The organism is Microbacterium sp. AC132, from assembly GCF_979258525.1.
Genome location: NZ_OZ409862.1, coordinates 3378597 through 3435029, shown reverse-complemented (window position 1 = coordinate 3435029; position 56433 = coordinate 3378597). Strand labels below are relative to the sequence as shown.

49 protein-coding genes, 4 tRNA genes and 1 pseudogene (2 of these 54 running past the window's edge) are annotated in these 56433 nt (G+C 67.8%); 20 read left to right on the top strand and 34 right to left on the bottom strand.

The features are described 5' to 3' along the window. The 4 genes in view from ACZZZQ_RS16610 to nirB are tightly spaced (each overlapping or abutting the next) and all read right to left on the bottom strand, a layout consistent with a single transcriptional unit that may run on beyond the window. Positions 1-700, bottom strand: the 5' portion of a protein-coding gene (locus ACZZZQ_RS16610) for a uroporphyrinogen-III synthase (RefSeq protein ID WP_053096159.1). It extends 428 nt beyond the left edge of the window; 700 of the gene's 1128 nt are visible here — the first part of the coding sequence; its start codon is at positions 698-700; its stop codon lies off the left edge, out of view. After that, positions 697-1464, bottom strand: coding sequence for a uroporphyrinogen-III C-methyltransferase (gene cobA, locus ACZZZQ_RS16605; protein ID WP_053096161.1), 768 nt, complete (start codon positions 1462-1464; stop codon positions 697-699). Before cobA ends, ACZZZQ_RS16610 begins: the two co-directional genes overlap by 4 nt. Next, positions 1461-1829, bottom strand: a complete 369-nt coding sequence (nirD, locus tag ACZZZQ_RS16600) for a nitrite reductase small subunit NirD (RefSeq protein WP_400341032.1) — start codon at positions 1827-1829, stop codon at positions 1461-1463. Before nirD ends, cobA begins: the two co-directional genes overlap by 4 nt. Then, positions 1826-4405, bottom strand: coding sequence for a nitrite reductase large subunit NirB (nirB, locus tag ACZZZQ_RS16595; protein ID WP_463507963.1), 2580 nt, complete (start codon positions 4403-4405; stop codon positions 1826-1828). Before nirB ends, nirD begins: the two co-directional genes overlap by 4 nt. Positions 4406-4820: 415 nt before the next feature. Between nirB and ACZZZQ_RS16590 the strand changes: the two genes are divergently transcribed. From ACZZZQ_RS16590 to ACZZZQ_RS16580, 3 genes are all read left to right on the top strand, one after another. Next, positions 4821-5297 (top strand): hypothetical protein, encoded by a 477-nt coding sequence (locus tag ACZZZQ_RS16590; protein WP_463507962.1) that lies wholly within the window; start codon positions 4821-4823, stop codon positions 5295-5297. Beyond that, positions 5191-5979 (top strand): DUF349 domain-containing protein, encoded by a 789-nt coding sequence (locus ACZZZQ_RS16585; protein ID WP_463507961.1) that lies wholly within the window; start codon positions 5191-5193, stop codon positions 5977-5979. The genes ACZZZQ_RS16590 and ACZZZQ_RS16585 overlap by 107 nt, the downstream gene beginning before the upstream one ends. Before the next feature lie 61 nt (positions 5980-6040). Then, positions 6041-6592 carry a type IV toxin-antitoxin system AbiEi family antitoxin gene (locus ACZZZQ_RS16580; protein WP_463507960.1) on the top strand — a complete coding sequence of 184 codons (552 nt, stop codon included), beginning with the start codon at positions 6041-6043 and terminating at the stop codon, positions 6590-6592. Here the strand turns inward: ACZZZQ_RS16580 and ACZZZQ_RS16575 are convergent. The 8 genes from ACZZZQ_RS16575 to ACZZZQ_RS16540 all read right to left on the bottom strand — a co-directional run bounded on the left by ACZZZQ_RS16575 (position 6579) and on the right by ACZZZQ_RS16540 (position 15188). Next, positions 6579-8828 carry a RelA/SpoT family protein gene (locus tag ACZZZQ_RS16575; protein ID WP_053096167.1) on the bottom strand — a complete coding sequence of 750 codons (2250 nt, stop codon included), beginning with the start codon at positions 8826-8828 and terminating at the stop codon, positions 6579-6581. The genes ACZZZQ_RS16580 and ACZZZQ_RS16575 overlap by 14 nt on opposite strands. A gap of 65 nt (positions 8829-8893) precedes the next feature. Then, complete coding sequence (gene secF / locus ACZZZQ_RS16570) at positions 8894-9886, bottom strand: protein translocase subunit SecF (RefSeq protein WP_056278783.1); 993 nt, start codon at positions 9884-9886, stop codon at positions 8894-8896. Continuing rightward, positions 9886-11616, bottom strand: a complete 1731-nt coding sequence (secD, locus tag ACZZZQ_RS16565; RefSeq protein ID WP_463507959.1) for a protein translocase subunit SecD — start codon at positions 11614-11616, stop codon at positions 9886-9888. Before secD ends, secF begins: the two co-directional genes overlap by 1 nt. A gap of 52 nt (positions 11617-11668) precedes the next feature. Next, positions 11669-12082, bottom strand: coding sequence for a preprotein translocase subunit YajC (locus tag ACZZZQ_RS16560; protein WP_053096173.1), 414 nt, complete (start codon positions 12080-12082; stop codon positions 11669-11671). Positions 12083-12163: 81 nt separating this feature from the next. Beyond that, positions 12164-13189, bottom strand: a complete 1026-nt coding sequence (gene ruvB, locus ACZZZQ_RS16555; protein ID WP_053096175.1) for a Holliday junction branch migration DNA helicase RuvB — start codon at positions 13187-13189, stop codon at positions 12164-12166. Next, entirely contained in the window at positions 13182-13787 is a 606-nt protein-coding gene (gene ruvA / locus ACZZZQ_RS16550) for a Holliday junction branch migration protein RuvA (RefSeq protein ID WP_463507958.1), read from the bottom strand. The genes ruvB and ruvA overlap by 8 nt, the downstream gene beginning before the upstream one ends. 9 nt (positions 13788-13796) lie before the next feature. Further along, positions 13797-14381, bottom strand: coding sequence for a crossover junction endodeoxyribonuclease RuvC (ruvC, locus tag ACZZZQ_RS16545; protein ID WP_053096180.1), 585 nt, complete (start codon positions 14379-14381; stop codon positions 13797-13799). Positions 14382-14426: 45 nt separating this feature from the next. Then, on the bottom strand, positions 14427-15188 hold the full coding sequence (locus tag ACZZZQ_RS16540; protein ID WP_053096182.1) for a YebC/PmpR family DNA-binding transcriptional regulator: 762 nt from the start codon (positions 15186-15188) through the stop codon (positions 14427-14429). Positions 15189-15343: 155 nt separating this feature from the next. Between ACZZZQ_RS16540 and ACZZZQ_RS16535 the strand changes: the two genes are divergently transcribed. Then, entirely contained in the window at positions 15344-16723 is a 1380-nt protein-coding gene (locus tag ACZZZQ_RS16535) for a pyridoxal phosphate-dependent decarboxylase family protein (RefSeq protein WP_285365490.1), read from the top strand. Between the two features lie 15 nt (positions 16724-16738). Here the strand turns inward: ACZZZQ_RS16535 and ACZZZQ_RS16530 are convergent, their stop codons facing one another. From ACZZZQ_RS16530 to pdxS, 5 genes are all read right to left on the bottom strand, one after another. Beyond that, positions 16739-20092: an ATP-binding protein gene (locus tag ACZZZQ_RS16530; protein WP_463508105.1), complete on the bottom strand. Its 3354-nt coding sequence runs from the start codon at positions 20090-20092 to the stop codon at positions 16739-16741. Further along, positions 20089-20748, bottom strand: coding sequence for a DUF4194 domain-containing protein (locus ACZZZQ_RS16525; RefSeq protein ID WP_463507957.1), 660 nt, complete (start codon positions 20746-20748; stop codon positions 20089-20091). The genes ACZZZQ_RS16530 and ACZZZQ_RS16525 overlap by 4 nt, the downstream gene beginning before the upstream one ends. After that, positions 20741-22204, bottom strand: coding sequence for a DUF3375 domain-containing protein (locus ACZZZQ_RS16520; protein ID WP_463507956.1), 1464 nt, complete (start codon positions 22202-22204; stop codon positions 20741-20743). The genes ACZZZQ_RS16525 and ACZZZQ_RS16520 overlap by 8 nt, the downstream gene beginning before the upstream one ends. 73 nt (positions 22205-22277) lie before the next feature. Then, positions 22278-22883 (bottom strand): pyridoxal 5'-phosphate synthase glutaminase subunit PdxT, encoded by a 606-nt coding sequence (pdxT, locus tag ACZZZQ_RS16515; RefSeq protein ID WP_463507955.1) that lies wholly within the window; start codon positions 22881-22883, stop codon positions 22278-22280. Next, positions 22873-23766 (bottom strand): pyridoxal 5'-phosphate synthase lyase subunit PdxS, encoded by an 894-nt coding sequence (pdxS, locus tag ACZZZQ_RS16510; protein WP_056278787.1) that lies wholly within the window; start codon positions 23764-23766, stop codon positions 22873-22875. The genes pdxT and pdxS overlap by 11 nt, the downstream gene beginning before the upstream one ends. 114 nt (positions 23767-23880) lie before the next feature. Here pdxS and ACZZZQ_RS16505 point away from each other — a divergent pair. Beyond that, positions 23881-25187, top strand: a pseudogene (locus tag ACZZZQ_RS16505) (aminotransferase class I/II-fold pyridoxal phosphate-dependent enzyme). A gap of 46 nt (positions 25188-25233) precedes the next feature. Beyond that, a complete protein-coding gene (gene pdxY, locus ACZZZQ_RS16500; RefSeq protein WP_320488356.1) occupies positions 25234-26085 on the top strand; it encodes a pyridoxal kinase PdxY in 852 nt (283 codons plus the stop codon). A gap of 21 nt (positions 26086-26106) precedes the next feature. Here pdxY and ACZZZQ_RS16495 read toward each other — a convergent pair whose 3' ends face one another. From ACZZZQ_RS16495 to ACZZZQ_RS16485, 3 genes are read right to left on the bottom strand one after another with little or no spacing between them, the layout of a single operon-like run. Next, entirely contained in the window at positions 26107-26655 is a 549-nt protein-coding gene (locus ACZZZQ_RS16495) for an HIT family protein (protein WP_463507954.1), read from the bottom strand. After that, on the bottom strand, positions 26652-28652 hold the full coding sequence (gene thrS, locus ACZZZQ_RS16490; RefSeq protein ID WP_463507953.1) for a threonine--tRNA ligase: 2001 nt from the start codon (positions 28650-28652) through the stop codon (positions 26652-26654). Before thrS ends, ACZZZQ_RS16495 begins: the two co-directional genes overlap by 4 nt. A 46-nt stretch (positions 28653-28698) precedes the next feature. After that, positions 28699-29058: a YnfA family protein gene (locus ACZZZQ_RS16485; RefSeq protein ID WP_053096200.1), complete on the bottom strand. Its 360-nt coding sequence runs from the start codon at positions 29056-29058 to the stop codon at positions 28699-28701. 101 nt (positions 29059-29159) lie between these two features. On the opposite strand from ACZZZQ_RS16485, the gene ACZZZQ_RS16480 reads away from it, so the two are divergent. Beyond that, complete coding sequence (locus tag ACZZZQ_RS16480) at positions 29160-29579, top strand: DoxX family protein (RefSeq protein ID WP_463507952.1); 420 nt, start codon at positions 29160-29162, stop codon at positions 29577-29579. A gap of 56 nt (positions 29580-29635) precedes the next feature. Further along, on the top strand, positions 29636-30985 hold the full coding sequence (locus ACZZZQ_RS16475) for a cryptochrome/photolyase family protein (protein WP_463507951.1): 1350 nt from the start codon (positions 29636-29638) through the stop codon (positions 30983-30985). A 71-nt stretch (positions 30986-31056) separates the two neighbouring features. Here ACZZZQ_RS16475 and ACZZZQ_RS16470 read toward each other — a convergent pair. From ACZZZQ_RS16470 to ACZZZQ_RS16460, 3 genes are all read right to left on the bottom strand, one after another. Further along, a tRNA-Val gene (locus tag ACZZZQ_RS16470) sits at positions 31057-31128 on the bottom strand. 25 nt (positions 31129-31153) lie between these two features. Beyond that, a tRNA-Cys gene (locus ACZZZQ_RS16465) sits at positions 31154-31224 on the bottom strand. Positions 31225-31277: 53 nt separating this feature from the next. Next, positions 31278-31350 (bottom strand) — tRNA-Gly (locus ACZZZQ_RS16460). A gap of 152 nt (positions 31351-31502) precedes the next feature. Here ACZZZQ_RS16460 and ACZZZQ_RS16455 point away from each other — a divergent pair. From ACZZZQ_RS16455 to ACZZZQ_RS16445, 3 genes are all read left to right on the top strand, one after another. Then, a tRNA-Val gene (locus ACZZZQ_RS16455) sits at positions 31503-31578 on the top strand. A 92-nt stretch (positions 31579-31670) separates the two neighbouring features. Further along, complete coding sequence (locus ACZZZQ_RS16450; protein WP_463507950.1) at positions 31671-32123, top strand: hypothetical protein; 453 nt, start codon at positions 31671-31673, stop codon at positions 32121-32123. A gap of 89 nt (positions 32124-32212) precedes the next feature. Further along, positions 32213-32575 (top strand): GIY-YIG nuclease family protein, encoded by a 363-nt coding sequence (locus tag ACZZZQ_RS16445; RefSeq protein ID WP_463507949.1) that lies wholly within the window; start codon positions 32213-32215, stop codon positions 32573-32575. 51 nt (positions 32576-32626) lie between these two features. On the opposite strand, the gene ACZZZQ_RS16440 is transcribed toward ACZZZQ_RS16445, so the two are convergent. From ACZZZQ_RS16440 to zapE, 4 genes are all read right to left on the bottom strand, one after another. Then, entirely contained in the window at positions 32627-33010 is a 384-nt protein-coding gene (locus tag ACZZZQ_RS16440; protein ID WP_053096209.1) for an SPW repeat domain-containing protein, read from the bottom strand. 94 nt (positions 33011-33104) lie between these two features. After that, positions 33105-33683 carry a type II toxin-antitoxin system PemK/MazF family toxin gene (locus ACZZZQ_RS16435; RefSeq protein WP_083569336.1) on the bottom strand — a complete coding sequence of 193 codons (579 nt, stop codon included), beginning with the start codon at positions 33681-33683 and terminating at the stop codon, positions 33105-33107. A gap of 20 nt (positions 33684-33703) precedes the next feature. Next, positions 33704-34942, bottom strand: a complete 1239-nt coding sequence (locus tag ACZZZQ_RS16430; RefSeq protein ID WP_053096211.1) for an ammonium transporter — start codon at positions 34940-34942, stop codon at positions 33704-33706. A gap of 115 nt (positions 34943-35057) precedes the next feature. Further along, positions 35058-36107, bottom strand: coding sequence for a cell division protein ZapE (gene zapE / locus ACZZZQ_RS16425; RefSeq protein WP_463507948.1), 1050 nt, complete (start codon positions 36105-36107; stop codon positions 35058-35060). A gap of 146 nt (positions 36108-36253) precedes the next feature. Here zapE and ACZZZQ_RS16420 point away from each other — a divergent pair, with 146 nt between their 5' ends. Both ACZZZQ_RS16420 and ACZZZQ_RS16415 read left to right on the top strand, forming a co-directional pair. Then, entirely contained in the window at positions 36254-37147 is an 894-nt protein-coding gene (locus tag ACZZZQ_RS16420; protein ID WP_053096216.1) for a sulfurtransferase, read from the top strand. 19 nt (positions 37148-37166) lie between these two features. Then, positions 37167-37598 carry a SufE family protein gene (locus ACZZZQ_RS16415; RefSeq protein WP_072591311.1) on the top strand — a complete coding sequence of 144 codons (432 nt, stop codon included), beginning with the start codon at positions 37167-37169 and terminating at the stop codon, positions 37596-37598. On the opposite strand, the gene ACZZZQ_RS16410 is transcribed toward ACZZZQ_RS16415, so the two are convergent. After that, complete coding sequence (locus ACZZZQ_RS16410; protein ID WP_056278797.1) at positions 37582-38736, bottom strand: alpha/beta hydrolase family protein; 1155 nt, start codon at positions 38734-38736, stop codon at positions 37582-37584. The genes ACZZZQ_RS16415 and ACZZZQ_RS16410 overlap by 17 nt on opposite strands. A gap of 25 nt (positions 38737-38761) precedes the next feature. Here ACZZZQ_RS16410 and ACZZZQ_RS16405 point away from each other — a divergent pair, with 25 nt between their 5' ends. The 4 genes from ACZZZQ_RS16405 to ACZZZQ_RS16390 all read left to right on the top strand — a co-directional run bounded on the left by ACZZZQ_RS16405 (position 38762) and on the right by ACZZZQ_RS16390 (position 43973). After that, positions 38762-39343 carry a DUF3000 domain-containing protein gene (locus tag ACZZZQ_RS16405; protein ID WP_056278798.1) on the top strand — a complete coding sequence of 194 codons (582 nt, stop codon included), beginning with the start codon at positions 38762-38764 and terminating at the stop codon, positions 39341-39343. Then, positions 39336-40529, top strand: coding sequence for a ribonuclease D (locus ACZZZQ_RS16400; RefSeq protein WP_053096223.1), 1194 nt, complete (start codon positions 39336-39338; stop codon positions 40527-40529). Before ACZZZQ_RS16405 ends, ACZZZQ_RS16400 begins: the two co-directional genes overlap by 8 nt. Positions 40530-40602: 73 nt before the next feature. Next, a complete protein-coding gene (locus ACZZZQ_RS16395; RefSeq protein WP_053096225.1) occupies positions 40603-41808 on the top strand; it encodes a thiolase family protein in 1206 nt (401 codons plus the stop codon). A gap of 5 nt (positions 41809-41813) precedes the next feature. Continuing rightward, entirely contained in the window at positions 41814-43973 is a 2160-nt protein-coding gene (locus tag ACZZZQ_RS16390) for a 3-hydroxyacyl-CoA dehydrogenase NAD-binding domain-containing protein (RefSeq protein ID WP_463507947.1), read from the top strand. A gap of 44 nt (positions 43974-44017) precedes the next feature. Here the strand turns inward: ACZZZQ_RS16390 and ACZZZQ_RS16385 are convergent, their stop codons facing one another. The 3 genes from ACZZZQ_RS16385 to ACZZZQ_RS16375 are packed head-to-tail and all read right to left on the bottom strand — an operon-like array spanning position 44018 to position 48202. After that, on the bottom strand, positions 44018-45670 hold the full coding sequence (locus ACZZZQ_RS16385) for a GMC oxidoreductase (RefSeq protein ID WP_463507946.1): 1653 nt from the start codon (positions 45668-45670) through the stop codon (positions 44018-44020). Then, positions 45667-46578, bottom strand: a complete 912-nt coding sequence (locus ACZZZQ_RS16380) for a diacylglycerol kinase family protein (protein ID WP_056278802.1) — start codon at positions 46576-46578, stop codon at positions 45667-45669. The genes ACZZZQ_RS16385 and ACZZZQ_RS16380 overlap by 4 nt, the downstream gene beginning before the upstream one ends. After that, the gene (locus ACZZZQ_RS16375; protein ID WP_463507945.1) at positions 46571-48202 is read right to left on the bottom strand and encodes an FAD-binding oxidoreductase; all 1632 of its coding nucleotides are present in this window, start codon (positions 48200-48202) and stop codon (positions 46571-46573) included. The genes ACZZZQ_RS16380 and ACZZZQ_RS16375 overlap by 8 nt, the downstream gene beginning before the upstream one ends. 20 nt (positions 48203-48222) lie before the next feature. On the opposite strand from ACZZZQ_RS16375, the gene ACZZZQ_RS16370 reads away from it, so the two are divergent. The 3 genes from ACZZZQ_RS16370 to ACZZZQ_RS16360 all read left to right on the top strand — a co-directional run bounded on the left by ACZZZQ_RS16370 (position 48223) and on the right by ACZZZQ_RS16360 (position 51110). Beyond that, a complete protein-coding gene (locus ACZZZQ_RS16370) occupies positions 48223-48831 on the top strand; it encodes a TetR/AcrR family transcriptional regulator (RefSeq protein ID WP_463507944.1) in 609 nt (202 codons plus the stop codon). Then, on the top strand, positions 48828-50273 hold the full coding sequence (locus tag ACZZZQ_RS16365) for a glycerol-3-phosphate dehydrogenase/oxidase (protein WP_463507943.1): 1446 nt from the start codon (positions 48828-48830) through the stop codon (positions 50271-50273). The genes ACZZZQ_RS16370 and ACZZZQ_RS16365 overlap by 4 nt, the downstream gene beginning before the upstream one ends. Positions 50274-50414: 141 nt before the next feature. Further along, positions 50415-51110, top strand: coding sequence for an SPFH domain-containing protein (locus tag ACZZZQ_RS16360; protein ID WP_053096235.1), 696 nt, complete (start codon positions 50415-50417; stop codon positions 51108-51110). Positions 51111-51167: 57 nt separating this feature from the next. Here the strand turns inward: ACZZZQ_RS16360 and dxs are convergent, their stop codons facing one another. The 3 genes from dxs to ACZZZQ_RS16345 all read right to left on the bottom strand — a co-directional run. Then, the gene (dxs, locus tag ACZZZQ_RS16355) at positions 51168-53108 is read right to left on the bottom strand and encodes a 1-deoxy-D-xylulose-5-phosphate synthase (RefSeq protein ID WP_056278804.1); all 1941 of its coding nucleotides are present in this window, start codon (positions 53106-53108) and stop codon (positions 51168-51170) included. A gap of 168 nt (positions 53109-53276) precedes the next feature. Continuing rightward, positions 53277-56159, bottom strand: coding sequence for an aconitate hydratase (locus tag ACZZZQ_RS16350; RefSeq protein ID WP_171821918.1), 2883 nt, complete (start codon positions 56157-56159; stop codon positions 53277-53279). A gap of 108 nt (positions 56160-56267) precedes the next feature. Next, on the bottom strand, positions 56268-56433 hold the 3' end of the coding sequence (locus tag ACZZZQ_RS16345) for a DUF3159 domain-containing protein (RefSeq protein ID WP_463507942.1). 569 nt of this gene lie beyond the right edge of the window; 166 of the gene's 735 nt are visible here — the last part of the coding sequence; its start codon lies off the right edge, out of view — the gene reads right to left on this strand; the stop codon is at positions 56268-56270.

Here is a 56433-nt window from a genome sequence, read left to right as displayed (position 1 = left end):
GGCCCGACTCCGCGCGTCTCCTGATGCGCTCGAGCGCGCCGGACTCCTCTGCCACCGCGATCCACGACGCCGCTCCCGGTGCCGAGGTGAACAGCACGGCGTCCGCCTCGCCGGCCGCCGCCTGCAAGGCCGAACGCCGCACCACCTCAGGATCCGGCGGCGGCCCCCACCGGTAGACCGTGATGCTCAGCACCTCGGCTCCGGCATCCGCCAGCAACTCGTCGAGGCCGTCCGATCCGGCGCCATGATGCTGCACGAGGATCCGCTTGCCCGCGACCCCGGAGGCGAGGAGGTACTCGCCGACCTCGGCCGACGTCTCGGATTCGGCGACCCAGTCAGCCGTGAAACCCGCCTGCTGGATCGCGCCGTGCGCCTTGGGTCCCCGTGCGACGAAGTGCGCGCCCTGCAGTGCCGCGTCGAGCTGTCCGTCGAGGCCGTGCTCGTGCGCGGCATCCATCCATCCGCGAAACCCGACGCCCGTGGTGACGATCACGATGTCCGGAGGAGCGGCGATCACCTGCTCGGTGCGGGCGAGAAGCTGCGCGTCGTCGGAGTTGGTGACGATGCTCAGCGCCGGCGCGCGATGGACCACCGCACCGCGACGCTCGAGGGCTGTCGCCAGGTCGATCGAGCGGCGGTCTGCGGCGACGATGATCGTGCATCCCGCCAGCGCCGAGTCGAGCGTGCGCGCGGTCGTCATGTGGCGCTCTCCGCGATCATCGCCCTCGTCGGCAGCAGCAGTCCCGCGCGAGCCACCTCGCCGATCACGATGACGGACGGGTTCACGACCTGCGCAGCGGCCGCGTCCTGCGCCGCCGTCGCCAGGGTGCTGCGGATGGTGCGCTGTCGTTCGGTGTGACCGTTCTCGACGATCGCCACGGGGATGTCGCCGGACACCCCGTGCGACGCGGCCGAGGCTGCGAGGCGAGGCAACGAGGCCACGCCCATCAGGACGACGGTGGTGACCGTCGGATCGGACAGCGATGCGAGCGCACTCGGGGTGAGGTCGCCGTGACCGTTGATGATGTGCACCGCTGACGCGACGCCGCGATGGGTCACCGGGATCCCCGCGGCCTGAGGCACCGAGATCGCGCTGCTGACGCCCGGGGTCACACTGACCGGCACACCGGCGGCCTCACAGGCGAGAACCTCTTCTCCCCCGCGACCGAGCACGAAGGGATCGCCGCCTTTCAGCCGCACCACGCGGTGGCCGGCGAGGGCGCGTTCGACGAGGAGGGCATCGATCTCGTGCTGAGGGACGGGGTGGTGACCCGGTCGTTTGCCGACATCGATGACCTCGACGTGCGACGGGAGCTCGTTCCGGAGCTCCGCGAACGGACCGAGGCGATCGGCGACCACGACGTCGGCCGCCATCAGCAGGCGATAGGCGCGCACCGTCATGAGGTCGGCGGGACCCGGCCCACCGCCGACGAGGTCGACCCTGCCCACACGCGTCCGCCTCATGATCCGACGCTCTCCGGCATCCGGACGTACACGACGCCGTCGTCGATCGCGACCGGCCACACCCGCAGTGCTGCGGGGGGCTTGCCGTGGGTCTCGATGCACTCACCGGTGCGGAGATCGAAGATCTGCTTGTGGAGTGGGGATGCGACCGTGGGGACATCCCCACGACTTCCCACGATCCCGCGGGAGATGACATTGGCTCCGCTGAACGGGTCGAGATTGTCGACTGCGAGCACGGTGCCGTCCGAGAGGAGGAACAGTGCCACCTGCTGTCCGTCCAAGAGAGCGGCTCGCCCTCGTTCGACCTCGAGGTCCTCGAGCGTGCATACCCGCACATGCGTGGTGGAGTCCGTCGCGACGGTCATCGGCGCACCTCCAGAGCGGTTCCGGCGATCAGGATGCCTCCGGCGCGACGCTCCTCCGGCGACGCCGGGCGGATCTGCCCGCGCTCAGAGACATAGGCGAGTGACGGATCCGCCGTATCGGCCGCGTTGACGAACGACCGGAACCGTTCGAGCTTCACGGGGTCAGCGAGGGTGGCCGCCCATTCGTCCTCGTAGCGATCGACGTGCTGCGCCATCGAGGCATCGAGGTCGGCGCAGATGCCCAGGCTGTCGTCGAAGATCACACTCCGCAGCCCGTCGAGTCCGCCCTCGAGCTCCTCGCACCAGGGAGCCGTGCGCTGCAGACGATCGGCGGTGCGGATGTAGTACATGAAGAAGCGGTCGATGGCCCTGATGAGACCCTCGTCGTCGAGGTCCGACGCGAGCAGCTGCGCGTGCCGCGGCGTGAAGCCGCCGTTGCCGCCGACATACATGTTCCACCCCGTCTCGGTGGCGATGACTCCCACGTCCTTGCCCCGCGCCTCCGCGCATTCACGAGCGCAGCCCGAGACGCCGAGCTTGAGCTTGTGGGGAGCACGGAGCCCCCGATAGCGCAGTTCGAGCTTGACGGCCATGCCGACCGCGTCGAGGACGCCATAGCGGCACCACGTCGACCCGACGCACGACTTCACCGTGCGCAGCGACTTGCCGTACGCCTGCCCCGACTCGAAGCCCGCGTCGACCAGACGCTGCCAGATCACCGGAAGCTGTTCGAGCCGCGCTCCGAACATGTCGATCCGCTGCCCGCCGGTGATCTTCGTGTACAGCGCGAAGTCCTTCGCGATCTGCCCGATCGCGATCAGTCCCTCCGGTGTGACCTCGCCACCGGCCATCCTCGGGACGACGGAGTACGTGCCGTCCTTCTGCATGTTGGCCATCACGTGGTCGTTGGTGTCCTGCAGCGTGGCGTTCTCGCCGTCGAGCACGTGCGCGCCCACGAGCACCGAGAGGATGCTGGCGATCGCCGGCTTGCAGATGTCGCACCCTCGGCCGCGCCCGAAGCGCTCGACGATGCCACTGAACGTCGTGAGCTGAGCCACCCGTACCGCGTCGAAGAGCTGGCGCCGCGAGAGATCGAAGTGCTCGCAGAGGGCATGCGACACGGTCTGGCCGAGCTTGGTGAGCTCCTGCCCCACGACCTTCTTCACCATCAGCACGCAGGATCCGCAGGTCGCCCCGGCCTTCGTGCAGCCCTTCACCGCGGGGGCGTCCGTGCACCCCTCATCGTGCACCGCTCGGCGGATGCGCCCGGCGGTCACATTCGAGCACGAGCAGACCACGGCCTCATCCGGCAGCTCGCCACCAGGAGCCTCGTTCCCGCCTTCCGGCAGCAGGTAGGCGGCCGGGTCGGCGCCGAGCTTCGCGCCTACGAGGGGACGCAGCGCGCCGTAGGCCGCCGCATCGCCGACGAGGATCCCACCGAGCAGCGTCTGAGCGTCATCCGACAGCACGAGCTTCTTATAGACACCGGCGACAGGATCCGCATAGACGACGTCGAGCGCATGGGGAGTCGTGGCCATCGCATCGCCGAAGCTCGCGACATCGACGCCCGAGAGCTTCAGCTTGGAGGAGTCGTCGTAGCCGGGGAACGCCGCATCGCCTCCGAGCAGGCGCGTCGCCGCCACCTCTGCCATGGCGTATCCGGGAGCCACCAGTCCGACGCAGCGACCGTCGAAGTTGGCGACCTCGCCGATCGCCAGGATGTGGGGGTCGGACGTCGAGCACCGATCGTCGATGATCACACCGCCGCGTGGGTCCACCTGCATCTCCGCATTGCGCGCCAGCTCGTCCCGGGGACGCACGCCGACGGTGAAGACCACGACGTCCGCCCGTTCGATCGATCCGTCCTGGAACTCGAGTGCCGTGACCGCGCCGGAGTCATCCGGGTCCAGCCGAGTCGTTCTCGATCCGGTGCGCACCGAGATGCCACGCGCTTCGAGCAGACGCTTGAGCATCCCTCCACCCGCTGAGTCGAGCTGAGCCGACATCAGGCGATCGGAGTACTGCACGACGGTGGCGTCGACATCCATTCCCTGCAGAGCGCCGGCGGCCTCGAGCCCGAGGAGCCCTCCGCCGATCACCGCGCCGCGCAGCGGACGACCGAGCATGCGTCCTCGCCGCTCGACGAAGTCCTTGAGGCCCTGGACGTCGTCGAGTGTGCGATAGACGAAGCAGCCGGGCAGGTCCGCACCGTCCACGGCGACCTTCGCGGCGTATGAGCCGGTCGCGAGAACAAGGGTGTCGTACGGGATGCTCGTGCGCGACCTCGTCGTGACGGTGCGGGCCGAGCGATCGATCCGCAGCACTCTGTCGTCGGCGAGGAATCGCACGCGGAAGTCGTCGAACACCGAGCGATCGAGTTCGAGCTCCTCGGGAGTCGCCCCCGAGAAGAACCCGGTGAGTCCGACCCGATCGTACGGTCGACGGGCCTCGTCTCCGATCACCGTCACATGCATCGGCGTCTCGGCCCGGCTGATCAGGCTCTCCACGAATCGATGCGCGACCATCCCTGCACCGACCACCACGATCTCCTGGGGTGTGAGGAGGACCTCGCTCATGTTGCTCCAATCGCCGGGGGACGTCGTGATGGCGACGATAGGAGCCTGGTGTTTCCCGCATGTGACGCGCGGTGTTTCGTGCGTCGAACGATTCGCTCACAGAACGGTAACGGCCATTGTGAGATTCGACGACCACACTGCAACCTCGCTCTCGTACTAGGCTGAAGCTCGTCCTTTCCGCCTCCCGCGGGCCCTACCGCGCAAGGAGAATCACCGTGTCTGAGCCGTCCAAGCCGACTCCCCCCATTCCCGCTCCCCGGCAGCGCCGCTGCCGCGAAAGCTGACCAAGCCCACTGCAGCGACTCCCGCAGCCGCAGCATCGCCCGCGACCTCCGCATCGAGTGCCGAGGCAGCGAAGTGGGGCCGTGTCGCCGAAGACGGCACGGTCGAGGTTCGCGAGGGCGACGAGTGGCGCGTGGTCGGGCAGTATCCCGACGGCACCCCCGACGAGGCACTCGCTTACTTCGTGCGCAAGTACGAGGACATCGCGTTCAAGGTGCACACGCTCGAGCAGCGTCACCAGGCCGGCGGCGCGTCTGCGGGTGACCTGGTCAAGCAGGCCGGTCATCTTCTCACCGAGGCCACCGACGCTGCCGCTGTGGGTGACCTCGCCGGACTCCGTGAGCGTCTGAACACGCTGACCTCCTCGCTCTCCGAGGCGACTGCTCAGGAGGCCCAGCAGGCCAAGGAGCTGGTCGACAAGGCCATCGCCGAGCGCACGGCCTCTCGTCGAGCGCGCCGAGGCGATCGCAGCCCGCGACCTCTCGAAGGTGCAGTGGAAGCAGGTGACCGCCGAGCTCGGCGAACTCTTCGACGCGTGGCAGGCGCAGCAGCAGAACGGCCCTCGTCTGTCGAAGGGGGTGTCCCAGCAGCTCTGGAAGCGGTTCCGTGACGCGCGCGGCACCGTCGACAAGGCACGCCGCGCGTTCTACTCCGAGCTCGACGACACCCACAAGACCGCTCGTGACGCCAAGACGCGGCTGGTCGAGCGCGCGGAGGCTCTCGCTCCTCGCGGAGTCGACGGCATCCCCGCGTATCGCAGTCTGCTCGACGAGTGGAAGGCCGCCGGTCGCGCTGGTCGCAAGGCCGACGACGCGCTCTGGGCGCGATTCAAGGCAGCCGGCGACGCGCTGTACTCCGCTCGTGCCGAGCAGTCGGCGGCTGAAGAGGCGGACTCCGCCCCGAAGATCGAAGCGCGTCAGGCCCTTCTCGAAGAGGCCAAGGCAGTCGCAGACGAGCCGAACATCAAGCGCGCCCGCGCGCTGCTCACCGGCATCCAGCGCCAGTGGGATGAGATCGGCCGCATCTTCCCCCGCGAGAAGGAGCGCGCTCTCGACGATCGTCTCCGTGTGATCGAGCAGGCGCTCAAGGCACGCGAAGAGGTCGACTGGAAGAAGAACAACCCCGAGACCAAGGCACGCGCCAACGACATGAGCTCGCAGCTGCTCGAGGCGATCGAGAAGCTCGAGTCCGAGCTGGCCGCCGCAGAGAAGTCGGGAGACAAGAAGGCCGCCAAGGCCGCGGCGGATGCACTCGAAGCGCGCCGCACCTGGCTCAACGCCCTCGGCGGCTGACCTTCTCCACAGATCTCCGGATCGAATCAGTACGCGGGATGCACCGCGCCAGACTGGCGTGATGCATCCCGCGTTCCTGTATCTGCCCGGCCAACGCCTCACGATCCCCGAACTCAGCGCGGCGAGGCTCGACGGGCATCTCGTCGATCTGGGCGAGGGCTACATCCCCGCCGATCTCGTCGAGAGCGCAAGCGCGAGAGCAGCCGCGCTCGCGCCTCTCGTCCCTGCGGACACGGCCGCCTCCGGCCCGACGGCAGCATGGATCCACGGTGCCGGTGACACTCCCCCTGCACGCCATCACGTCCGGCGCGCAGTGAGCCATCGGATCCGCCCCGCTCTGCCTGCACGAGTGATCCTTCATGACACAGCGTTGCCGCCGTCGGATCTCGTCGTGATCGGCGGCGTACCGGTGATGACGCCGGAGCGCACCATGGTCGATCTCGCTCTCGGACTCCACCGCGACGGATCCCTGCATCGGTGGATGGTGCTCCTCGCCGACGCCGAACCCGATCTCGTATCCGCTGCGCTTCAGGAGCTCGAGCGCATGACCCGCGTGCCGGGAAAGCGCGCTGGACGCGGCGCGCTCGAGAGGATTCTCGTCAGGACGAGGTGACGCGGTACACGTCATACACCGCGTCGATGCGACGCACCGCGTTCAGCACCCGGTCGAGGTGGACGGCATCGCCCATCTCGAAGACGAAGCGGCTGATGGCGAGGCGTTCGTCGGTGGTGCTGACGGTCGCCGACAGGATGTTGACGTGATGCTCGCTCAGCACCCGGGTGACATCCGAGAGCAGCCCCGAACGGTCGAGGGCCTCGACCTGGATCTGCACCCGGAAGACGCTCTTCGTCGTCGGGGCCCACGACACCTCGACGAAGCGGTCCTCCTCGCTCGCGAGCGCCTTGACGTTCGGGCAGTCCGTGCGGTGCACGGACACGCCGCTGCCACGCGTCACGAAACCGACGATCTCGTCTCCGGGAACCGGAGTGCAGCACTTCGCGACCTTCACGAGGATGTCCGATGCTCCGCGCACCAGGACACCCGAATCCCCTGCCCGTGGCTCCCGCGACGGCATGCTGCCGGGGAGGTCGATCGGACCTGTGGCGGGATCGGTCGCCGCGACCAGCGCGGTGACCTTCTCGAGCACGGACTGCGTGGAGACGTGGCCTTCGCCCACGGCGGCATACAGCGCAGAGACGTCCTCATAGCGGAGCTGATGTGCGACCTCGGCGAACGAGTCCTGGCTCATCAGGCGCTGCAGCGGCATGTTCTGGCGGCGCATCGCGCGAGCGATGGCCTCCTTGCCCTGCTCGATCGCCTCTTCGCGACGCTCCTTCGTGAACCATCCGCGGATCTTGTTGCGTGCGCGGGTGCTCTTGACGAAGCCGAGCCAATCCTGGCTCGGGCCGGCGTCGGGGTTCTTCGAGGTGAAGACCTCGACCACGTCACCGCTCTTGAGCTCCGATTCCAACGGCACGAGGCGCCCGTTGACCTTCGAGCCCATCGTGCGGTGGCCGATCTCGGTGTGCACGGCGTACGCGAAGTCGACCGGCGTCGCACCCGCCGGTAGCCCGACGACGCGCCCCTTCGGCGTGAAGACGTAGACCTCTTTCGCGCCGATCTCGAAGCGCAGAGAGTCGAGGAACTCGCCGGGATCCGCCGTCTCGGCCTGCCAGTCCGAGATGTGCGCGAGCCACGCCATGTCGTTGTCGGCGGCGCGGACCTCGGTCTTGCCGCCGTTCATCCGCTCTTTGTACATCCAGTGCGCGGCGACGCCGTACTCCGCCTGCTGGTGCATCTCGTGCGTGCGGATCTGGATCTCGACCGTCCGACCCGACGGTCCGATCACCGTGGTGTGCAGCGACTGGTAGAGGTTGAACTTCGGGGTGGCGATGTAGTCCTTGAAGCGACCGGGCAGCGGCGTCCAGCGCGCGTGGATGGCGCCGAGCACCGCGTAGCAGTCGCGCACCGACGCGACCAGCACGCGGATGCCGATCAGGTCGTAGATGTCGTCGAACTCGCGGCCTCGAACGACCATCTTCTGGTACACCGAGTACAGCTGCTTCGGACGCCCGACGACCTTGCCTCGGATGCGCAGATCGCGCAGGTCCTCGTCGATCTCCTCGACGACCTGAGCGAGGTACTTCTCGCGCTGCGGGGTGCGCTGGGCGATCAGGTTGTGGATCTCGTTGTAGATCTTCGGATGCAGCACGGCGAACGAGAGGTCCTCGAGCTCGGACTTGATCGCCTGGATACCGAGGCGGTTGGCCAGAGGCGCGTAGATCTCGAGCGTCTCCTTGGCCTTCTTCGCAGCTTTCTCGGGCGGGACGAATCCCCACGTGCGGGCGTTGTGCAGGCGGTCGGCGAGCTTGATCAGCAGGACGCGGATGTCCTTCGACATCGCGACGATCATCTTGCGGACGGTCTCGGCCTGGGCGCTCTCGCCGTACTTGACCTTGTCGAGCTTGGTGACGCCGTCGACGAGCATCGCGACCTCGTCGCCGAACTCCGCCGTGAGGTCGGTGAGCGCATAGCCGGTGTCTTCGACGGTGTCGTGCAGCAGCGCCGCAGCGATGGCTCGAGGACCCAGGCCCATCTCCGCGAGAATCTGCGCGACGGCGAGCGGGTGCGTGATGTAGGGCTCGCCGCTCTGGCGCTGCTGGCCGGTGTGCTTCTCCTTGGCCACGGCGTAGGCGCGCTCGATGACGGCGAGATCGCCTCGCGGGTGATTCGCACGGACCGTGCGGATCAGATTGTCGAGGTCGTTGATCCTGGGCGCGCGGGAGAAGATGCGGGGAACCAGTCGTCTCAGGCTGGAGCCCTGCGACGCCGTCTGCGGTTCCGCCATCCGCTCACCTCCGAATCACAACAGCTTACGCGTGCTCCACGGGGTGCGGCCCCGCGGAGCGGGGACTATCGGGTCTCTGCGGTCGCGAGGCTTCGTGCCTCGCGGATCTTGGCATCTCGTGCCGCGATCTGCGGCTCGTTCTCGCGGAAGAGCGAGTAGAGCGGCGCGGCCACGAACAGGGTCGAGTAGGTCGCGACCAGGATGCCGACGAAGATCGAGAGCGAGATGTCCGTGAGGGACTCGGCGCCCAGCCAGAAGGCTCCGATGAAGAGGACGGCGCCGACCGGCAGTGCGGCGACGACCGAGGTGTTGATCGATCGGATCAGCGTCTGGTTCACCGCCAGGTTGACCGACTCGCCGAAGGTTCGCGTCGAGTTCTCGCCGTCCTCCGTGGTGTTCTCCCTGATCTTGTCGAACACCACCGTGGTGTCATACAGCGAGTAGGCGAGGATCGTCAGGAATCCGATGACCGCGGCCGGTGAGATCTCGAACCCGGCCAGGGCGTAGACGCCGACCGTGATGACGAGGACGTCGAGCAGGCCGAGGATCGCTGCCGCGGACATCTTCCACGTCCGGAAGTAGATCGCGAGGATCAGGAACGTCAGTGCGAGGAAGATCGCGAGACCCCAGAGGGACTGCTTGGTGACGTTCTCACCCCACGCCGGTCCGATGAACGACGAGGTCACGCTCTCGGGCTCGACGCCATAGGCATCGGCGAGGGCGTTGGAGACCTGCTGCGTCTCGGCAGCGCTCATCTGATCGGTCTGGACGCGGATGTCGTTGCCGCCCACCACGACGACCTTGGTCGCCGCACCGGGTACGACCGACTGCACCGCGGTCTTCGCGGTCTCCTGCTCGAAGCTGTCGGGCGCCTGCACGGTGAACTGCGACCCGCCCGTGAACTCGATCGAGAACTGGATCGGGCGGATGAGCGGCACCAGCGCCGAGCCGACGACCAGCACGATCGCGATGATGAACCACAGGCGGCGCTTGCCGACGAACGGGAAGGACGTCTTTCCCGTGTAGAGGTTGTTACCGAACTCGTTCATGGAAGCCATCAGGCGTCCCCCTCGCTTCCGGTGCGGGTGGTTCTCTCACCGGCTAGTGCTTCGGCGCGCTTGCGCTCTGCGATGGTCTGACGGCGCTCGGCTTCGCCCTTGGCTCTGGCGTTCTTCGCCCCGCGGCCCGCGGTGGCGGTCGACACCTGACGGAACTGCGATCGGCTGCGGTACACCGCACCGAGCGATTCGGGATCGAGACCGGAGAGCTTGTGGCCCCCGCCGAAGAACTTGGTGCGGGCGAGCAGCTGCATCACCGGGTGCGTGAAGATCACGAAGATGAACACGTCGATGAGGGTCGTGAGCCCCAGAGTGAAGGCGAAGCCCTTCACAGTGGAGTCCGCGAGGATGTACAGCACCACTGCCGCGAGGATGTTGATCGACTTCGAGATGTAGATCGTGCGCTTCGCTCTGCCCCAGCCGTCTTCGACCGCCGAGGTAATCGACTTTCCGTCGCGGAGCTCGTCTCGGATCCTCTCGAAGTACACGATGAACGAGTCGGCGGTGAAGCCGATCGAGACGATGAGGCCCGCGACGCCGGCGAGCGACAGGCGGAAGCCCAATCGCCACGCGAGGATGCAGATGATGATGTACGTCAGAACCGCCATCACGGCGATGGACGCGATGATCACGGAGCCGAGCGCCCGATAGACGATCAGTGAGTAGATCGCCACGAGTGCGAGACCGATGAGGCCCGCGATGAGACCGATCTGAAGCTGCTGGGTGCCGAGGGTCGCGGAGATGGTGTCGGAGCTCTGAACCTCGAAGCTCAGGGGCAGGGCGCCGAATTTGAGCTGGTCGGCGAGGGCAGTCGCCGACTCCTGGTTGAAGTCTCCCGAGATGCTCGGGCGACCGTCGAGGATCTGTCCGTTCATGCGCGGTGCGCTGATCACCGATCCGTCGAGGACGAAGGCGAACTGATCACGCGGCGAGAGCTCCGCGAGGCGGTTCTGGTTGAGGCGGGTGCTCACCTCGCCGAAGGCCTCGGCGCCGTCGCCGTTCATCGTCAGCTGGACGAGCCACGCGCCCGTCTTCGGGTCGCGGCCCGCGGATGCGTCGGTGATGGCATCACCCGTGAGCTCGGTCGGACCGAGGAGGTACTTCGCCTGGCCCGAGGGATCGCACGCGATGAGCGGCTCGTCCTTGGGCGCATTCGAGGGGTCGTTCTCGGGGTTGGCGCAGTCGTAGGCCTGGAACTCCGCGGCGAGCCTGTCGGTCACCCAGGCGAGGTCGCTCGCGTCCGTCGGCTCGGCCGTCGGCGTCGCGTTCAGCGAGTCGTCCGGGGTCGGATACGCCGTCTCGTTGCCGTCTTCACCCACGTACTGATTGGTGCCGGCCGTCGTGGCGAGCACCGGGCGGAACTCCAGCTGCGCGCTCGACTGGATGCGCGCACGCGTCTGCTCGTCTGCGACACCCGGGATCTGCACCACGATGTTGCGGCCGCCCTCGGTGGTGATGTCGGCCTCGGCCACACCGGATGCATCGACGCGCTGGCGGATGATCGCGGCCGCCTGATCGAGCTGCTCCGGGGAGGGCGCAGCGCCGTCCTCGGTCTCGGCACTGAGCACGATCTGCGTGCCGCCCTGCAGGTCGAGCGCGAGCTCAGGGGTCCAGGAGCTCTTCTCGAACACGTGGACGCCGAGCGCGTTGATGCCGAAGAGGACGCCCGTCACCAGGAGCAGGCCCATGAGGACCCGCCAGGCATGACGGACCGGAGAAGAAGTGGCCACGTGTGATCAGCTTTCTAAGATGCCGGAGTGCCGAGGTGGTGCAGCGCGAAGGCTACTTGTCGTCGGCGTCGCGCTCGAGACGGCGACGGGTCTCCTCGGGAGTCTCGAGGGCCGGAGCGTCGTCGACGACGGGAACGTCGTTCACGATCGGTGCATCCTCGGCGGCGAGCACTGCCGGGTCGGTCTCGATCGCGTCCTTGGGCTCGACGATGCGCAGGATCGCCTGGCTGTGCACCTCGATGACGGTGCCGGGAGCGATCTCGACGAGCGCGGGCGAGTCGAGGTCGTCGTGGTCGTAGGCCACGATCGTGCCGTAGATACCACCCTGGAGGAGCACCTTGACCCCGGGAACGGTCTTGGTCGCCTTCTCCTCCTGCTCAGCCTTCATCTGCTTCTGGCGCTTGCGTCCGTTGACGAACATGAAGACGACGAGAACGGCGAGAAGGCCGAAGAGGAGGATTTCCATGGGCATGGTGGCAAAGGGCCTTTCTCAGGTGCGCGCACCACAGGACGGTCGCGCAGTTCTATCAGGGGAAGTCTTCAGCGATTATAGGTCATCAAGTCGGAGCGCCCCGTCCGGGTGCGCGATGCCGAGGTGGCTGTAGGCCTCCGGCATGGCGACGCGACCTCGAGGTGTGCGACCCAGGAATCCGATGCGCACGAGATAGGGCTCGACGACGCTCTCGACCGTCTCGGCCTCCTCGCCCACTGCGACCGCGAGCGTGCTGAGCCCCACGGGACCCCCGCGGAAGCGCCGAACGAGCGCCTCGAGCACCGCTCTGTCGAGGCGGTCCAGTCCGATGGGGTCGACGTCGTAGAGCTCCAGCGCGGCCTTGACCCCGACCAGGGAGGCCGCGCCGCCGCCGTGAACGAGCGCATAGTCGCGCACTCGACGCAGCAGGCGGTTCGCGATACGAGGAGTGCCGCGCGAGCGACGGGCGATCTCCGACAGCGAATCCCGCGGCAGATCGACGCCCAGCATGAGGGCCGAGCGTGCGATGACGCGCTCGAGCTCCGCCTCCTCGTAGAACTCCAGGTGACCGGTGAAGCCGAAGCGATCCCGCAGCGGGTTCGGCAGCAGACCCGAGCGCGTCGTCGCACCGACGAGCGTGAACGGTGCGAGGTCCAGCGGGATGCTGGTCGCCCCCGCGCCCTTGCCCACCATGATGTCGATGCGGAAGTCCTCCATCGCGAGATAGAGCATCTCCTCCGCCGACCGCGCCATCCGGTGGATCTCGTCGATGAACAGCACCTCGCCGGGCACGAGGCTCGAGAGGAGCGCGGCGAGGTCGCCGGCGTGCTGGATCGCCGGTCCGCTCGAGAGGCGCAGCGGACGTTCGCTCTCGTGCGCGACGATCATCGCCAGCGTGGTCTTGCCGAGCCCGGGCGGGCCCGCGAGCAGGATGTGGTCGGGCGGGCGATTCTGGATCCGTGCGGCATCGAGGAGCAGCTGGAGCTGCCCCCGCACCTTCTGCTGACCGACGAACTCACCCAGGCTCGTGGGTCGCAGGGCTCCCTCGATCGCCAGCTCGGTGTCGTCCGAGGGCTCGGCGGCGTCGCGGATGTCAGACACGCGCCGGCCCCAGCAGCGCGAGCGTGCGGCGCAGCAACGGTGCGACGGCTGCCCGCTCGGCCGCAGAGGCCTCCGCGGCCGTCTGCGCGGCGGCCTCGGCGGCGACCTTCTCGGACCACCCCAGACCGACGAGCGCGGCAGCGACCTGATCGACGACGTCGACGGGTCCGTTCGCGGCGGGCTTCGACGCCGCGCCCACCGGATGCACCTTGCCCGCGAGCTGGAGGACGATGAGCTTGGCGGTCTTGGGGCCGATACCCGAGACACGGCGGAACGGGGCGTCATCCTCCGATGTCACGGCTTCCGCGATCTGGTCGACGGTGAGATGCGACAGCACCCCCAGCGCCGACTTCGGCCCGACGCCGGTCACGCTGATCAGCAGGCCGAAGATCTCCAGCTCGCTGCGGTCGGCGAACCCGTAGAGCGACAGCGCATCCTCGCGCACGATGAGGCTCGTGTGCAGCATCAGCTTCTCGCCGACGGTCGCGGTGTGAGCCACGTCTGCGGGCACCGAGACGGAGAACCCGACTCCCCCGACGTCGATGATGACCTGATCGGCGGTCGAGTGGAGGACAGCGCCGTGCAGCGAGGAGATCATCAGCCCAGCCTACGCACCCGATCGTAGATATGTTCGAGCGACACGCTCCGCGTCGGCCCATGCCTTCTGGGCCGGGGTGAGCGCGTCCACGCCCGGGACCCCCGCTGCGCCCCGACGCCACGCGTGGCAGAGCGCGATCGCGAGGGCGTCAGCGGCATCCGGCGGCTGCGGCGGCGCATCCAGGCGCAGGATCCGGGCGATCATGGTCTGCACCTGACGCTTGTCCGCCGAGCCGTAGCCGGTGACCGCCGCCTTGACCTCGCTCGGAGTGTGCGTGGCCGCCGGGAGTCCTGCCTCAGCAGCGAGCAGCAGAGCCACGCCGCTCGCCTGGGCCGTGCCCATCACCGTGTGACTGTTCTGCTGCGCGAACACGCGCTCGACCGCGACAGCATCGGGCCGATGGAGCTCCAGCACCTCTCGGATGCCTGCGGCGACGATCGCGAGTCGTTCGCCGATCGGGAGATCGGGCGCCGAGCGGATGACTCCGACATGCACGAGCGTCCCTCGTCGAGCCCGGTCGACGTCGACGACCCCCACGCCGCACCGGGTGAGACCCGGGTCTATGCCGAGCACGCGAAGCGAGGAGGAGGTCACTCCCCCAGGCTAAGCGTCTTGTCCGACGGCACGCGGTCGGCGCGCCTACGCGTCGTCGTTCTCGAGCTCGGCCTGCACCTCGGCGGTGAGATCGAAGTTGGTGAAGACGTTCTGCACGTCCTCGCTGTCTTCGAGTGCATCGATGAGGCGGAAGATCTTGCGAGCGGTGTCGGCGTCGATCTCGACCTTGAGGTTCGGCACGAACTCGACGTCGGCGGATTCGTAGTCGATTCCCGCCTCCTGCAGCGCGCTGCGGACGGTCACGAGATCCGTCGCCTCGGTGATGATCTCGAAGCCCTCGGCGTGCGGCTCGATCTCTTCGGCCCCCGCTTCGAGCGCGGCCATCATCACGTCATCCTCGGTGGTCCCCTCGGAGCCGACCACGATCACGCCCTTGCGGCTGAAGTTATAGGCGACGCTGCCCGGGTCGGCGAGGGTTCCGCCGTTGCGGCTGAGAGCAGTGCGGACCTCGGCCGCAGCACGGTTCTTGTTGTCGGTCAGACATTCGATCATCATCGCGACGCCGTTGGGTCCGTACCCCTCGTACATGATCGAGGTGTACTCGACCGCTTCGCCGCCGATGCCCGCGCCGCGCTTCACTGCGCGATCGATGTTGTCCTTCGGGACCGACGTCTTCTTCGCCTTCTGCACCGCGTCGAACAGCGTCGGGTTTCCCTGCAGGTCGGCTCCGCCGAGCTTGGCCGCGACCTCGATGTTCTTGATGAGCTTGGCCCAGGACTTGGCGCGCCTGGAGTCGATGATGGCCTTCTTGTGCTTCGTGGTGGCCCACTTGGAATGCCCGGACATAATTCTCCGCTCGTCGTATCCGCCCGTGGGCACGGCCCAGGGCATCGTCCATTCTATCGAACCATGCCCGCGGCCTGTGGCCGCACACGGAGCGGCGGCCTCCTGTTCCCGTGATCGCTCTGGTGTGAGGGCAGGCCTGGGTGTAGTCCTGACACATGGACCAGAGCGTCGACGATGACAGGATCCGCGGATTGGACGCCGCCCACCGAGCAGCACTCGAGTTCCTCGGGTCGCTCGACGACAGACCGGTGTGGCCGCGGGCGACCCTCGCCGAGATGCTCGACGCCTTCGGCGGCCCCCTGCCCGCCGAAGGCATGGATCCGGAAGAGGTGATCGGCGAGATCGTGTCGCGGGCGGACCCCGGTCTCGTCGCGATCCCCGGAGGACGATTCTTCGGGTTCGTCATCGGCGGCACGCATCCCGCTGCCCTCGCCGCCGACTGGCTCGTGTCCGCCTGGGACCAGAATTCGGGATCCGCCCTGCTCACGCCGACGACCGTGGCGTTGGAGCGCATAGCCGGCCGGTGGATGCTCGACATCCTGGGCCTGCCCGACGACGCGAGCGTCGGATTCGTCACCGGCGGCCAGATGGCGAACTTCACCTGCCTCGCGACGGCACGGAACGCCGTTCTCGCTCGAGTCGGCTGGAACCTCAGCGAGAAGGGACTGCACGGATCTCCGCAGATGCGCTTCGTCGTAGGTGCCGACCGCCATGGGTCGATCGACCGTGCAGCGCGGTTCCTCGGGATCGGACGCACCGGCATCACTGCCGTCGAATCCGACGCGCAGGGGCGCATGCGACCAGACGCCCTGGACAGCGTCCTCGCGGACGGCTCCGGACCGACCATCGTCTGTCTACAGGCCGGAGAAGTGCACACCGGCGCATTCGACGACTTCGCTGCCCTCATACCGATAGCCCATCGGCACGGAGCCTGGGTGCACGTCGACGGCGCATTCGGCCTCTGGGCCGCGGCCTCCGAGTCGCTGCAGCCGCTGACGGCGGGCATGTCCGACGCCGATTCGTGGGCGACAGATGCGCATAAGACACTCAACGTGCCCTACGACTGCGGCATGGCGATCGTCCGCGACCCTGCGGACTCCATCGCCGCGTTCCGCACGGGTGGCGATTACCTCATCTACACGAGTCTGGACCCGTGGGACGTGACGCCGGAACTGTCCCGTCGCGCACGCGGCGTGCCCGCGTGGGCGGCGATGCGCAGCCTCGGACGGGACGGCATCTCGAACCTGATCGACAGGCTGCACGAGAACGCGGTGGCGATGGCCGAGGGGCTCACGACGATCGACGGCATCCGCATCCTCAACGACGTCGACTACACGCAGGTCATGTTCTGTCTCGATTCCGATGAGGCGACGCGACGGCTGGGTGAGGCCGTGCTCGTGGAGGGCACCGCCGCCATGACCGGGGCCGAGTGGAGAGGTCGCGCTGCGCTGCGCTGCTCGATGTCGTCCTGGGCGACGACCCGGGACGACATCGACCGCACGGTCGGCGCGATCCGAACTCTCGTGTCGCGCTGACCATTATCGCCGGTGTCACTCGGCGGGCAGACCGACCTTCGGCCGTGCCCAGGAGCGGCCGCGCGTGTCCTTGAGGATGTCGTACTCCACGTCGACATGCGGTTCGATGGCGCTGTACTTGTCGTTCGGCGCACCGATCACGAGCTGGAAGCCGAGACCCCGCCATGCTCCGATCGCACGCTTCGTGAAGTGCGCGTCTGCCTTGATCAGGGCCTCGTCCATGAACACGGGTGCATACCTCGGACGCTCGGCACCCGCGTCGCCGAGCTGGTAGCGCAGTGCCGCGCCCACGATGAAGGCGACCAGCTCCTGCGACTCTCCACCCGATTTCTCGCCGATGTGGTCGTAGAGCGCGACATGCTCCCGGGTCGTCGCATGGACCCGCTCCGCGCTCACCCGCACATGGTTGCGCACGTCGATGAGCTCGGCGAAGTCGGGAGCTGTGCGTCGCATCCGACCGATGAGACGGCTCATCCTCCGGTAGACGCTCTCACGATCGACATCCGTCTCCGCTGCGTCGATGAGGCTGCGCACCTCGCGAAGCTCCTTGCGGAATCGCCTGCGCGCCTCGGACTGGTTCTCGCGCGGTGTGATCTGAAGACGGTGATCATCGTCGTAGAACGGCAGCTCCTCCATGATCCTGTTGATCGGGTCGATGCGGTTCTTGATCTCGCGCAGTGCACGACCCAGCGTCGAATCCAGGCTCGTCAGATCGTTTCCGGAGAGCTTGAGGAGGCTGTCTCGCCATTCGGATTCCAGCTCGTGCAGGCCGTTGGTCTCGAGCGCCACGAGGATGCTCTCGAACTCCGCGACCGACTCGTCGGGGTCGGGGAGGATCGTGAGCGTATCCCAGCGCTCGAGGAAGCCGGTCATCAGGCGTCGCATCTGCTCACGCTGCTCGGCGTGCGCCGCGGCTGCCGACGTGCGGTCCTCGAGCAGTCTGGTCGCGGCCGTGCGCAATGCGGCGTGGAGGTGAGCGAGGCGCTCCGACGCCGTCACGCTCACGGCCGCGTCTGCTCCGAGGAAGCGCGCGTCGAGGAACGAACGATGCCGCTCCTCCAGCGCGATCTCGGCCGCCTCAGCCGCATCGACGATCCGCTGACAGTCGTCGACCTGGTCGGTGACCTCCACCCAACGGTCCTGAGCGAGTGTGAGGTCTCCCCCGAGTCGGGAGCTCTCGTCGCGCAGACGGCCGACCCGTTTTCTGAGCTCCTCGGCCTGCGACTTCAGCTCGGCGATCTTCGGGTTCTCGTCGGTGACCTCCGCCTCCACTGCGACCCATCGCGCGCGCTCCGCCGTGACGGCCTCGACGTCGATCTGATCCCAGGTGAGGTCCTCGATCTTCGCGTGCGCCTTGGACGTCGCCTCGATCCGGTCGAGGTCGGCCTCGGCGTCCGCAGCGGCCTGAGTCGCAGCATCGCGGCGGCTCTCGAGCTGGCTGATCTGCTCGTCGAGCTCGCGAAGACGGCGCGCGTTCGAGAATCCGAGCATGTTCGCCCGGCCATGCCCGCCATGGGACCCGCGGTCTCCGTGCGACACCTGCCCCGCGAGCGTCAGCGCGCGAGGGTGCTCGGCGAGCTCGGTCGACGAGTCCACGCACACGTACTCGAACCGCTCACGGAGTCGCTGCTGAAGCCATCCGGTGAACGGCGTCGATCGGTGATCGAGACGACCGGGGAGCGTGCGGGGGTCCGCCGTCCGAGACTCGGCGACGCCCGTCGGGACGCCTTCGTAGCTGATCCGCTCAGCGATGCGCACCGACTCGATGGCCGCACGGAACCGCCCGAGGTCCGCGACATCGACGAGCAATGTCCGCGCGAACCCGCCGAGGGCGAGGTTGAACGCGTCCCGCCAGGGCTCGAACTCGGTGCGCACCTCGATGAGCTCACCGACGAAGGGCAGATCCGTCGGGGTGAGCCCGGCCGCCTGGGCGAGGAGAGTTCTCGCCTCATGCAGATGCGCGGGAATGCTCCCGCGGAGCTCACGGGTGCGGTCCTGCTCGGCACGCGCCCGACTCAGCTCGCTCTCGACCGCTCGGCGCGACGACTCTGCATCGGCGAAGGCGGCGCGGGCTCCGCGCAGTCCGCTCTGCGGGAGCTCCCGGCCGACGCGGGCGAGCAGTTCCTCGAAATCGGATGCGGTGCGCACCTCGGCGCCGAGCTCCCTGGCGACGCTGTCGAAGCGCGCCCGCTCGCGCTGGACGTCCTCCAGTCGGCGCTCGACACCCCGCAGCTCGCGCTGAGCGGTCTCGAGGCGGTCGCCTCCGGACTGCCGCAGGACGTCGAGCAGCCCCTCCCGCTCGACCTCGGCGGCGGCGATCAGTGCGTTCTTCTCGCGGACGGCCAGCTGCAGCGCCTGGGTGCGGTCACGCAGATCCGCCTCCACCTCGCGCAGCAGATCGAGGCGGCGCTCGGCGCTCCACAGGGACGCGAGGGAGGTCGGCTCCGAGAAGACCCCGACCTCGTCCACGACGCTCATCCGCGCCGACGCCGCCTCGATGCGCTGCGAGATCTCGCGGATCGGCTCGAGAGCCGCCACCTGCTGCTTGGCGACGAGCATCCGCGTCCGGGTGCTCTCCAACTCATCGAAATGAGCGACCACCGCGTCCGCGGTCGCCATCGTCTCGGGCTCCTCGAGCACGAGCTTCTTGTAGAGGTCGTCGACCGTCGTGATCTGCTGACCGGCCTGGATGCGGGCGAGAAGACTGATCGCCTTCGCCCCCGAACCGGCCGCGCCGATGCCGAGCACGGCGTGAAGTCGAGCCGAGAACTCGCGGTCGGTCGCCACGGGCTCCAGCCCGACGACGCGCACCGACGCGTCACTGAGTCGCTGGACCGCAGCGCGTTCGAGCTGCGAGAGGTCGAAGGCGCCGTCGATCGTGGCCCGCAATCGCGTGGTGTCCTCGAGGGTGCGGGCGTCCGCGGGGATGTACCACCCGCGCACCGCCGTGAAGCGCGAGCCGTCGTGATCCAACCACGTCATCGAGACGGCGCTCCAGGTGTCCTCGCCGTCGCCGCGCAGCACGCGGAGCTTCGTCCCCTCCTCGGTGCGGGACTCGTCGATCTTGCCGCGCCCGTACGACAGGATGTTCCGCTGCTCGTCGCCGCGGGGACGGCCCGTGACGCCGCCGTTGGACGCGCCGTTGAAGGGCGTCGTGTGCGGCATCATCAGCGCGATGTAGCCGTCCATGAGCGTCGACTTGCCCGACCCCGATCCGCCGCACAGCAGGGTCGCATCGGGCGAGAACCGCACGCGGTGGGGACCGCCGTCGTAGCCGCCCCAGTTGATGAGCTGGAGCTCCTCCGCGACCCACTGCTGACCGCGTGAGCTCGCGGGGATCATCCCGAAGAGCGTGTCCATCATCGTCATCGCGCCACCACCGCCTGGGATCGCAGCCACTCCCGCAGCTCCTTGAGCGTCTCCGCACTGAGCACCACCTCCACGAGCGCGGTGATCCGGTAGCGTCCGCTGGTCTCCTCCTGCACGATGCCCTCTCGATCCAGCCGATCCAATGCGCTGCGAATGGCGCGCTGCTGCTTCGCGGTTCCGCCGTCGACGTCCGCGAAGTAGCTCAGCACGGTCTGCTCGACGTCCTCGATGTCGATCCGCACTGAACCCTCGCCGGACGCGGACTCGCGCTGGTAGACGGTCCGCAGGTGCACCAGGACGAGCGTCTCGGCGCGCGAGTACGGAGAGTCCTTCAGCAGCACGGGCATCTCGACCTCGTCAGAGCGCAGCTGCTGCTTGTACGCGAACCCTCTGGCGTGATCGATGATCAGACGCAGGTAGATGTCGTTGAGCCGCGACTCGATCACCTGCTGGTGCTCGAGCAGCAGCGTCCACTCACGTCGGTTGCGCTCCATCGAGATGAAACGCCGCTGGAGCAGGTGCACGAGCACGCGCCTGATCTCGGGATCGAGCGTGCCGCGATCGCCGGGGAAGTGCGCCCCGAGGTCGTCCTCCATCGCCGTCGGAGCGATGAACCCCTCGTCCGCGCCGGCTGTGGTGAGGTCGTCGTCACTCATCATCTGAATCCTCTTTCGTGCTGCGGGCGGTCACGGCGCCGAATGCGAATCGCCTGCTCGTGCCGTCCGGGCGCAATGCTTCGACCGTCGAGATGCCATCTCCCTCGGTGAGGCCGTTCCGGTGCGCGATCTCGAGCAGACCGAGCAGATCGACAGGGCGCCGAGCCGCGCCGGGCACCGACCGGAAGGCATCGGCGAGGTCGAAGTCCGTCCCCAGTCCGGCGACGTATTCCTCGAGCTCCGCATATCTCGGACCACCCCAGGCGCGCGTGTCGTGATCGAGGAAGTCGACGTCATCGGCGTCGGCGAGGGGCGCCGGTGCACGCGGCGGGCGGATATCGCTGGTGGTCTGACGCAGATGCCCGAGATCGATCAGCGGCATGCTGCGCACCGGGTCGACGACCGTCGCCGGGCCGGTCCATCCGTGGAGCCCGGCGATGACGTCGCGCAGGAGGTCGTCGATCTGACGATCGCGCAGCGGATCGTGCGTCTTCACCTGGCCGGTGATCACGTGCGAAGCGCGGCGCTGCGCGGCCAGCACCTCCTCCACCCCCTGCTCTACGCGTCGACCGATGGCGTCGAGCTCGGCGCGCTGCGCGCCGTCGAGCATACGGGCGAAGGGCCGGCCGAGCAGTCCGCGAAGCTGCTCTGTGAGGGCATCGATGCGATCGGGGTCGCCGATCAGACGCAGGGCTCCTGCGAACGCGCGCCCCTCCGGTGTCGACTGCATCACATCCTGGGCGCGCTGCAGATACTCGCGGAGCACTTCGCTCGTCGGTCTCTCGTCCCTGCGCAGGTGGGCGACGACGTCGCGTTGCATCGACCTGAGCGACTCGGCGACGCGCGTGAAATCGGCGGGCAGTTCGCGTGCCAGGTGCAGGACGTTCTCGGCCTCCTCGAGGAGCTCCTCATCGTCGGCAGGGTCGGCATGCCCGGTCTCCTGGATGCGAGCGATCTCTGCGTCGAGCAGATCGCGTTCGTCATACAGCCGCGCCAGCCGCCGGACCGGGTCGACTTCCGCGCTCACCGACAGGTGGTCGACCGCGTCGAGGAGGGTGCGCACGCGGGAGTTCGACACGCGCGTGCGCCCTCCGCCGGTGCGGCCGGATATCTCGAGTGCTGCGACGGCATGCGCAGACAGGCGGTAGACCTCGACGTCGTCGTCGATCTGCTGGATCAGCCAGCCGAGGCGCACCCAGTTCCGGCACACGTCCCGGCCGCTCCCGGACGGAAGCCGCCTGTCGTCGTCATACCCCGCCGCTCGGAGTTCGTCGAGCACCTCGCCCAGCTCGGCGTGCGCATCCGCGACCGCGACAGACGCCCGGTCGGCGGTGAACAGAAGAGTGAGCGACGCGACCACGAACGGGGCGAACCGACCGTGCAGCAGATCGAGTGTCGGGGTGCTGAATGCGGTGACGGCACGCGCATATGCGGCCTCAGCCCTGGATCCAGTCACTCGAACGAGAATAGTCCGACCTCGGGCCCTCGCCTGTCACGCGCTGGTCCGTGGCGGGTCGCACCGCATGGCGTCAACGGCGCGAGGTGCGCTCCCGGACTCCCGCGAGGAACAGCTCGTGAAAGCGCGTCTCGCCGTCGACCTCGGGGTGGAAGCTGGTGCCGACGAGTGGCCCCTGCCGCACGGCGACGATTCTGCCGTCCGGAAGCGAGGCGACCACCTCGACCCGCTCGCCTGCGCGTTCGACGATCGGAGCTCGGATGAACGTCGCGTGCACGGGCACCTCACCGAGCGCCGGAACGTCGAGGTCCATCTCGAAGGACTCCGTCTGGCGTCCGAAGGCATTGCGGAGTACGGCGATGTCCAGGCCGCCGAATGACTGCTGTCCCTCGATGCCGTCGAGTACCTCATCGGCGAGAAGGATCAGCCCGGCGCATGTCCCATACACGGGGAGTCCCGCAGCGATCGCGTCCCTGATCGGCTCCTGCATCCCGAATGTGCGCGACAGCTTGTCGATCACGCTGGACTCGCCGCCGGGGATGACGAGACCGTCGACAGACGCAAGCTCCTCCGGGCGGCGCACCAGCGCCACCTCGGCTCCGAGTCCCGCGAGCAGGGCGGCGTGCTCGCGCACGTCGCCCTGCAGCGCGAGGACGCCGACCCGTGGACTACCAGCCACGCTCGGCCAGGCGGTGCGGCGCGGGGAGGTCGGAGACGTTGATGCCGACCATGGCCTCGCCGAGTCCGCGTGAGACCTCGGCGATCACCTTGGCGTCATCGAAGAAGGTGGTCGCCTTGACGATCGCCTTGGCGCGCTCCGCCGGGTTGCCGGACTTGAAGATGCCCGAGCCCACGAAGACGCCGTCGGCGCCCAGCTGCATCATCATCGCTGCATCCGCGGGGGTCGCGACGCCACCCGCGACGAACAGCACGACGGGGAGCTTGCCGGTCTCGGCGATCTCGGCCACGAGCTCGTACGGCGCCTGCAGCTCTTTCGCCGCGACGAACAGCTCGTCCTTCGGAAGAGCCGTGAGAGCCGCGATCTCGCCACGGATCTTCCTGATGTGCTTCATCGCCTCGGAGACATCCCCCGTGCCGGCCTCACCCTTGGAGCGGATCATCGCCGCGCCCTCATTGATGCGGCGCAGCGCCTCACCGAGGTTGGTGGCACCGCAGACGAAGGGCACAGCGAAGCCGTGCTTGTCGATGTGGTTCACGTAGTCGGCGGGAGAGAGCACCTCGGACTCGTCGATGTAGTCGACGCCGAGCTCCTGCAGCACCTGCGCTTCGACGAAGTGGCCGATGCGTGCCTTCGCCATGACGGGGATCGACACCGACGCGATGATGCTGTCGATCATGTCGGGGTCGCTCATGCGCGAGACACCGCCCTGTGCGCGGATGTCGGCGGGAACCCGCTCGAGCGCCATGACGGCGACGGCGCCCGCGTCTTCGGCGATCTTGGCCTGATCGGCGGTGACCACGTCCATGATCACGCCGCCCTTGAGCATCTCGGCGAGACCGCGCTTGACGCGCGAGGATCCGGTGGTGGTCTGTTCGGTCATGAGAGCTCCTGTCGGGGAAGCACGATGTGCATGAGTGTGTCGAACGATGTCTCGTTTGATCTAGGCCAAACAGTAGCACTGTCCGGAACGACCTAGAATCGGTGGTGAGGACACATGAGCGACCAGATCACCGGAACGACCGCAGCGGACATCGCCGACAGCGTGCGCGGTCTGCGCGAGCGCGGTGTGCTGCGCGCCGGCAGTCCCCTCCTCCCGTGCGGGAGCTCGCCACGACCCTCGGAGTCAATCGCAACACCGCGGTCGCCGCATACCGACAGCTCGCTCAGGCCGGGCTCGTGATCTCCCGAGGTCGCGCCGGCACGGTCATCGCCGGTCTCGAGTCGGTGGCCCAGGAGGGCTACGCCTCCGATACAGTGCTGCGCGACGTCGGGACCGGCAACCCGGACCCTCGACTGATCCCCGATCCATCGCCTGCGCTGGCCACGGTGGCCGGTCGTCCGGTGCTCTACGGCGAGCCCGTCATCGACCCGGGGCTGCAGGACTGGGCGCGCGAATGGATCGCGCATGATCTCGGTCACCTCGACTTCGGCATCACCGTCACGAGCGGCGCCGTCGACGCCGTCGAGCGACTGCTCGCGCAGGCGCTGATGCGCGACGATGCCGTCGCACTCGAGGATCCCTGCTTCCTGGCGAGCATCCACACGGTCCGACTCGGCGGGTATCGGGCCGTTCCCGTGCCGGTGGACGAACAGGGGATGACGGTCGAGGGGCTGCGCGCCGCCTTGGATGCCGGCGTGCGAGCGGTGATCTGCACCCCGCGCGCTCAGAACCCGACGGGGGCGAGTCTCACGGCCGCTCGTGCGGCGGAGCTGCGCGCCGTGCTCGCCGCTCATCCGTACGTGCTGATCATCGAGGACGATCACTTCTCGATGCTGTCGCAGCGTCCATACGAATCGCTGATCGGCCCGGACCACCGGCGGTTCGCGCTGGTGCGCTCGGTCTCGAAGTTCCTCGGGCCGGACATGTGCCTCGCCATCGCGGCGACGGATGCCACCACGGCAGAGCGCCTCGCCATGCGTCTGAGTCCCGGAACCACCTGGGTCAGCCACCTGCTGCAGCGTCTCACCCTCACTCAGCTGACCGACGAGTCGGTGCTCGCACGCATCGCCGACGCCCGCGAGCACTACGCGGCACGCAATGCGGCCTTCGCGTCGCGGCTGCGCGAGCATGGCCTCGACTCCCCCGCCACCGACGGTCTGAGCCTGTGGATCGAGTTGCCGAAGCCGGCGCGCATCGTCGCCGAACGCCTCATGCGTCGGGGCTGGCTCGCTCGAACCGGCGACGACTTCGCCCTCGACGAACGCGCCGATCCGTCGCGCCATCTGCGCCTCACAGTGCATGATCTGTCCGAAGACGACACTGCGACACTCGTCGCCGACCTCGTATCGGCCGCACGATGACCCACCGCCGCGGGAGCATTCCCGCTCTGAAAGAAAGGATCGGGGAATGAAGGTCCTCTCCATCCAGTCCGCCGTCGCGTACGGGCATGTCGGGAACTCCGCCGCGGTCTTCCCGTTGCAGCGCATCGGCGTCGAGGTTCTGCCGGTCTACACCGTGAACTTCTCCAATCACACCGGCTACGGCGCCTGGCGCGGTCCGCTCATCTCGCCGGACGACGTGCGCGAGGTCATCACGGGCATCGAGGAGCGCGGCGTGTTCGGCGAGATCGACGCGGTGCTGAGCGGTTACCAGGGCGGCGAGGGCATCGGCGATGTGATCATCGACGCCGTGGCGCGCGTCAAGGCCGCCAATCCCGCCGCCGTGTACGCCTGCGATCCGGTGATGGGCAACGCGAAGTCAGGATGCTTCGTCGCCCCGGCCATCCCGATCCTGCTGCGCGAGAAGGTCGTGCCGGCTGCCGACATCATCACCCCGAACCAGTTCGAGCTCGGGTTCCTGACCGGCACAGAGCCCGACACGCTCGAGTCCACCCTGGCCTCGGTCGACCTGGCCATGGCGATGGGACCGAGCACGGTGCTGGTCACGAGCGTCGAGCGGCCGGACCGTGAGGACGACACGATCGAGATGCTCGTGGCCGACGCCGCAGGAGCCTGGATCGTGCAGACGCCTCGGCTTCCGATGAAGGCGAACGGCTCGGGCGACGTCACCGCGGCGCTCTTCACGGCCCACTATGTCGGATCCGGTGACGCGAAGACGGCGCTCGAGCGCACCGCGTCCAGCGTGTTCGACCTGCTCGCCGCGACCCTCGAGTCGGGTGCGCGCGAGCTGCAGCTCGTCGAAGCGCAGGAGTTCTACGCGAACCCTCGGATGCAGTTCACGGCGCGCCAGGTGCGCTGACCCGCGATTCCGAGCCGTGGCCTACGCCGTCGTCGGCCAGGCGTTCGCCACGGCTTCGCGCACCTCGCCGACCAGCTGGGGCAGGGCCTTGGTCTTGGCGATGATCGGGAAGAAGTTGGCGTCCGACGTCCACCGCGGCACGATGTGCTGGTGCAGGTGGCCGTCGACTCCGGCACCGGCGACGGCACCCTGATTCATCCCGATGTTGAAGCCGTCGCAGCGCGAGACCTCACGGAGCACTCGCATGCCGATCTGGGTCAGTGCCCCGATCTCGGCGACCTCCTCGGGTGTCGCCTGGTCGTAGGTGCCGATGTGGCGGTGCGGGCACACCAGCAGGTGTCCGGAGTTGTACGGGAAAAGGTTGAGCAGCACATAGGCCGTCTCCCCCCGGGCGACGATCAGCCGCTCGGCATCCGGGAACTTCGGAGCCTCGCAGAACGGGCACTCCTCGCGCAGTGGCTCAGGACCAGCCTGGATGTAGGCCATCCGGTGCGGCGTCCAGAGCCGCTGGAACTCGTCGGGGACGCCCGCGAACTCGCCGGCGTCCTCCCACGACTCCGAGGACGTCACGCCAGGTCCCCTGCTGTCTGCACGAGAGTGTGTGCATCGATCGCTGCGCGGATGCGCGCTACTGCATCGGTGATCGGCACGCCGTTCTCCTGCGTGCCGTCGCGGTAGCGGAACGAGACGGTGCCCGCGTCGCGATCCTTCTCGCCCGCGATCAGCAGCAGCGGGACCTTGCCGGTCGTGTGCGTGCGGATCTTCTTCTGCATCCGGTCGTCGGAGGCGTCGAGCTCGGCGCGCACGCCCTGCGTGCGCAGCGTCTGGACGATCTCGCCCAGGTAGTCGGCGAACTCGTCGGCGACGGGGATTCCCACGACCTGCACGGGCGACAGCCACACCGGGAAATCACCGGCGTAGTGCTCGAGGAGGATCGCGAAGAACCGCTCGATCGAGCCGAACAGCGCACGGTGGATCATGATCGGACGCTTCTTCTGGCCGTCCTTGTCCGTGTACTCGAGCTCGAAGCGCTCGGGCAGGTTCGGGTCGACCTGCACGGTCGACAGCTGCCAGGTGCGGCCGATCGCATCACGCGTCTTGAGGTCGATCTTCGGTCCGTAGAACGCGGCCTCGCCGGGCACTTCGGTGAGCTTCAGGCCGGATGCCACCGCGACCCGGCGGAGAGCATCGGTCGACGATTCCCAGAACTCGTCCGAGCCGATCCACTTGGACTTCTCGTCGTCCTTCATCGACAGCTCGAGCTCGAAGTCGGTGAGACCGAAGTCGCGCAGCATCGACAGGATGAACTCCAGGACCTTCGCGACCTCGCCCTCGAGCTGATCGGGGGTGACGAACAGGTGCGAGTCATCCTGAGTGAAGCCGCGCACTCGGGTGAGGCCGTGCAGCGCACCGGAGAGCTCGTTGCGATAGACGGTGCCGTTCTCGGCGAACCGCAGGGGCAGATCACGGTAGCTGCGCGCGCGCTCCTTGTAGATCAGGATGTGCATCGGGCAGTTCATGGGCTTCAGGTAGTAGTCCTGGCCCTGCTTCGTGATGTTGCCCTCGTCGTCGCGCTCCTCGTCCATGACGATCGGCGGGTACATGCCCTCCTTGTACGTCACGAGGTGGTTCGAGGTGAGGAAGAGGTCTTCCTTCGAGATGTGCGGGGTGTACACGTAGGTGTAGCCGCCCTCGATGTGGCGCCTGCGAGCGTGCTGCTCCATCTCGCCGCGGACGATGCCACCACGGGGGTGCCAGACCGACAGACCCGAACCGATCTCCTCGGGGAACGAGAAGAGGTCGAGCTCCTTGCCGAGACGGCGGTGGTCGCGCTTGGCGGCCTCCTCGAGGCGGTGCTGGTATTCACGCAGCTCGTCCTTCGACGGCCAGGCGGTGCCGTAGATCCGCTGCAGCTGCGGGTTCTTCTCGCTGCCCCGCCAGTACGCGGCGGCGATGCGGGTCAGATCCCAGCCGTTGCCGATCATGCGGGTGTTGGGCAGGTGCGGCCCGCGGCAGAGGTCCTTCCAGACGACCTCGCCGTCGCGGGTCGTGTTGTCGTAGATCGTCAGCTCGCCCTCGCCGACCTCGACGGAGGCGCCCTCGGCGGCTTCCTTGCCGCCCTTGAGACCGATGAGCTCGAGCTTGAACGGCTCGTCGGCCAGCTCTGCCCGCGCCTCGTCGTCCGTGACGACACGACGCACGAAGCGCTGCCCCTCACGGACGATGCGCTGCATCTCCTTCGTGATGGCCTTGATGTCCTCGGGCGTGAACGGGGTGTCGACGCCGAAGTCGTAGTAGAAGCCGTCGGTGATGGGCGGCCCGATGCCCAGGTTCGCCTGCGGGTTGATCCGCTGCACCGCCTGCGCGAGCACGTGCGCGGCCGAGTGACGCAGGATGTTCAGCCCGTCGGGACTGTCGATCGTGACCGGCTCGACCTCGTCGGCATCCGTCACTGTCGCGGCGAGGTCCTTGAGGGTCCCGTTGACGCGCATGGCGACGACTGAACGGTCAGAGAACAGGGCGAAGCCGTCTTTCGGCTGAGCATTTTCAGGCACTGCACACTCCATCTGGGTCTGGATCTAGGCTACTCGCATGCCCGGGGGCCGCTGACCGCTACGACGCCACCTCAGACTCGGTGTTCGCCGCCGTAGGAGCGAGGATGATGATCGCCGCGCCGACGAGCGCGATCGCCGAGCCGACCCAGTCCCAGACGGTCGGCTTGAAGCCGTCGACGATGATGCCCCACGCGAGCGATCCGGCGATGAACACCCCGCCGTACGAGGCAAGCACACGTCCGAAGTTCGCGTCAGGCTGGAGCGCCGCGATGAACCCGTACGCACCGAGAGCCATCACGCCGAGCACAGCGAAGACCCAGCCACGGTTCTCCTTCACGGCCTGCCAGATCAGCCACGCGCCGCCGATCTCGGCGACGGCGGCGAGCACGAAGAGGATGCTGATGCGCAGGACGGTCATGCACTCAGTGTGGCAAAGGCCGCCACTTGGGCGGGCAGACCTGCCGCGACGCGCCCGGGCGACACCCGTGAGCTCCGATTCCGCCGGGGTAGCGTGAGCGGATGATCAGACCACTGGCGCGCTGGATCCTCGCACTCGCCCTGGGTGCGATCGGCATCGTCCACTTCACGAGCACCCGCGGTTTCCGCGTCGTCGTGCCTGACTGGGCGACTCGGGCCACTCGTCTCGACAAGGAGGCGATCATCATCGCGTCGGGCTCCGCGGAGGTCGCCCTCGCCGCCGGGCTGCTCCTGCTGCCGAACGAGAGACGGCGTGTCGGAATCGCCACCGCCGCGTTCTTCGTCGCCGTGTTCCCGGGAAACGTGCACCAGTGGCGCACTCACCGGTCCACCCCGGGGCTCGACACCGAGGCGCGGCGTCTCGGACGACTCTTCCTCCAGCCTCTTCTCGTCGCCTGGGCGCTGTGGGCGACGACTGCGCCGGCTCGACCGCGGATGCGCGCGGTGCCTCGTATCCGCTGAGCAGCCGGCAGCGCAAGCCCGCCCACTCGTTCCGTCCACCCCGCCAGAATGGAGCCATGGCCTCTCCCTCGCTCGTCTGGCTCCGCGACGACCTTCGACTCGCCGACAATCCGGCGCTCAGGGCGGCGATCGATCGCGGTGAACCACTGGTCGTGCTGTTCGTCCTCGACGAGGAGTCCCCCGGCATCCGACCGCTCGGCGGAGCCGCACGCTGGTGGCTCCACCATTCCCTCGCGTCTTTGGACGATGCGCTGCGGGAACTCGGCGCCACTCTGACGCTGCGTCGAGGTCCTGCCGAACGCATCGTCCGCGAGACCGTCGCAGACTCGGGCGCGACGGCCGTCTTCTGGAACCGGCGATACGGGGGCGCCGAACGCGAGGTCGACACCGCGCTCAAGGCGGCGCTGCGCGCGGACGGCCACGAGGTCACGTCGTTCCAGGCGTCGCTGCTGCACGAACCGTGGACGGTGAAGACCGGCGGCGGCACCCACTTCTCGGTGTTCACGCCGTTCTGGCGGGCATGTCTCTCCCTCCCCACGCCGCGAGCGCCCTTCCCCGCGCCCCGGAGTCTCGCTGGGGTGCCCCAGCCCCCGGCGTCCGACGATCTCGTCGACTGGGATCTGCTGCCGACCCGCCCCGACTGGGCCGGCGGGCTCCGTGACGCCTGGGAGCCCGGTGAGCCGGCGGCCAGAGCTCGGCTGCGTACGTTCCTGCATGACGACATCGGCTCGTACGATCGCGCGCGGGATGAGCCGTCGGCGGGCGCGACGTCACTGCTGTCACCGCGTCTGCGGTGGGGCGAGCTGAGCCCGTTCACCGTGTGGCACGCGGCGGTGGAGGCCGATGGCGCGGCCGGGTTCCTGTCGGAGTTGGGCTGGCGCGAATTCGCCTGGCACACGACGTTCCACGCACCGGACATCGCCACGAAGAACCTCCGTCGTCAGTACGACGCCTTCCCCTGGCCGCGGCTCAAGCCGTCGGAACTCGAGGCGTGGCAGCGCGGCGATACCGGGATCCCGCTCGTCGATGCGGGGATGCGCGAACTGTGGCACACGGGTTTCATGCACAACCGGGTGCGCATGGTGACGGCCTCGTTCCTCGTGAAGAACCTGCTCATCGACTGGCGGCGCGGCGAGGAGTGGTTCTGGGACACCCTGGTCGACGCCGACGGCGCGAGCAACCCGTTCAACTGGCAGTGGGTGGCAGGATCCGGCGCCGACGCCGCCCCGTACTTCCGCGTCTTCAATCCCGAGCTGCAGGCGAAGAAGTTCGACCCGCACGGCCTGTACATCTCGGAGTGGGCGTCGGATGCCCCGACAGAGCCGATCGTCGATCTCGCGGCCACCCGCAAAGCGGCGCTCGCAGCGTACGAGGTCGTCAAGCGGTCGTCCCCGGTCTCGGGGTGACCGCCGCCGGTGACGGCTGCGCCCCGTCATGGGACAACAAAAAACCCCCGGAGAACCGGGGGTTTTGTCTGTGCGCGATACTGGGATCGAACCAGTGACCTCTTCCGTGTCAGGGAAGCGCGCTACCGCTGCGCCAATCGCGCCCGTTGGGGCTATTCAGTTACTGAGAGGTGGCGACGGGATTCGAACCCGTGTAAACGGCTTTGCAGGCCGGTGCCTAGCCGCTCGGCCACGCCACCGTGTGGATTGACCCCACGTGCCGAAGGCCTTCCGAAGAAGGCCCCTGCACTTGAGCGGATGACGAGACTCGAACTCGCGACCCCAACCTTGGCAAGGTTGTGCGCTACCAACTGCGCTACATCCGCGTTGTTCCCGGTTGTTGTCCCGGGCACTTATGAAACATTAGCCGATGATCGGCGACTGTCCAAACCGAAACCGAATCTCGCGCGTGTCTCGCAGGGTGGTCAACTTGGCCTCCGACGGTCGGGTAGTATCGGTTGACGTACCCCGCAGGTATGGGCGATTGGCGCAGTTGGTAGCGCGCTTCCTTCACACGGAAGAGGTCATCGGTTCGAGTCCGGTATCGCCCACCACAGAACCCCGCGCATCTGAGATGCCGCGGGGTTTTCTCATGGCGCGAGGGCGCGGGAGCCAGCGCCGATCTTTCGATTGCTAGCGTTGCGGCATGCCCACCTTGCTCGACGACTTCCTCTCCGGAGATCGCGGACGCGTGATGCACGCGGTGTGGGAGACGATCCGCTCGCGGGATGCCGCGACTCTCGACCCCCTCGTCGCCGCGCTTCCGCAGCTCCGGCGCGAGGCGACGAGGCTCGATCTGGGCGGGATGATCTATTCGAACAACGCCCATCTGGCGCACGCGCTCACCAAACTCGAACAGTATCGCGACAGGGAGTGCTGGTGCGCCGCTTACCCCGGGCTGCTCACGAATGACCCCGAGAAGGAACAGGCGCTCGGCCACGTCAGCATCCTCTCGACGAGTGATCCTGGCTGGTCGATGACCTATGTCACCGAATGCGCCGTGTGCGGGAGGCTGTTCGATGTCGAGCAGGGGGACCATCACTTCATGTGGTGGAGATGGGTGCCGCGCGGGGTGAAGAGAAGCCGCGGACAGGTCTGACGTCGGTGGCCGGCGGTAGCGTTCCGACCATGCCGCGCACTCCGCTCCCGACCCCCTGTCCGCTCTGCGGCCATGGAGACGCGGTGCGCGTGACCACCGCGCTGCTGTGCGACTGGTGCGGGTGGCGTTACGGCGACTCCCCCGATCCCGACCTCCCTCGCCCGGTGGTCGAGGTGGTCTATTACATCCGCTACGACCGTCGGGTGAAGATCGGCACGAGTCGCCGGCCGCGTCACCGACTCGCGAGCATCCGCTACGACGAGCTCCTCGCGTTCGAGCCGGGTGGCCGTGCGGTGGAGCAATCGAGACACCGCGAGTTCGCCGACATCCGGGAGGGCGGCGAATGGTTCACCCTCACCCCGTCTCTCGCGGCCCACATCGATGGACTGCGCACGCTGGACGACCCCTGGCAGCTCTACGCGCGCTGGGTGGCGGCGGCATTGCAGAACTGAAGCCCCGCACAGGGCCGACGTTCCGTGCGGGGCTTCAGAGTTCGTACGCCATCAGACGCGAGCAGTGGCCTTGACCTTCGCGGGCTGCGGCTGCGAGAACAGCACGACCACGATCACGGCGACGCCGACGACCACGTGCGGCACCCAGACGTTCGGCGCCTCCGTCGAGAAGCCGAAGATCCACGGCGACAGCGCCAGGAACAGGCTCGCAACGATGTCGAACACGAGGTGGACGGGCATCGGGATGACGCCGAACGGCCCCCATTCGTACTTCGTGAAGAGGCTGTAGACGATGAGCCCGATTCCGAGCACGATCGGGATGATCACGGCGGGGCCGCCCATGCTCGCGAAGCCGAAGAGCCACGGAGCGGCGATCAGCGCCACTCCGACGATGTAGTCGAGAATTCCATGGACCTTGGTGGGGATGAAACGCATGATTCCTCCTGTGGTGTCGTCGCATCCTGCGACTCACAGACTGTTCGCAGCCGTTCGTCGAACGGATTGCGACCTGGTCACACGTGTCGGGGCTTCAGGCGGTCGCCCAGCCGTATCGTCGAGCCAGAGCCGAAGCGACCTCCCCGTAGCGCGATCGGTCGAGCACCGCGGCCTCACGGCGCAGTCCGCTCTCGTGCACGCTGTACAGCAGCTCGATGTCGACCCAGGACTCCCGTCCCTGCGCGTCCCAGCCGCCGGAGCCGATCGACAGGTAGTCGCGGTCGCCGTCGTGCGCCTTGCTCGTCATCCGCACCGCATAGACACGTTCTGCGGATTCGCGACCGATCACGAGCACCGGCCGATCCTTGCCTCGACCGTCGTTCTCCTCGTAGGGCACCCAGGTCCAGATGATCTCACCCGCGTCAGGGGCGCCGTCCCGGTCGGGCGCGTAGCCGATGCGGAGGTCATCGATCCGGTCGGGGTCGACCCGCCGTGTCTCGGTGCCGCGCGACGCCGCTCTCGACGCCCCTGAGGCGGAGCGGACCTCCTCGGAGGTGCGCAGACGCGAGACCGGGCGTCTCGGACGAGTTTTCGTCCGAGACGCCCGGTCAGATCCCAGTGCTGTGAAGAGGATCTCCGCGAGTCGTGCCAGGATGCCGTTGGTGTTGCTCACACGGTCACCCTAACGGCAGTTCAGGCGTCGGCCAGCGCGTAGCCCTCCTCGCCGTGGACGACCTGGTCGACACCGGCGATCTCGTCTTCGCTCGTGATGCGGAAGCCGATCGTCTTCTCGATCGCGAAGCCGATGATGAAGGCGACGACGAAGGAGTAGATCAGCACACCGAGCGCTGCGATCGCCTGGACGGCGAGCTGACGTGCGTCGCCTCCGACGAACAGACCGGTCTCGGTGGCGAAGAAGCCGAGGTACAGCGTTCCGATGAGGCCACCCACCAGGTGGATGCCGACCACGTCGAGCGAGTCGTCGAAGCCGAGACGGAACTTCATCTCGACCGCCAGCGCGCAGACGATACCGGCGACGGCACCGAGCAGCAGCGACCATCCGGGCGTCAGGTTCGCGCAGGCCGGGGTGATGGCGACGAGACCGGCGACCGCGCCGGACGCTGCACCGACCGAGGTTGCCTTGCCGTCCTTGATGCGCTCGATGAGGATCCAGCCGAGGATCGCGGCCGCCGTGGCGCCGAGGGTGTTCAGGCCGATGAGTCCGACGCCGCCCATGTCCTCTGCGAGCCACTCCGCGCCGGCGTTGAAGCCGAACCAGCCGAACCACAGCAGCGCTGCGCCGAGGAGCGTCAGCGGCACGTTGTGCGGCTTGAGGATGCCCTTCTGGAAGCCGATGCGCTTGCCGAGGACGATCGCGAGGGCGAGAGCCGCTGCGCCGGCGTTGATGTGCACCGCGGTACCACCGGCGTAGTCGATGACGCCGATGCCGCTGTCCTCACCGAACAGCGTGGTGCCGAGGTTCATGATCCAGCCGCCGCCCCAGACCCATGCGGCTACGGGGAAGTATCCGACGGTGGCGAAGACACCGGCGAAGATGAGCCAGCTGCCGAACTTCGCGCGGTCGGCGATGGCGCCCGAGATGAGCGCGACGGTGATGATCGCGAAGGTCGCGCCGTAGGCGACTCCGAGAAGTGCGACGTTCGAGCCCTCACCGGCCGCGAGGCTCGAGAGACCGAAGTCGGCGAAGGGGTTGCCGGCGAATGCCGTCGGGCTGTCGACCGCGCTCATCGAGAATCCGAAGAGGATCCAGAGGACGGCGACGAGACCGATCGAGCCGAAGCTCATCATCATCATGCTGACGACGCTCTTGGCCTTGACGAGACCGCCGTAGAAGAAGGCGACGCCGGGCGTCATGAGCAGTACGAGGGCGGTCGCGGTGATCGCCCAGGAGATGTTGCCTGGAGCATCCATAGTCAAACCTCACATTCGGGAAACTGAGAGCTTCAGTGTGACGAGGCCCGATTTCCGGAATGCGTGAGGTTTGTTGCGGTGGCGTTACAGAGACGCCGCGTGTGTGAACACTGCGTTACGCGACACTGCGATCCGCGTGTGTAAGTGCATTGAGTCTGGAGACAGCGCGCAGGTATTTCTTGCGATATCCCCCGTTCAGCATCTCTTCTGCGAAGACCTGGTCGAGGCTCACACCGGTGGCGACGATCGGGATCTGCGCGTCGTACACGCGGTCGACGAACGCGACGAAGCGCAGAGCCTCGGACTGATCGGTCAGGACCTGCACATCACGCAGGCCCACGAGACCCAGCTCGGCGATGATCCGCAGATACCGCGAGGGGTGCACTCGGGCCAGGTGACGGATGACGTCGGCGAAGGAATCGTCGGATGCGTTTCCGTGCCCCGCCCCCTCGTCGATCGCGCGGGCATAGGAATCGTCGTCGCTGACGACGGCGTGCCCGTCGAGCGCCCGCTGGCGGAAGTCGACGCCGTCGATGCGGATCGTCTGGAAGCTGTCGGACATCGCGTGGATCTCTCGGAGGAAGTCCTGTGCGGCGAAGCGGCCCTCACCCAATGCGTTCGGCGGAGTGTTCGAGGTCGCCGCGAGCTTGGTGCCGGTGGGAACCAGCTCGCCGATGAGCCGAGTCATGACCATGGTGTCGCCCGGGTCATCGAGTTCGAACTCGTCGATGCACAGCAGGTCTGCACCCTTGAGCAGGTCGACGGTGTTCTTGTAACCGAGCGCGCCGACCAGAGCCGTGTACTCGATGAACGAGCCGAAGTACTTCCTGCGCGCGGGCATCGCGTGATAGATCGACGCCAGCAGGTGGGTCTTGCCGACGCCGAATCCGCCGTCGAGATAGACGCCCGGCTTCGTCTCCGGCTCCTTCTTGGCTCGGCTGAAGAATCCGCCCCGCTTGAGCGGAGCACCGCGTCCGGCGAACCGGATGAGCGTCTCCTTGGCGTCCTCCTGCGAGGGGTAGGCCGCATCGGCACGATAGCTCTCGAACGTCGCACCGTCGAACTGCGGCGGCGGCACGAGGCTGGCCAGCATCTCGGGACCGGTGACGGTCGGCTGTCGATCTGTCAGGTGCACGATGCCCGTGCGGCTGGGCGTGTCGGTCATCACGGTCCTGTGTCGGGGGCGCACCTGTGTCGAAGTCTTACGAATCGGGTGCAGGGCGCACGGCGTGGATCTATCGTCGAAGTATCGGCTCCACATTACGCCGTCGTCCCCTGCATCATCGCCGCTCACCGTCTGAGGAGATCCCTGTGGCCATCGAGTTCGACACCACTTCGTCAAAGTTCGCCGAGTACGCCGAGCCCGGCCGTCTCGTGAGCACCGAGTGGCTGGCCGAGCGCCTCGGCACACCGGGCCTGGTCGTCGTCGAATCCGATGAGGACGTGCTGCTGTACGAGACGGGCCACATCCCCGGCGCCGTGAAGGTCGACTGGCACACCGAGCTCAATGATCCCGTCGTGCGCGACTATGTCGACGGCGAGGGCTTCGCGAAGCTGCTCAGCACCAAGGGCATCTCCCGCGACGACACCGTCGTGATCTACGGCGACAAGAACAACTGGTGGGCCGCCTACGCGCTCTGGGTCTTCTCGCTCTTCGGCCACGAGGACGTTCGGCTGCTCGACGGCGGACGCGATCGCTGGATCTCCGAGGGCCGCGAGATCACCCGGGACGCCCCGCAGATCACGCCGACGGAGTATCCCGTGGTCGAACGCGACGATTCGGAGATCCGCGCATACAAGGAGGATGTCCTCGCTCACATCGGCAGCCCGCTGATCGATGTGCGCTCTCCCGAGGAGTACAGCGGTGAGCGCACCACCGCACCGGCCTACCCCGAAGAGGGAGCCCTGCGCGCGGGGCACATCCCCACCGCCCAGAGCGTGCCGTGGGCGAAGGCCGTGGCTGAGGACGGCGGCTTCCGGTCGCGGGCCGAACTCGACGCGATCTACCGTGACGGGGCCGGACTCGCCGATGGCGACGAGGTCGTCGCGTACTGCCGCATCGGAGAGCGCTCGAGCCACACGTGGTTCGTCCTCAAGCACCTGCTCGGATTCGAGAACGTCCGCAACTACGACGGCTCGTGGACCGAGTGGGGCAGCGCGGTGCGGGTCCCGATCGTGACCGGCGCGGAGCCCGGATCCCTCTGATCGTGGGAGAATGACAGGGATGAGCACCACGCACGTTCCTGACACCCTCGCCGAGATCCGCGACGGATTCCTCGAGACCCCCGAGGCGGATCGACTGCTGCTCCTGCTGGAGTACTCGGACGAGCTGCCGGAGGTCTCCGAAGAGGTCGCGAATCACCCCGAGATGTGCGAGCGCGTCGCCGAGTGCCAGTCACCGGTCTACATCTACGTCGAGGTCGCCGACGGAATCGTGACCATGCACGCCACCGCCCCGCCCGAGGCGCCGACCACGCGCGGATTCGCGAGCATCCTCGTGCAGGGCATCTCCGGCCTCACCCCTGACGAGGTTCTCGCGATCCCCGACGACTATCCGCAGTCGATCGGTCTCACCCGCGCGGTGTCGCCGCTGCGCATCGGCGGCATGACCGGCATGCTGATGCGCGCCAAGAAACAGGTCATGCAGAAGCGCTGAACCCCTGCGCTGCGAGCCATCCGGTGATGGCATCGCTCCACCCTGCCTGGTCGTAGTTCCAGATCTTGGTGTGCCGGGCGACCGTGAAGCGGGGCATCGTGACCAGGTCGGGTCTGGCCTGCTCGAGTGCGTGCGATGCATCGGCGGGCACGAATCCGTCGTCGTCGCTGTGCAGGATGAGGATGGGCACCGACAGCTCGTCGGCGCGCGACACCATGTCCAGGCTGTCGAACGGGATCGCGTTCTCCGCGCCGCTGAGCCGCGCGGTGAACGGGACGGACAGTGCGCCCATCGCGAGGTCCGGCAGCGGTGCGTGCATGCCGGACTCGCGCGCTTGGAATCGCAGCACGCTGCGCCAGTCGATCACCGGCGACTCGAGGATGAGACCGACGATGCGGTCGCGGTTGCCCGAGTTCAGGGCGGTCTGCATCGCGACCGCTCCGCCCATCGACCATCCCATCAGGATCACTCGATCGGCGCCGTGTCGGAGCGCATACGACACCGCCGCATCGACGTCGCGCCACTCCGAAGCCCCCAGAGCGTACGCACCGCTTCGGCTGCGCGGCGCCTCACCGTCGTTGCGGTACGAGACGACGAGGTTCGGGAAGCCCGCGGCATGCAGCACGGGGACGGCACGAAGGCACTCGGCTCGGGTGACCCCTCGTCCGTGGACCTGGATCACCCACGTCGAGGAGTCGGCCGGGAACAGCCAGGCGGGGCATGGCCCGGCCGGGGAACCGATGAGCACGTTCTGCGAGGGCAGGTGGAGCTCGCCGGGAGTGGAGTAGTACCAACCGCTGAACGCCGCGCTCCTGTCGACGCGGGCGCCCGGTTCGATCTGCGTCAGCAGCTTGCGCCTCACGGTGGTGGCATCAGCGCTCAGCACCGCGCCGAGCTTGACGTAGCCATACGTTCCCGAGGTGAAGAGTCCGTATCGACCCGGGAGCTCGGTGTCCCGCGTCCGGGTGAGCTCGATCGTCTGCGCCCCGGTGTCGACGGCGAGGATCTCGACGTTCGCCGGTCGCTTCGCCGGCATGACGACCCGACGGGCGACGCTGAAGACGAGCAGAGCCAGCGCCGTCCCCAGAGCGAGCAGAGCAGGGACAAGGAGTGCAACGGCGTGCCTGAGACTCTTCATCGCTTCCTGACTCTAGCCTGTTGCCGTGACCGCACACCCCGATGCCGGGACGATCTTCGACGCCGCCGTGGCTGAACTGCGCGACATCGCCTTCCGCTCAGACATCACCATCCGCGAGATAGCGACGCCGCAGGGCCTCGCTCCGCACGCCCTCGCCCTCGCAGCCGACGTCCGCCCGGACGACGGCGGAGAGTCGGCATACGGGACGGGACGTTTCGTTCTGCTGCATGATCCCGACAACCCGGCCGCATGGGACGGCGACTGGCGGATCGTGATCTTCGCCCAGGCGCCGCTCGAGACCGAGATCGGCACCGACCCCCTGCTCGCCGACGTCACGTGGTCCTGGCTCGTCGATGCACTCGACTCGAGAGGCGCCGGCTACCACTCCGCGTCGGGCACGTCGACCAAGACCCTGTCGAAGGGGTTCGGCGGACTCGCCGACGAAGGAGACGGCGCACAGATAGAGTTGAGGGCGTCCTGGACACCCGAGGGCCCCTTCACACCCCATGTCGAGGCCTGGGTCGAACTGGTCGGGATGCTGGCGGGTCTTCCGCCCGGTTCCGAGGGCATCGCCGTTATCGGCGCGCGAAAGGCAGCACGTGACTGAATACTCCGTGATCTCCGACGTCTCGGAGTTCCACGCGGCATGCGCCGCACTGGCCGCAGGAACTGGGCCTGTCGCCGTGGACGTCGAGAGGGCATCCGGATTCCGCTACTCCCAGCGCGCCTATCTCGTGCAGGTGTTCCGCCGCGACGCGGGGGTCTTCCTGTTCGACCCTCCCGCTCTCGGCGACTTCAGCCCTCTGCAGCAGGCCATCGGCGACGCCCTGTGGGTGTTCCACGCCGCCAGCCAGGATCTTCCGTCTCTGCGCGAACTCGATCTGCTCCCCCACACGATCTTCGACACGGAGCTCGCATCGCGACTGCTGGGTCATGACCGAGTCGGACTCGCCGCGGTCGTCGAGAACACGCTCGGCATCACGCTCAAGAAGGAGCACTCCGCGGCGGACTGGTCGACCAGACCCCTTCCCGCTGCATGGCTCGAGTACGCGGCACTCGATGTGCTGCACCTCATCGACGTCTACGAGGCTCTGGAGGCGGAGCTCGAGGAGCAGGGGAAGACCGAGTACGCGGCCGAGGAGTTCGCCGCCACGCTCGCCCGACTGCCGAAGCCTCCTCGCGAAGACCCCTGGCGACGACTCAGCGGACTGCACCAGGTGCGCGGCGCGCGGAACCTCGCGGTCGCTCGCTCGCTGTGGCAGGCTCGCGAGAGCTTCGCCCAGGATCAGGACGTCTCTCCCGGCCGTCTGGTGCCGGACCGATCGCTCATCGCGGCCGTGCTGGCGAACCCGCAGAGCAAGCAGGCGCTCGCGGGGATCAAGGAGTTCCAGGGCCGAGCGAGCCGCACCCAGCTCGACCGCTGGTGGCAGGCGATGGTCGACGGACGTGCCACGGAGGAGCTTCCCCGGGAGCGGGTTCCCAGCGATACGCTGCCGCCGCCGCGAGCCTGGTCCGATCGCAATCCGGAGGCCGACGCGCGACTCAAAGCCGCCCGCCCGGTCGTCGAGGCCACGGCCGAGGAACTCGGGATGCCGACCGAGAACCTGCTCACCCCCGATCACCTGCGCCGTGTGGCGTGGGATGTACCGGGAACGACGCCCGAGGCCATCGGCGAGGCACTCGCCGCACTGGGTGCCCGCCCGTGGCAGATTGCACAGACTGCACAGAAGATCGCGGACGCCTTTGTAGAGGCGGCGCAAACGCCCGACGAGGCGTCCGCACCGGCTTCGTAGGTTCGATCCAACCGATTCCTCCCCGTTTCCGGCCCTCCATAGACTGAGGCCACCGCACAAACTTGGAGGCAGAGTGGCCGAGATCTCGGACGTCTTCTTCGTCGATGGAGTGCGCACCCCCTTCGGGCGCGCCGGCGAAAAAGGCATGTACTGGAACACCCGCGCTGATGACCTCGCCGTCAAGGCGACCATCGGCCTGATGGAGCGGAATGCAGCCGTTCCGGCCGACCGCATCGACGACGTCGCCATCGCCGCGACCAGCCAGACCGGAGACCAGGGCCTGACCCTCGGGCGCTCCGTGGCGATCCTCGCGGGACTCCCGCAGACGGTGCCCGGACTCGCCGTCGAGCGCATGTGCGCGGGAGCGATGACGAGCGTCACCACGATGGGAGCATCGATCGGGGTCGGCATGTACGACTTCGCGCTCGCCGGCGGGGTCGAGCACATGGGTCACCACCCGATCGGCGGCAACGCCGACCCCAACCCGCGATTCGTCGCGGAGCGCATGGTCGACCCCGGCGCTCTGAACATGGGTGTCACGGCCGAGCGCATCTTCGATCGCTTCCCGCACCTCACCAAGGAGCGCTCCGATCGATTCGGCATGCTCAGCCAGCACAAGGTGCAGGCGGCCTACGACGCGGGCAAGATCCAGCCGGATCTCGTGCCCGTCGCGACCAAGACCGCCGACGGCGCATGGGGCCTGGCGACGGAGGACGAAGGTCGTCGTCCGCAGACCACCATGGAGGACCTCGCGGCCCTCAAGACTCCTTTCCGCCCGCACGGCCGTGTGACCGCCGGAACCTCGTCGCCCCTCACAGACGGCGCCACGATGTCACTGCTCGCCGGAGGCGGCGCGGTCAAGGAGTTCGGTCTCGCGCCGAAGATGCGCATGGTCTCGTTCGCCTTCGCAGGCGTGCAGCCGGAGATCATGGGAATCGGCCCGATTCCCTCGACCGAGAAGGCCCTGAAGAAGGCCGGACTCACGATCGCCGACATCGGCCTGTTCGAGCTCAACGAAGCCTTCGCCATCCAGGTGATCTCGCTGCTCGACCACTTCGGCATCGCCGACGACGACCCCCGCGTCAACCAGTGGGGCGGCGCGATCGCGCTGGGCCACCCGCTCGCGGCATCCGGCGTGCGTCTGATGATCCAGCTCGCGGCGCAGTTCGCCGAGCGACCCGATGTGCGCTACGGCCTGACGGCCATGTGCGTCGGTCTCGGACAGGGCGGCTCGGTCATCTGGGAGAACCCGCACTTCGACGGCAAGAAGAGGAAGTAAGCCTGATGGCCCACTCGATTTCCGAGCAGTACGCGAACGTCGACTTCTCGCCCATCCAGGCGCTCACCGACGGCGAGGTGATCACGCACTCCCCCGTGCGTGACATCCGTCTCGCGTCGGGCAAGGTGCTCGCACTGATCACCCTCGACAACGGACGCGACCACACGCGTCCGAACACTCTGGGGCCGGCGACGCTCACCGCCCTCGGTGAGACGCTGGACGGCCTGGCCGCTCGTGCGTCAGCCGGCGAGATCCAGGCGGTCGGCATCACCGGCAAGCAGTACATCCTGGCCGCCGGCGCCGATCTCTCCGACATCAGCAAGGTCGGGTCGCGGGACAACGCTCGCCTGATCGCGCAGCTCGGCCACAAGGTGCTCGGAAAGTTCGGGGAGCTCGGCGTTCCGTCGTTCGCCTTCGTGAACGGACTCGCACTCGGAGGCGGACTCGAGATCGCACTCAACTCGACCTACCGCACGGTCGACGCCTCCGCCGCGGCGATCGCACTCCCCGAGGTCTTCCTCGGCATCATCCCCGGCTGGGGCGGCGCCTACCTGCTGCCCAACCTGATCGGGATCGAGAACGCCCTCGAGGTGGTCATCTCGAACCCGCTCAAGCAGAACCGGATGCTGAAGCCGCAGCAGGCGTTCAACCTCGGCATCGTCGACGCGATCTTCCCCGCCGCGAACTATCTCGAGAACTCGCTCGCGTGGGCGGACGCCGTGCTCGGCGGCAAGAAGGTCGAGCGCAGGAACGAGCCGGGCAAGATCGAGCGACTCACGAAGTGGCCGATCGCCATCAAGATGGCACGCGGCATGCTGGAATCGAAGATCGGCACCGTCCCGAAGTCGCCCTACGCCGCACTCGACCTGCTCGACAAGGCCAAGAGCGGCACCAAGGCGGAGGGCTTCGCCCGTGAGGACGAGGCGCTCGCCGAACTCGTCACGGGCGACCAGTTCGCAGCATCCATGTACGCCTTCGACCTCGTGCAGAAGCGTGCGAAGCGTCCGGTGGGAGCCCCCGACAAGGCACTTGCGAAGAAGGTCACGAAGGTCGGCATCATCGGCGCTGGTCTCATGGCGAGCCAGTTCGCCCTGCTCTTCGTGCGCAAGCTGCAGGTGCCGGTACTCATCACCGACCTCGATCAGGCGCGCGTCGACAAGGGCGTGGCCTACATCCACGAGGAGATCGGCAAGCTCGAGACCAAGGGCCGCCTGGATGCGGACTCCGCGAACAAGCTGCGCGCGCTCGTGACCGGGACGACCGACAAGAACCTTTATGCGGACTGCGACTTCGCCATCGAGGCCGTGTTCGAGGAGGTCGGCGTCAAGCAGCAGGTGTTCGGCGAGATCGAGAAGATCATCGCCGAGGACGCGATCCTGGCGACCAACACCTCCTCGCTCTCGGTCGAGGAGATCGGCGCGAAGCTCGCTCACCCCGAGCGCCTCGTCGGCTTCCACTTCTTCAACCCGGTGGCAGTGATGCCGCTGATCGAGATCGTCAAGACACCGACGACCTCGGAGGCGGCGCTCTCGACCGCGTTCGTCGTCGCGAAGAATCTCGGGAAGAACGCGGTCCTCACCGCCGACGCGCCGGGCTTCGTCGTGAACCGTCTGCTGGCCAAGGTCATGGGCGAAGCGGCTCGCGCGGTGTACGAGGGCACCCCGATCACGGATGTCGAGAAGGCCTTCGCGCCCCTCGGACTCCCGATGGGTCCCTTCCAGCTGATCGATCTCGTCGGATGGAAGGTCGCCGCCCACGTGCAGGACACGATGGCGCACGCGTTCCCCGATCGCTTCTACGCGAACGAGAACTTCCACGTTCTCGCGGAGCTCGACGGGGTCATCGAGAAGGACAAGGGCGGTCGTGTGACCGGCTGGACGAAGCAGGCCGAGAAGCTGCTGAAGCCCGCTGTCGGCAAGACGCCCGCGTCGGCCGAGACGATCCTGCAACGGGTGCAGGACGGCCTTGCGAGCGAGATCAAGATGATGCTCGACGAGGGCGTCGTACCCGAGGTCGAGGACATCGACCTGTGCCTGATCCTCGGCGCGGGCTGGCCCTTCATCGATGGTGGGGCTTCGCCCTACCTCGACCGCGAGGGCGCCTCGCAGCGCGCGTTCGGCGGAGAGTTCCACACTCCGCAGATCCGCGGCATCGAGCACCGCTGAGCTGAACCTCTGGGGGCCGCCGTCCGGCGGCCCCTTTTCCGTGTCTACGGTGCAGGACGCTCGTCGAGCTCACCGGAACGCGGCCAGAACGACATCGCTCTCTCAGCGAGCGCGGTGATCGTGAGCGACGGATTCACCCCGGGATTCGCGGGAACCGCTGCGCCGTCCATGACGTGCAGCCCCGGGTGACCCCACACCCGGTGGAAGAGGTCGACGACACCGGTCTCGGGCGCCCCAGAGATCACCGCTCCGCCGAGGAAGTGGGCGGTGAGCGGAATCCCGAAGATCTCGGGCCAGGATCCGCGAGGCTCGGCGGCGACCCCGCCGTCCTTCTCGACACGCGCGGCGATCGCCGAAGCCGCGCGATGAGCCTGCGGAAGATGACTGGGGTTCGGTGCGCCGTGCCCCTGCGCGCTCGTCATGACCATCCGCCCGAATCTGCGCCGGAGCGACAGAGTGAGCGAATTGTCCAGGGTCTGCATCACGAGTGCGATGATGCCCCGTTCGCTCCAACGTCGGAGCGAGCCCAGGCGAAACTGACGGATCGGTGCGCGGACGACCTGGCCCAGCACACTCACGAGACGGCCTCCGAGACCTCGGTCGCCCGGCACCATCAGCGATGCGAGGGTCCCCATCAGGTTCGATCCCGGCCCGTACCGCACATTCTCGACGTGAGTGCTCTCGTCGATGTGGAACGAGGTCGTGATCGCGACACCGTGCGCGAGTTCGAGGGACGCCGGAACGGCGACGGCGACGGCACCGTCGAGAGCCTCGGAGTTGGTCCGCGTCAGGCGACCCACCGCATCGGAGACCCGTGGAAGGGCCCCGGACAGCTTCATCCGATGCAGCAGCTGTTGCGTGCCCCAGGTTCCCGCGGCGAGCACCACCTGACGCGCGCTCACGGTGCGACGGTCGCGCCGGAACCACGCTCCGCTGCGCTCCGTCGTCACGGCGAAGCCGCCGTCTGCCAGGGCGCGCACCTCGGTGACGGTGCGCAGCGCTTCGATGACGGCGCCTCTCCTCTCGGCCAGCGCCAGGTAGTTCTTCATGAGCGTGTTCTTCGCGCCGACGCGGCATCCGACCATGCAGTTGCCGCAGAGAGTGCATCCGGTGCGGTCCGGCCCCTCCCCACCGAAGAAGGGATCGGGCGTTCGAACTCCCGGCGCGCCGAACCAGACCCCGACCGGCGCGTGTCGGAATGTGCTTCCTACGCCGAGATCTTCGGCCGCTCCTGCCATGATGCGCTCGACGGGTCCGGAGTGCGGGTAGCGCTCGACCACCCCGAGCATCCGCTTCGCCGTCGCATAGTGCGGCGCCAGCTCCTCCTCCCAGTCTGCGAGAGCGCCCCACTGCGGATCCGCGAAGAACGCTCCGCCGGGCTGGTACAGCGTATTGGCATAGTTGAGAGACCCTCCGCCCACGCCCGCCCCGGCGAGGATCATCACGTGCGGCAGGCGATGGATGCGCTGGATGCCGAAACAGCCGAGCCTCGGTGCCCACAGATAGCGGCGGACGTCCCAGCTGGTCTTCGCGAAGTCCTCGTCCTCGAAGCGTCGGCCCGCCTCGTACACGCGGACACGGTAGCCCTTCTCCACGAGCCGCAACGCAGCGACCGATCCGCCGAACCCCGAGCCGATGACGACGACGTCCTCGTCGAAGTCCTGGGCGTGGTGAGGAGAAGCCGACCTGTGGTTCACGGTGTCCCTCCGGCGCCCGAGGGGACGAGGACGGCCAGCGCGGAGCGCCGGATTCCGATCGTGCACTCATCTTCGGCGATGCGCTCTCCGTCGGCGTAGACGACGAGTCCAGGCGCGCTCACTGTCACGGTACGAGCCTGGCGCCGCGTCACCTCCGGTCGAGCGAGATGCACTCCGCGCAGCAGGAGCGGGAACAGCCGCAGCAGGCGGAGCCGGGTCAGCGGCGCGACGTGCACGATGTCCAGCATCCCGTCGTCCGCGGCGGCGCCCACGCAGAGAGGCATGCCACCTCCGTAGCTCGGCGTATTGCCCACGGCGACGAGCGTTCCCGGCACGTGAACCGGCTCCGCGCCATCGAGGGAGACGGTGAAATCCATCGGCCGCAGTCGCACGAGCTCCACGACCAGCGCCAGGTAGTAGCGCAGCACGCCGCGCGGCCAGCGCAGACGATTGGTCCGATCGCTCACCTTCGCATCGAAGCCGAGGGCGGCGATCGTCAGGAATAGATCGACACGGCCGGCGGCGCGGACTTCGCCGACATCCATCGTGCGCGGGATACCCGTCAGAGCGAGCTCGGCCGCAGCGACCGCGTCGCGACGCGGCAGGCCCAGGGCTCGAGCGAGGTCGTTGCCCGTGCCCGCAGGCACCAGGACCACCGGAACCCCCGCAGCGCAGACCACGTCGAGGATGCCGGACAGCGTGCCGTCTCCGCCCACCACGACGAGCACCCCCGGGCGCGCGTCGAGCGCCCGAGTCGCCAGGAGTCGACTCGATGCCGCCGACTCGCCCGTGTACGCCCGCACGTCCGCTCCTCGGGATCGCAGGTGCGCCACGGCGACCTCGGTCTCTCGGGCACCACGACCTTTTCCTGCGAACGGGTTCGACAGCACCGCGATGTGCTCAGCCACGTCCGCGCGCCCGATTCGACGAGATGACCGCTCCCGGGTTGAGGATCCACGTCGGATCGAGCTCCCGCTTGATGGCCGCGAGGATTCGCACCCCCGTGTCTCCGATCTCCTGCTCCAGCCAGGCGGCATGATCACGACCGACCGCATGGTGATGGCTGATGGTACCGCCCGCCGCGAGCAGCGCATCGTTCACGCGTCGCTTGATCTGCGTCCAGGTGTCGAGCGGTTCGGATCGGAGGTTCGCGATCACCGTGAAATACAGCGAGGCTCCGGTGGGATAGACGTGCGAGACGTGGCACATCACGTACGACCGGGCGCCGGCATCCTCGAATCCTGCGCGAAGAGCCGACGTGACCGCCGCTCTGAGGTGCAGCAGGTTCGACCAGGTGGTCGCCGTCTCGAGCGTCTCGCAGAACACTCCTGCATCCAGCAGCGAGTCGCGCAGATACGGACCGTCGAAGCGCCCGGAGAGCCACCCCTCTGCGGCGCCCTCACCCGACGAGATCCCACCGGCCGCCGCCAGGATCGCCGATGTGCGCCCCCGACGCTCGGCGATGTCGTCTCCCTCATAGACGGTGACGAGGCTCGCGCCCTTCGCGAGGGCCCGCCCGATCCGACCGACCTGGGCGAGGCTGACCGCCGTCTCGGCTTCATCCGACAGACGCAGCACTGTCGGGCCGCCACCGTGCTGCGTCACGCGGCGCAGTCCATCGACGCCCTGCGTGAAGTCCGCGAAGGTCCAGGCTTCGAAGAGGCGGTCACGCGGTACCGGATGAACGCGCACTCTCACTTCGGTGATGACGCCGAAGATGCCCTCCGACCCCAGGAAGACGCGGACGAGATCGGGCCCGGCTGAAGATCCCGGCGACCGTCCGAGCTCGATGTCGCCGGTCGGCGTCGCGACTCTCAGCCCGGTGACCATGGAGTCGAATCGCCCATGCCCTGCCGAGTTCTGACCTGACGAGCGTGCAGCGGCGAACCCTCCGATCGTGGCGTACCGGAAGCTCTGGGGGTAGTGACCGAGTTCGAACCCCCTGGCCGCGAGCAGAGCCTCAGCATCCGGCCCCGTCGTTCCGGCGGCGAGAATCGCTTCGCCGCTCGCCTCGTCGAAGTGGATGAGGCCCGAGAGCCGGCGCAGATCCAGGCTGACGACAGCGCGGTGCGTGCCGCGTTCGGGATCGAGAGCGCCCACCACGCTCGTCCCACCGCCGAACGGGATCACGGCTATCCTCCGGTCGACGCACGCCCGGAGCACCGCCGCGACCTCATCGTGGGTTCCCGGCAGCACCACCGCGTCAGGGGAAGTCTGCTGAGGTCTACGGCGCCGGAGAAGGTCGGGCGTCGAACGTCCCCCGGCATGGCGGATGCGCGTCTCGCGCGAGATGTCGATGTGCTCCGCGCCGACGACGGCGGCCAATCCCTCGAGATCGTCCTCCTGGAGCGACGACGGCGCGAGCGCCACCTCGGCGAGTTCCACGGGCGTCGCGGGCCTGTGCACGCGACCGAGCAGCAACGGCAGCATCATCCGGACGGCGCGCGGCAGATCCGACGCCCTGGCGGGATCGCCCCAGCCGTTCCATCGCATCTCCGTCGTCACGGCAACCCTGCCGTTCTCTGAGCCCATGCGTTACAGTGTGACAGATCATGGAAGAACGTCAACTGGTGCTCGACGCGATGTCCGACCGCGCTCGGGAGTGGGATGCCACGCAGTCGCGCATCCTCGACGCCGCCGATGCGCTGATCGGTCGACGAGGCGTGAATGGCGTCACGATCGCAGAGCTCGCTCGGCGCGCGGGGCACAGCCGGCCGACGATCTACCGCAGCTGGAACGACGCCGACGATGTCGTCCGCTCAGCGCTCCTGCGCAGAGTCGCGGTGATCCTCGCGCAGTTCCCCACGCACGCGACCAGCCGACACGGACTCGTCGACGATGTTCTCCGCTTCTCCACCCTCTTCCGCGCCGACGACGTGTACGGACGGCTTCTCGCCGATGAACCGGAGGCGTTCACCCGCTACACGCTGCAGCGTGTGGGTTCGAGCCAGAGACTCATCCTGAGGTGGCTGGCGACCGCGATCGGTGCGGCGCAGCAGGGAGGATCGGTGAGGCACGGCGATCCCGACGAGATTGCCGTCATGCTGCTGCTCATCGCGCAGTCGGCCGTGCTCTCGCACGGAACGGTGTCGGAGCTCCTCTCCGAGGAGTCTTGGGAGCGCGAGCTGCGAGCAGCCCTCGACGGGCTCCTGCGGCCATGACCGCGCACTCCCCCGACCTCAACGTCGCGCGTCGGGCCGCAGAGCTCTCCCTGGCCGCGGAGCAGACCGTCGACCTTCTGGTGATCGGCGGAGGCATCACGGGGGTCGGTGTCGCGCTCGACGCCGCCTCGCGGGGTCTGAGCGTCACTCTTCTCGAAGGCGAGGACCTCGCGTTCGGCACCAGCCGATTCAGCTCGAAACTGGTGCACGGTGGACTCCGTTATCTCGCCACCGGCGATGTGGCCACGGCGAAGGAGAGCGCATTCGAGCGTCACCTGCTGATGACCAGGATCGCGCCGCACCTCATTCGCTCTCTCCCGCAGCTGCTGCCCTTCACGACAGGGCTGACGGCCCGCCAGCGCGCAGCCGGCGCGGTCGGGATGGCCCTGGGTGATCTGCTGCGGATGCGAGCGGGCACGCCGCGCCGGTTCCTCCCCCCGCCGCGTCTCGTCTCGGCGCGTACGGCACAGCGGCTCTTCCCGTCGCTCGCCGGAGCTGGGCTGCGCGGAGGGATGCTCTCCTACGACGGGCAACTGATCGACGACGCCCGCCTGGTCGTGACCGTCGCCAGGACAGCCGCCAGTCTGGGCGCCCGCGTCCTCACCCGCGTCCGAGCGCTCGAGCTGCGCGTCGACGGCGCGACCGCCGAAGACGTGCTGACGGGCGAGCGTCTGGACATGCGCGCCCGATCCGTCGTCAATGCCACCGGCGTCTGGGCCGGAAGCCTCGACGAGTCGATCACCGTGCGGCCCAGCCGCGGAACGCACATCGTGCTGGATGCCGCGGATCTCGGCGACCCGTCCGCGGCACTGACCATTCCGCATGAGGGGTCGATCAGCCGCTTCGTGTTCGCGCTGCCGCAGCAGCACGGCCGCGTGATCGTCGGACTCACTGACGAAGATGCGCCGGGCCCTGTTCCGCGGGTCCCCGAGCCGACCGAGGGCGAGATCGAGTTCCTGCTCGCGAACCTCAACCGAGTACTGACCGTCCCGATCACGCGCACGCAGGTCAGGGGATCGTTCGCGGGCCTGCGGCCGCTCGTCGACACCGGTGCGGCGTCGACGGCGGACATCTCCCGTCGGCACCTGGTCCGCGTCTCCGAGCGCGGCTTCGTCAACGTCCTCGGAGGCAAGCTGACCACCTACCGGCGGATGGCGGAGGATGCGGTTGACCTCGCCGTGGCATCGGCGGGGCTCGACGCCGGCGCGAGCCGCACGGTATCCCTCCGCCTCACCGACTCCGCGATGAGGGCCGAGGACAGCGGGGGCCGGGGGCACATCTCCCCAGCGACCATCGACTTCGCCGTCCGCGCGGAGGGCGCGATGACCGCCGACGACGTCCTCGATCGCCGCACCCGGCTCGGCCTCGTCGACGACGACCGGGAGCGGCAGAGGGCGTTCGTCGAATCCGAGGTCGCCGAGATCCTCGCCACGTTCTCCTGACGACGCCGCATCCGCGCGACCGCCGCCAACCGTATCCGCGTCACGGCACACCGGGTAACGAGCACGGAACAGCGAATGAACACCTTCGCCAGCGCCGCTCAGAGAGCGCCCCGAACGCGATCGAGGGGGCACAGTGGTGGCATGGACATGCTCCTCTCGATGTTGGGCGGCAAGGGAATGTCGGGGCTCTTCAAGACCGGCACGGCGATCCTCACGATCCTGCTGGTCGTGCCGGCGCTGCTGAAGATCTTCATCGTCACGGTCGATGAGGGGTGGGCTGCGATCCGCACCCGGAACGGCAAGCCGATCATCCGGAACCGCCCGCAACGGCGCCCCACCTCACGTGGCGGAGCGGTCGGCGAAGTCGTGGTCCTCGATCCGGGGTCGCATGGCGCGTTCCCCCTGTTCTACTGGTATCGACTGATCGATGTGCGCTGCAGGGCGACGGATCTGCCCGCGCGCGAGATGACCGGGGCGAGCGGCCATCAGCACCGGGTGCACGCGTCGTTCGAGTGGCGACCGATCCCGACCGGACGAGATCTCCGAGTGTTCGAACTCGACGTCGTGAACGTCAAAGAACGGGCCTCGAACATCGTGGGCGCCGCACTGCGCGACGTCATCCGCGGCCTCGAGGGCGCGGAGCTGCCCCACAACGACGAGATCAACACCCGCGTGATCGCGGCCAGCGCCGACGAGGTGCGTCGGGCATGCGGCGTCGAGCTGGTACGCGTCATGGTCACCGGTGACGCGCTCACCGACGGCTATCTGCTCTCGGCCGCGCTCCGGGACACCGATCGCGGGGCGCAGGCGGTCGCCGCACTCCACGCTCTCAACTGATCGCAGCGGTCGAACGGTCTGTGACCGTCATCCGCCGTCACGCGGTGGCGACGCCGGTCAGCGGCGTTCGTGCAGCGGCAGATCGACCGTCCCGCTCGTGCCCGCATCCCGAGCGACGGGGATCCGAGTCCCGAGCACCTGCGAAACGACGTCCTGCGCGATCTTCGATGCGGTGAGACCGGCGTCGGCGAGGATCTGGTCCCTCGACGCGTGATCGATGAACTCGTCAGGAAGCCCCAGCTCGTCGACGGCGGTGTCGATGCCCGCCTCGCGAAGCACCTGCCGGACACGCGTGCCGATGCCGCCGACGCGGATGCCGTCTTCGATGGTGATGACCAGACGATGACGAGCTGCCATGCTCACGATCGAGGGCTGCACCGGGATGGCCCAGCGCGGATCGATCACCGTGGCGCCGATGCCCTGAGCGCGCAGACGCTCTGCGACGTCCATCGCGAGCGCGGCGAACGGGCCGATGCCGATGAGCAGGACATCCTCGGACTCGCCGCGGGCGAGCACATCGACGCCGTCGTGCAGCCGCTCGATGGCCGGAAGATCCGCCGCGACGTCGCCCTTCGGGAAGCGGATGACGGTCGGCGCATCGTCGACGAGCACCGCCTCATCGAGGGCCTCCTGCAACCGGGCTCCGTCACGCGGCGCGGCGATGCGGATGTGCGGGACGATCTGCAGCATCGCGAGATCCCACATGCCGTGGTGGCTGGGACCGTCCGGGCCGGTGACGCCGGCGCGGTCGAGCACGAAGGTCACGCCCGCCCGATGCAGAGCGACGTCCATGAGCACCTGGTCGAAGGCGCGCCCCATGAAGGTGGCGTAGACCGCGACGACGGGGTGCAGACCTCCGAAGGCGAGACCTGCGGCCGACGCGACGGCGTGCTGCTCGGCGATGCCCACGTCGTACACGCGATCGGGGAAGCGCTCGGCGAACGGCGCGAGACCGGTCGGTCGCAGCATCGCTGCGGTCATCGCGATGACGTCGCTTCGACGCTCTCCGATGGCGACGAGCGACTCGGAGAACACGTCGGACCAGCCCGTTCCGCTGGAAGAGAGTGTCTCGCCGGTCGCGGGGTCGATACGTCCGACCGCATGGAACTGGTCGGCCTCATCGTCGCGAGCAGGCTGGTAGCCGCGGCCCTTCTCGGTGATCGTGTGCACGATCACCGGCGCACCGTAGGATTTGGCCAGCTCGAGCGTCTCGAGCAGGGCGGGGAGATCGTGCCCGTCGACCGGGCCGAGGTACTTGATGTCGAGGTTCGAGTACAGCGCCTCGTTGTTCGTGAACCGCGAGAGGAAGCCGTGGGTGCCGCCGCGCACCCCGCGGAACACCGCGCGGCCGACCGGACCGAACGCACGGAAGAGTCGGTCCGACTTGTGGTGCAGCTCCTTGTACGCAGCCGCGGTGCGCACCCGATTGAGGAACCGGGACATGCCGCCGATGGTCGGCGCGTAGGAACGACCGTTGTCATTCACGACGATCACGAGGTTGCGATCGTTGTCGTCGGAGATGTTGTTGAGCGCCTCCCACGTCATGCCGCCCGTGAGTGCTCCGTCGCCGACGACGGCCACGACGTGACGGTCGGCTCGCCCCGTGGCGGTCAGCGCGCGCGACACACCGTCGGCCCAGCTGAGCGAGCTCGACGCGTGCGAGGACTCGACCACGTCGTGAGGGCTCTCGCCGCGCTGGGGATACCCGGCGAGTCCACCGCGCACTCGCAGAGACGAGAAGTCCTGGCGACCGGTGAGGAGCTTGTGCACGTAGGACTGGTGCCCCGTGTCGAAGATGAAGGGGTCGTCGGGCGACGAGAAGACGCGGTGCAGAGCGATCGTGAGCTCGACGACACCGAGGTTGGGGCCGAGATGCCCGCCGGTGCGCGACACGTTCTCGACGAGGAACTCGCGGATCTCACCGGCGAGTTCGATCAGCTGATCCTCTGACAGGGAGTCGAGGTCACGGGGTCCTGAGATGCTCGGAAGAATGGGCATCTGCACCTCCTCTTAGGCACCGTTCGCGGCGCCGATTCCGGTACGGACGCCTGCTCGATCCTACCCCGGGCACCCGGGAAAGCTCGGAGAGCGACTCCCCCTTGACACCGCCCCCGGCACGCGGAAAGGGCCCGGTTCCGAAGAACCGAGCCCTTTCCGATCGTGCGATCAGACCAGCGAACGCAGCACGTACTGCAGGATGCCGCCGTTGCGGTAGTAATCCGCCTCACCGGGGGTGTCGATGCGGACGACCGCGTCGAACTCGACGACCTGCTTGCCCTCGGGCGAGTTCTCGCTCGGCGTGGCCGTGACGCGAACCGTCTTCGGGGTCACGCCGTTGTTGAGCTCCTCGAGACCGGAGATCGAGACGATCTCGGTGCCGTCGAGACCCAGGGACTCCCAGCTCTCACCGGCCGGGAACTGCAGCGGGACGACGCCCATTCCGATCAGGTTCGAGCGGTGGATGCGCTCGAAGCTCTCGGTGATGACCGCCTTGACGCCGAGGAGGCTCGTGCCCTTCGCCGCCCAGTCGCGCGACGATCCCGAACCGTACTCCTTGCCACCGAAGATGACGAGGGGCGTGCCCTGCTCCTGGTAGTTCATGCTCGCGTCGTAGATGTACGACTGCGGTCCACCGGGCTGGGTGAAGTCGCGGGTGTAGCCACCCTCGACGACCTGGCCGTCGTTGACAGCCGAGACCATCAGGTTCTTCAGGCGGATGTTCGCGAACGTGCCGCGGATCATGACCTCGTGGTTGCCGCGACGCGATCCGAAGGAGTTGAAGTCCTTGCGGTCGACCCCGTGCTCCATGAGGTACTGCGCCGCGGGGGTGCCGGGCTTGATGTTGCCGGCGGGCGAGATGTGGTCGGTCGTGACCGAGTCGCCCAGAGTCGCCATGACGCGGGCGCCCTCGATGTCGCGCACCGGGGTGAGCTCCATCGTCATGCCGTCGAAGTACGGAGCCTTGCGCACGTACGTCGAGTTCTCGTCCCACTGGAAGATGTCGTCGTCCGGGGTGGGCAGGCTGCGCCAGCGCTCGTCACCGTCGAAGACGGTCGCGTACTGCTTGATGAACTGCTCACGCGAGATCGAGGAATCGACGATCTCCTGCACCTCGTCGGGCGTCGGCCAGATGTCCTTGAGGAACACGTCGTTGCCGTCGGATCCCTTGCCGAGCGCATCGTTCTCGAAGTCGAAGTGCATCGACCCCGCGAGGGCGTAGGCGATGACGAGCGGCGGGCTCGCGAGGTAGTTCATCTTCACGTCGGGGCTGATGCGGCCCTCGAAGTTGCGGTTGCCCGAGAGCACGGCGGTCACGGCGAGGTCGTGATCGTTGATGGCCGCGGAGACCTCTTCGATCAGCGGACCCGAGTTTCCGATGCAGATGGTGCAGCCGTAGCCGACGGTGTAGAAGCCGAGGCCCTCGAGGTCCTTGTCGAGTCCGGACTTCTCGTAGTAGTCGGTGACGACCTTCGAGCCGGGGCCGAGGGTGGTCTTGACCCAGGGCTTCTGCTTCAGGCCCTTCTCGAGCGCCTTGCGGGCGACGAGACCTGCGGCGATCATCACCGAGGGGTTCGAGGTGTTGGTGCACGAGGTGATCGCCGCGAGGGTCACTGCACCGTTGTCGAGGATGTACTTCTCACCCGACGGAGTGGTGACCGGCACGGGCTTCGACGCGTTCGCCGGTGCGCCGCTGTTGATGTGCACGGGCCGAGTGGTGCGCGGCTCCTCTTCACCGGGCGCGTTGCCCGGGTCGGAGGCGGGGAACGAGTGCTTCGACTCGAGGTCGACGACGTCGTCCGAGGTCGACGGTGCGGCGTAGGCCAGGATGTCCTGCTCGAACTGCGACTTCGCCTCGGAGAGGAGGATGCGGTCCTGCGGGCGCTTCGGGCCGGCGATCGACGGCACCACAGTGCCGAGGTCGAGTTCGAGGTACTCGCTGAAGACGGGCTCCTGCGATGCGTCGTGCCAGAGCTTCTGGGTCTTCGCGTACGCCTCGACCAGCGCGACGGCCTCGTCGCTGCGGCCGGTCAGACGCAGGTAGTCGAGGGTCACGTCGTCGATCGGGAAGATCGCCGCCGTCGAACCGAACTCGGGCGACATGTTGCCGATCGTCGCGCGGTTGGCCAGCGGCACGGATGCCACGCCCTCACCGTAGAACTCGACGAACTTGCCGACGACTCCGTGCTTGCGCAGCAGGTCGGTGATCGTCAGCACGACGTCCGTGGCCGTGACGCCGGCCGGGATCTCGCCGGAGAGCTTGAAGCCGACGACGCGCGGGATGAGCATCGACACGGGCTGGCCGAGCATCGCGGCCTCGGCCTCGATGCCGCCGACGCCCCACCCGAGCACACCCAGGCCGTTGACCATCGTGGTGTGCGAGTCGGTGCCGACGCAGGTGTCGGGGTAGGCGCGCAGCACTCCGTCGACGTCACGGTCGTAGATGACCTTGGCCAGGTGCTCGATGTTCACCTGGTGCACGATGCCGGTTCCGGGGGGAACGACCTTGAAGTCGCTGAAGGCCGTCTGGCCCCAGCGCAGGAACTGGTACCGCTCGCCGTTGCGCTCGTACTCGATCTCGACGTTGCGCTCGAGGGCGTTCTCGGAACCGAAGAGGTCGGCGATCACCGAGTGGTCGATGACCATCTCGGCGGGCGAGAGCGGGTTGATCTTGTTCGCGTCGCCACCCAGCGCCGTGACGGCCTCGCGCATGGTGGCGAGGTCGACGATGCAGGGAACACCGGTGAAGTCCTGCATGACTACACGGGCCGGCGTGAACTGGATCTCGGTGCTCGGCTCAGCCGCGGCATCCCACGAACCCAGTGCTTCGATCTGCGCCTTGGTCACATTCGCGCCGTCCTCGGTGCGAAGCAGGTTCTCGAGGAGGACCTTCAGACTGAAAGGGAGCTTGTCGAAACCGGGCACCGTGTCGATGCGGAAGATCTCGTAGTCGGTGCTGCCGACCGTCAGGGTGCTCTTGGCACCGAAGCTGTTCACCGTGGACACGAATCCGTCTCCTTCTATTCGGATGGGAGCGACAGGCGCCTCCATCTTGCTCGCCAGCGAGCCCCTGCGGCTAGCAAGGCAGACCTAACCAGTCTGCTCCGCTCAGCCCTCAGGCGAAAGCCTGCAATTTATCTTGATGTCAAGATAAATCTATCACGGCTGAGCGGCCTTGTCGGCATCGGCGCCGCGCGGATAAAGCGCGCGCACGACGAGCCAGGTGACGGCGATCAGCGGCGCGAACAGCGGCAGGCCCATGATCAGCTTCAGCGTGCCGAGCGCGGTGACGTCTCCGGCGAGGTACAGCGGCAACTGCACTGCG

What these genes read in the sequence shown, in the direction of transcription:
- cobA (WP_053096161.1), bottom strand. Translation starts at nt 1,464, where the DNA reads ATGAGGCGGACGCGTGTGGGCAGGGTCGACCTCGTCGGCGGTGGGCCG.
- nirD (WP_400341032.1), bottom strand. Translation starts at nt 1,829, where the DNA reads ATGACCGTCGCGACGGACTCCACCACGCATGTGCGGGTATGCACGCTC.
- nirB (WP_463507963.1), bottom strand. Translation starts at nt 4,405, where the DNA reads ATGAGCGAGGTCCTCCTCACACCCCAGGAGATCGTGGTGGTCGGTGCA.
- ACZZZQ_RS16580 (WP_463507960.1), top strand. Translation starts at nt 6,041, where the DNA reads ATGCATCCCGCGTTCCTGTATCTGCCCGGCCAACGCCTCACGATCCCC.
- ACZZZQ_RS16575 (WP_053096167.1), bottom strand. Translation starts at nt 8,828, where the DNA reads ATGGCGGAACCGCAGACGGCGTCGCAGGGCTCCAGCCTGAGACGACTG.
- secF (WP_056278783.1), bottom strand. Translation starts at nt 9,886, where the DNA reads ATGGCTTCCATGAACGAGTTCGGTAACAACCTCTACACGGGAAAGACG.
- ACZZZQ_RS16560 (WP_053096173.1), bottom strand. Translation starts at nt 12,082, where the DNA reads ATGGAAATCCTCCTCTTCGGCCTTCTCGCCGTTCTCGTCGTCTTCATG.
- ruvA (WP_463507958.1), bottom strand. Translation starts at nt 13,787, where the DNA reads ATGATCTCCTCGCTGCACGGCGCTGTCCTCCACTCGACCGCCGATCAG.
- ACZZZQ_RS16540 (WP_053096182.1), bottom strand. Translation starts at nt 15,188, where the DNA reads ATGTCCGGGCATTCCAAGTGGGCCACCACGAAGCACAAGAAGGCCATC.
- ACZZZQ_RS16535 (WP_285365490.1), top strand. Translation starts at nt 15,344, where the DNA reads ATGGACCAGAGCGTCGACGATGACAGGATCCGCGGATTGGACGCCGCC.
- ACZZZQ_RS16530 (WP_463508105.1), bottom strand. Translation starts at nt 20,092, where the DNA reads ATGACGATGATGGACACGCTCTTCGGGATGATCCCCGCGAGCTCACGC.
- ACZZZQ_RS16525 (WP_463507957.1), bottom strand. Translation starts at nt 20,748, where the DNA reads ATGAGTGACGACGACCTCACCACAGCCGGCGCGGACGAGGGGTTCATC.
- pdxS (WP_056278787.1), bottom strand. Translation starts at nt 23,766, where the DNA reads ATGACCGAACAGACCACCACCGGATCCTCGCGCGTCAAGCGCGGTCTC.
- pdxY (WP_320488356.1), top strand. Translation starts at nt 25,234, where the DNA reads ATGAAGGTCCTCTCCATCCAGTCCGCCGTCGCGTACGGGCATGTCGGG.
- thrS (WP_463507953.1), bottom strand. Translation starts at nt 28,652, where the DNA reads ATGGAGTGTGCAGTGCCTGAAAATGCTCAGCCGAAAGACGGCTTCGCC.
- ACZZZQ_RS16485 (WP_053096200.1), bottom strand. Translation starts at nt 29,058, where the DNA reads ATGACCGTCCTGCGCATCAGCATCCTCTTCGTGCTCGCCGCCGTCGCC.
- ACZZZQ_RS16480 (WP_463507952.1), top strand. Translation starts at nt 29,160, where the DNA reads ATGATCAGACCACTGGCGCGCTGGATCCTCGCACTCGCCCTGGGTGCG.
- ACZZZQ_RS16475 (WP_463507951.1), top strand. Translation starts at nt 29,636, where the DNA reads ATGGCCTCTCCCTCGCTCGTCTGGCTCCGCGACGACCTTCGACTCGCC.
- ACZZZQ_RS16450 (WP_463507950.1), top strand. Translation starts at nt 31,671, where the DNA reads ATGCCCACCTTGCTCGACGACTTCCTCTCCGGAGATCGCGGACGCGTG.
- ACZZZQ_RS16440 (WP_053096209.1), bottom strand. Translation starts at nt 33,010, where the DNA reads ATGCGTTTCATCCCCACCAAGGTCCATGGAATTCTCGACTACATCGTC.
- ACZZZQ_RS16430 (WP_053096211.1), bottom strand. Translation starts at nt 34,942, where the DNA reads ATGGATGCTCCAGGCAACATCTCCTGGGCGATCACCGCGACCGCCCTC.
- zapE (WP_463507948.1), bottom strand. Translation starts at nt 36,107, where the DNA reads ATGACCGACACGCCCAGCCGCACGGGCATCGTGCACCTGACAGATCGA.
- ACZZZQ_RS16415 (WP_072591311.1), top strand. Translation starts at nt 37,167, where the DNA reads ATGAGCACCACGCACGTTCCTGACACCCTCGCCGAGATCCGCGACGGA.
- ACZZZQ_RS16410 (WP_056278797.1), bottom strand. Translation starts at nt 38,736, where the DNA reads ATGAAGAGTCTCAGGCACGCCGTTGCACTCCTTGTCCCTGCTCTGCTC.
- ACZZZQ_RS16390 (WP_463507947.1), top strand. Translation starts at nt 41,814, where the DNA reads ATGGCCCACTCGATTTCCGAGCAGTACGCGAACGTCGACTTCTCGCCC.
- ACZZZQ_RS16375 (WP_463507945.1), bottom strand. Translation starts at nt 48,202, where the DNA reads ATGGGCTCAGAGAACGGCAGGGTTGCCGTGACGACGGAGATGCGATGG.
- ACZZZQ_RS16370 (WP_463507944.1), top strand. Translation starts at nt 48,223, where the DNA reads ATGGAAGAACGTCAACTGGTGCTCGACGCGATGTCCGACCGCGCTCGG.
- ACZZZQ_RS16365 (WP_463507943.1), top strand. Translation starts at nt 48,828, where the DNA reads ATGACCGCGCACTCCCCCGACCTCAACGTCGCGCGTCGGGCCGCAGAG.
- ACZZZQ_RS16360 (WP_053096235.1), top strand. Translation starts at nt 50,415, where the DNA reads ATGGACATGCTCCTCTCGATGTTGGGCGGCAAGGGAATGTCGGGGCTC.
- dxs (WP_056278804.1), bottom strand. Translation starts at nt 53,108, where the DNA reads ATGCCCATTCTTCCGAGCATCTCAGGACCCCGTGACCTCGACTCCCTG.
- ACZZZQ_RS16350 (WP_171821918.1), bottom strand. Translation starts at nt 56,159, where the DNA reads ATGGAGGCGCCTGTCGCTCCCATCCGAATAGAAGGAGACGGATTCGTG.